General features: G+C 73.2%; 53 protein-coding genes and 2 pseudogenes (2 of these 55 running past the window's edge). 31 read left to right on the top strand and 24 right to left on the bottom strand.

Annotated features, from left to right (window positions below):
• The 4 genes from RAN62_RS20715 to RAN62_RS20730 form a co-directional block, all read left to right on the top strand.
• On the top strand, window positions 1-542 hold the 3' portion of the coding sequence (locus tag RAN62_RS20715; protein WP_305786343.1) for a hypothetical protein. 442 nt of this gene lie to the left of the window's left edge; only the last 542 of its 984 coding nucleotides appear in the window; its start codon lies off the left edge, out of view; the stop codon is at window positions 540-542.
• Between the two features lie 181 nt (window positions 543-723).
• On the top strand, window positions 724-2,304 hold the full coding sequence (locus RAN62_RS20720) for a MinD/ParA family ATP-binding protein (protein ID WP_305786344.1): 1,581 nt from the start codon (window positions 724-726) through the stop codon (window positions 2,302-2,304).
• 114 nt (window positions 2,305-2,418) lie between these two features.
• A complete protein-coding gene (dnaE, locus tag RAN62_RS20725) occupies window positions 2,419-5,955 on the top strand; it encodes a DNA polymerase III subunit alpha (RefSeq protein WP_305786345.1) in 3,537 nt (1,178 codons plus the stop codon).
• A gap of 34 nt (window positions 5,956-5,989) precedes the next feature.
• Window positions 5,990-6,748 carry a hypothetical protein gene (locus RAN62_RS20730; RefSeq protein ID WP_305786346.1) on the top strand — a complete coding sequence of 253 codons (759 nt, stop codon included), beginning with the start codon at window positions 5,990-5,992 and terminating at the stop codon, window positions 6,746-6,748.
• Window positions 6,749-6,785: 37 nt separating this feature from the next.
• Here RAN62_RS20730 and RAN62_RS20735 read toward each other — a convergent pair whose 3' ends face one another.
• A complete protein-coding gene (locus tag RAN62_RS20735; protein WP_305786347.1) occupies window positions 6,786-7,496 on the bottom strand; it encodes an LON peptidase substrate-binding domain-containing protein in 711 nt (236 codons plus the stop codon).
• Between the two features lie 229 nt (window positions 7,497-7,725).
• Between RAN62_RS20735 and hisD the strand changes: the two genes are divergently transcribed.
• The 8 genes from hisD (at window position 7,726) to hisF (ending at window position 13,609) form a co-directional block, all read left to right on the top strand.
• Window positions 7,726-9,048 carry a histidinol dehydrogenase gene (gene hisD / locus RAN62_RS20740; RefSeq protein WP_305786348.1) on the top strand — a complete coding sequence of 441 codons (1,323 nt, stop codon included), beginning with the start codon at window positions 7,726-7,728 and terminating at the stop codon, window positions 9,046-9,048.
• Complete coding sequence (locus tag RAN62_RS20745; protein WP_305786349.1) at window positions 9,045-10,265, top strand: histidinol-phosphate transaminase; 1,221 nt, start codon at window positions 9,045-9,047, stop codon at window positions 10,263-10,265. The genes hisD and RAN62_RS20745 overlap by 4 nt, the downstream gene beginning before the upstream one ends.
• Entirely contained in the window at window positions 10,262-10,873 is a 612-nt protein-coding gene (hisB, locus tag RAN62_RS20750) for an imidazoleglycerol-phosphate dehydratase HisB (protein WP_305786350.1), read from the top strand. Before RAN62_RS20745 ends, hisB begins: the two co-directional genes overlap by 4 nt.
• A 120-nt stretch (window positions 10,874-10,993) precedes the next feature.
• On the top strand, window positions 10,994-11,164 hold the full coding sequence (locus tag RAN62_RS20755) for a CG2302 family histidine operon protein (RefSeq protein ID WP_305786351.1): 171 nt from the start codon (window positions 10,994-10,996) through the stop codon (window positions 11,162-11,164).
• On the top strand, window positions 11,161-11,787 hold the full coding sequence (gene hisH, locus RAN62_RS20760; protein ID WP_305786352.1) for an imidazole glycerol phosphate synthase subunit HisH: 627 nt from the start codon (window positions 11,161-11,163) through the stop codon (window positions 11,785-11,787). Before RAN62_RS20755 ends, hisH begins: the two co-directional genes overlap by 4 nt.
• Entirely contained in the window at window positions 11,780-12,094 is a 315-nt protein-coding gene (locus RAN62_RS20765; protein ID WP_305786353.1) for a hypothetical protein, read from the top strand. Before hisH ends, RAN62_RS20765 begins: the two co-directional genes overlap by 8 nt.
• A gap of 25 nt (window positions 12,095-12,119) precedes the next feature.
• The gene (priA, locus tag RAN62_RS20770) at window positions 12,120-12,851 is read left to right on the top strand and encodes a bifunctional 1-(5-phosphoribosyl)-5-((5-phosphoribosylamino)methylideneamino)imidazole-4-carboxamide isomerase/phosphoribosylanthranilate isomerase PriA (protein ID WP_305786354.1); all 732 of its coding nucleotides are present in this window, start codon (window positions 12,120-12,122) and stop codon (window positions 12,849-12,851) included.
• Complete coding sequence (gene hisF / locus RAN62_RS20775) at window positions 12,848-13,609, top strand: imidazole glycerol phosphate synthase subunit HisF (protein WP_305786355.1); 762 nt, start codon at window positions 12,848-12,850, stop codon at window positions 13,607-13,609. Before priA ends, hisF begins: the two co-directional genes overlap by 4 nt.
• A 150-nt stretch (window positions 13,610-13,759) precedes the next feature.
• Here hisF and RAN62_RS20780 read toward each other — a convergent pair whose 3' ends face one another.
• Complete coding sequence (locus tag RAN62_RS20780) at window positions 13,760-14,620, bottom strand: alpha/beta fold hydrolase (RefSeq protein ID WP_305786356.1); 861 nt, start codon at window positions 14,618-14,620, stop codon at window positions 13,760-13,762.
• A gap of 85 nt (window positions 14,621-14,705) precedes the next feature.
• Between RAN62_RS20780 and RAN62_RS20785 the strand changes: the two genes are divergently transcribed.
• Window positions 14,706-15,131, top strand: coding sequence for a MarR family winged helix-turn-helix transcriptional regulator (locus RAN62_RS20785; RefSeq protein ID WP_305786357.1), 426 nt, complete (start codon window positions 14,706-14,708; stop codon window positions 15,129-15,131).
• On the opposite strand, the gene RAN62_RS20790 is transcribed toward RAN62_RS20785, so the two are convergent.
• Both RAN62_RS20790 and yczE read right to left on the bottom strand, forming a co-directional pair.
• On the bottom strand, window positions 15,132-15,560 hold the full coding sequence (locus RAN62_RS20790; protein WP_305786358.1) for a hypothetical protein: 429 nt from the start codon (window positions 15,558-15,560) through the stop codon (window positions 15,132-15,134).
• Window positions 15,561-15,679: 119 nt separating this feature from the next.
• Entirely contained in the window at window positions 15,680-16,309 is a 630-nt protein-coding gene (yczE, locus tag RAN62_RS20795) for a membrane protein YczE (RefSeq protein ID WP_305786359.1), read from the bottom strand.
• Window positions 16,310-16,368: 59 nt separating this feature from the next.
• Here yczE and yczR point away from each other — a divergent pair, with 59 nt between their 5' ends.
• Window positions 16,369-17,823 carry a MocR-like transcription factor YczR gene (gene yczR / locus RAN62_RS20800; RefSeq protein WP_305786551.1) on the top strand — a complete coding sequence of 485 codons (1,455 nt, stop codon included), beginning with the start codon at window positions 16,369-16,371 and terminating at the stop codon, window positions 17,821-17,823.
• 10 nt (window positions 17,824-17,833) lie between these two features.
• On the opposite strand, the gene RAN62_RS20805 is transcribed toward yczR, so the two are convergent.
• Window positions 17,834-19,693, bottom strand: coding sequence for an AMP-dependent synthetase/ligase (locus RAN62_RS20805; protein WP_305786360.1), 1,860 nt, complete (start codon window positions 19,691-19,693; stop codon window positions 17,834-17,836).
• 168 nt (window positions 19,694-19,861) lie between these two features.
• Here RAN62_RS20805 and RAN62_RS20810 point away from each other — a divergent pair, with 168 nt between their 5' ends.
• Window positions 19,862-20,989, top strand: a complete 1,128-nt coding sequence (locus RAN62_RS20810) for a S8 family peptidase (RefSeq protein WP_305786361.1) — start codon at window positions 19,862-19,864, stop codon at window positions 20,987-20,989.
• A 266-nt stretch (window positions 20,990-21,255) separates the two neighbouring features.
• On the opposite strand, the gene RAN62_RS20815 is transcribed toward RAN62_RS20810, so the two are convergent.
• The 3 genes from RAN62_RS20815 to RAN62_RS20825 all read right to left on the bottom strand — a co-directional run bounded on the left by RAN62_RS20815 (window position 21,256) and on the right by RAN62_RS20825 (window position 24,638).
• Window positions 21,256-22,062, bottom strand: a complete 807-nt coding sequence (locus RAN62_RS20815) for a PepSY domain-containing protein (RefSeq protein ID WP_305786362.1) — start codon at window positions 22,060-22,062, stop codon at window positions 21,256-21,258.
• A 621-nt stretch (window positions 22,063-22,683) separates the two neighbouring features.
• Window positions 22,684-23,958: a sensor histidine kinase gene (locus RAN62_RS20820; RefSeq protein WP_305786363.1), complete on the bottom strand. Its 1,275-nt coding sequence runs from the start codon at window positions 23,956-23,958 to the stop codon at window positions 22,684-22,686.
• Entirely contained in the window at window positions 23,955-24,638 is a 684-nt protein-coding gene (locus tag RAN62_RS20825) for a response regulator transcription factor (protein WP_305786364.1), read from the bottom strand. Before RAN62_RS20825 ends, RAN62_RS20820 begins: the two co-directional genes overlap by 4 nt.
• 102 nt (window positions 24,639-24,740) lie before the next feature.
• Between RAN62_RS20825 and RAN62_RS20830 the strand changes: the two genes are divergently transcribed.
• Entirely contained in the window at window positions 24,741-25,181 is a 441-nt protein-coding gene (locus RAN62_RS20830) for a hypothetical protein (RefSeq protein WP_305786365.1), read from the top strand.
• Here the strand turns inward: RAN62_RS20830 and RAN62_RS20835 are convergent.
• Genes RAN62_RS20835 through RAN62_RS20850 form a run of 4 tightly spaced genes read right to left on the bottom strand, consistent with a single transcriptional unit; the run spans window position 25,148 to window position 28,462 of the window.
• Window positions 25,148-25,864, bottom strand: coding sequence for a GNAT family N-acetyltransferase (locus tag RAN62_RS20835; protein WP_305786366.1), 717 nt, complete (start codon window positions 25,862-25,864; stop codon window positions 25,148-25,150). The genes RAN62_RS20830 and RAN62_RS20835 overlap by 34 nt on opposite strands.
• 1 nt (window position 25,865) lies before the next feature.
• Complete coding sequence (locus RAN62_RS20840) at window positions 25,866-26,813, bottom strand: ABC transporter substrate-binding protein (RefSeq protein ID WP_305786367.1); 948 nt, start codon at window positions 26,811-26,813, stop codon at window positions 25,866-25,868.
• A gap of 9 nt (window positions 26,814-26,822) precedes the next feature.
• Complete coding sequence (locus RAN62_RS20845) at window positions 26,823-27,575, bottom strand: amino acid ABC transporter ATP-binding protein (protein ID WP_305786368.1); 753 nt, start codon at window positions 27,573-27,575, stop codon at window positions 26,823-26,825.
• Window positions 27,572-28,462: an amino acid ABC transporter permease gene (locus RAN62_RS20850; RefSeq protein WP_305786369.1), complete on the bottom strand. Its 891-nt coding sequence runs from the start codon at window positions 28,460-28,462 to the stop codon at window positions 27,572-27,574. Before RAN62_RS20850 ends, RAN62_RS20845 begins: the two co-directional genes overlap by 4 nt.
• A gap of 83 nt (window positions 28,463-28,545) precedes the next feature.
• On the opposite strand from RAN62_RS20850, the gene pdxR reads away from it, so the two are divergent.
• Entirely contained in the window at window positions 28,546-29,934 is a 1,389-nt protein-coding gene (gene pdxR, locus RAN62_RS20855; protein ID WP_305786370.1) for a MocR-like pyridoxine biosynthesis transcription factor PdxR, read from the top strand.
• Here the strand turns inward: pdxR and RAN62_RS20860 are convergent.
• Window positions 29,838-31,103 (bottom strand): APC family permease, encoded by a 1,266-nt coding sequence (locus RAN62_RS20860; RefSeq protein ID WP_305786371.1) that lies wholly within the window; start codon window positions 31,101-31,103, stop codon window positions 29,838-29,840. The two genes, pdxR and RAN62_RS20860, sit on opposite strands and share 97 nt — an antisense overlap.
• A 27-nt stretch (window positions 31,104-31,130) precedes the next feature.
• Complete coding sequence (locus tag RAN62_RS20865) at window positions 31,131-31,652, bottom strand: hypothetical protein (protein ID WP_305786372.1); 522 nt, start codon at window positions 31,650-31,652, stop codon at window positions 31,131-31,133.
• A 140-nt stretch (window positions 31,653-31,792) separates the two neighbouring features.
• Between RAN62_RS20865 and RAN62_RS20870 the strand changes: the two genes are divergently transcribed.
• A complete protein-coding gene (locus tag RAN62_RS20870; protein WP_305786373.1) occupies window positions 31,793-32,065 on the top strand; it encodes an excalibur calcium-binding domain-containing protein in 273 nt (90 codons plus the stop codon).
• Window positions 32,066-32,068: 3 nt separating this feature from the next.
• On the opposite strand, the gene RAN62_RS20875 is transcribed toward RAN62_RS20870, so the two are convergent.
• The gene (locus RAN62_RS20875; RefSeq protein ID WP_305786374.1) at window positions 32,069-32,539 is read right to left on the bottom strand and encodes an NUDIX domain-containing protein; all 471 of its coding nucleotides are present in this window, start codon (window positions 32,537-32,539) and stop codon (window positions 32,069-32,071) included.
• 7 nt (window positions 32,540-32,546) lie between these two features.
• On the bottom strand, window positions 32,547-33,158 hold the full coding sequence (locus RAN62_RS20880) for a TIGR03085 family metal-binding protein (RefSeq protein WP_305786375.1): 612 nt from the start codon (window positions 33,156-33,158) through the stop codon (window positions 32,547-32,549).
• Window positions 33,159-33,319: 161 nt separating this feature from the next.
• Here RAN62_RS20880 and RAN62_RS20885 point away from each other — a divergent pair, with 161 nt between their 5' ends.
• Complete coding sequence (locus tag RAN62_RS20885; RefSeq protein ID WP_305786552.1) at window positions 33,320-35,086, top strand: ABC transporter ATP-binding protein; 1,767 nt, start codon at window positions 33,320-33,322, stop codon at window positions 35,084-35,086.
• Window positions 35,083-36,855 carry an ABC transporter ATP-binding protein gene (locus RAN62_RS20890; RefSeq protein WP_305786376.1) on the top strand — a complete coding sequence of 591 codons (1,773 nt, stop codon included), beginning with the start codon at window positions 35,083-35,085 and terminating at the stop codon, window positions 36,853-36,855. Before RAN62_RS20885 ends, RAN62_RS20890 begins: the two co-directional genes overlap by 4 nt.
• Window positions 36,856-36,894: 39 nt before the next feature.
• Here RAN62_RS20890 and RAN62_RS20895 read toward each other — a convergent pair whose 3' ends face one another.
• Window positions 36,895-37,782 (bottom strand): LysR family transcriptional regulator, encoded by an 888-nt coding sequence (locus RAN62_RS20895; protein WP_305786377.1) that lies wholly within the window; start codon window positions 37,780-37,782, stop codon window positions 36,895-36,897.
• A 77-nt stretch (window positions 37,783-37,859) separates the two neighbouring features.
• On the opposite strand from RAN62_RS20895, the gene RAN62_RS20900 reads away from it, so the two are divergent.
• On the top strand, window positions 37,860-39,107 hold the full coding sequence (locus tag RAN62_RS20900) for an MFS transporter (protein ID WP_305786378.1): 1,248 nt from the start codon (window positions 37,860-37,862) through the stop codon (window positions 39,105-39,107).
• 60 nt (window positions 39,108-39,167) lie between these two features.
• Here RAN62_RS20900 and rpsD read toward each other — a convergent pair whose 3' ends face one another.
• The gene (gene rpsD, locus RAN62_RS20905) at window positions 39,168-39,776 is read right to left on the bottom strand and encodes a 30S ribosomal protein S4 (RefSeq protein WP_305786379.1); all 609 of its coding nucleotides are present in this window, start codon (window positions 39,774-39,776) and stop codon (window positions 39,168-39,170) included.
• Window positions 39,777-39,862: 86 nt separating this feature from the next.
• Here rpsD and RAN62_RS20910 point away from each other — a divergent pair, with 86 nt between their 5' ends.
• Window positions 39,863-40,591 carry a DUF2470 domain-containing protein gene (locus tag RAN62_RS20910; RefSeq protein WP_305786380.1) on the top strand — a complete coding sequence of 243 codons (729 nt, stop codon included), beginning with the start codon at window positions 39,863-39,865 and terminating at the stop codon, window positions 40,589-40,591.
• Window positions 40,592-40,607: 16 nt separating this feature from the next.
• Here RAN62_RS20910 and RAN62_RS20915 read toward each other — a convergent pair whose 3' ends face one another.
• Together RAN62_RS20915 and RAN62_RS20920 are read right to left on the bottom strand one after the other, a co-directional pair.
• Window positions 40,608-40,739: a hypothetical protein gene (locus RAN62_RS20915; protein WP_305786381.1), complete on the bottom strand. Its 132-nt coding sequence runs from the start codon at window positions 40,737-40,739 to the stop codon at window positions 40,608-40,610.
• A gap of 118 nt (window positions 40,740-40,857) precedes the next feature.
• Complete coding sequence (locus tag RAN62_RS20920) at window positions 40,858-43,722, bottom strand: hypothetical protein (protein WP_305786382.1); 2,865 nt, start codon at window positions 43,720-43,722, stop codon at window positions 40,858-40,860.
• A 189-nt stretch (window positions 43,723-43,911) separates the two neighbouring features.
• Here RAN62_RS20920 and hisI point away from each other — a divergent pair, with 189 nt between their 5' ends.
• From hisI to RAN62_RS20935, 3 genes are all read left to right on the top strand, one after another.
• Window positions 43,912-44,346, top strand: a complete 435-nt coding sequence (gene hisI / locus RAN62_RS20925; RefSeq protein WP_305786383.1) for a phosphoribosyl-AMP cyclohydrolase — start codon at window positions 43,912-43,914, stop codon at window positions 44,344-44,346.
• Complete coding sequence (locus RAN62_RS20930; protein ID WP_305786384.1) at window positions 44,343-45,881, top strand: anthranilate synthase component I; 1,539 nt, start codon at window positions 44,343-44,345, stop codon at window positions 45,879-45,881. Before hisI ends, RAN62_RS20930 begins: the two co-directional genes overlap by 4 nt.
• A gap of 98 nt (window positions 45,882-45,979) precedes the next feature.
• The gene (locus RAN62_RS20935; RefSeq protein ID WP_369077182.1) at window positions 45,980-46,606 is read left to right on the top strand and encodes a Trp biosynthesis-associated membrane protein; all 627 of its coding nucleotides are present in this window, start codon (window positions 45,980-45,982) and stop codon (window positions 46,604-46,606) included.
• 283 nt (window positions 46,607-46,889) lie between these two features.
• On the opposite strand, the gene RAN62_RS20940 is transcribed toward RAN62_RS20935, so the two are convergent.
• Complete coding sequence (locus tag RAN62_RS20940) at window positions 46,890-47,153, bottom strand: hypothetical protein (RefSeq protein ID WP_305786385.1); 264 nt, start codon at window positions 47,151-47,153, stop codon at window positions 46,890-46,892.
• A 337-nt stretch (window positions 47,154-47,490) separates the two neighbouring features.
• Here RAN62_RS20940 and trpC point away from each other — a divergent pair, with 337 nt between their 5' ends.
• The 5 genes and pseudogenes from trpC (at window position 47,491) to RAN62_RS20965 (ending at window position 52,932) form a co-directional block, all read left to right on the top strand.
• The gene (trpC, locus tag RAN62_RS20945; RefSeq protein WP_305786554.1) at window positions 47,491-48,294 is read left to right on the top strand and encodes an indole-3-glycerol phosphate synthase TrpC; all 804 of its coding nucleotides are present in this window, start codon (window positions 47,491-47,493) and stop codon (window positions 48,292-48,294) included.
• A complete protein-coding gene (gene trpB / locus RAN62_RS20950) occupies window positions 48,291-49,523 on the top strand; it encodes a tryptophan synthase subunit beta (protein WP_305786386.1) in 1,233 nt (410 codons plus the stop codon). The genes trpC and trpB overlap by 4 nt, the downstream gene beginning before the upstream one ends.
• Window positions 49,520-50,326 carry a tryptophan synthase subunit alpha gene (trpA, locus tag RAN62_RS20955; RefSeq protein ID WP_305786387.1) on the top strand — a complete coding sequence of 269 codons (807 nt, stop codon included), beginning with the start codon at window positions 49,520-49,522 and terminating at the stop codon, window positions 50,324-50,326. The genes trpB and trpA overlap by 4 nt, the downstream gene beginning before the upstream one ends.
• 34 nt (window positions 50,327-50,360) lie before the next feature.
• Window positions 50,361-51,509: pseudogene (gene lgt / locus RAN62_RS20960) on the top strand (prolipoprotein diacylglyceryl transferase); the annotation flags it as partial.
• A 241-nt stretch (window positions 51,510-51,750) separates the two neighbouring features.
• Window positions 51,751-52,932: an FAD-dependent oxidoreductase gene (locus tag RAN62_RS20965; protein ID WP_305786389.1), complete on the top strand. Its 1,182-nt coding sequence runs from the start codon at window positions 51,751-51,753 to the stop codon at window positions 52,930-52,932.
• Here the strand turns inward: RAN62_RS20965 and RAN62_RS20970 are convergent.
• On the bottom strand, window positions 52,929-53,246 hold the full coding sequence (locus tag RAN62_RS20970) for an STAS domain-containing protein (RefSeq protein ID WP_305786390.1): 318 nt from the start codon (window positions 53,244-53,246) through the stop codon (window positions 52,929-52,931). The genes RAN62_RS20965 and RAN62_RS20970 overlap by 4 nt on opposite strands.
• A complete protein-coding gene (locus tag RAN62_RS20975) occupies window positions 53,243-53,641 on the bottom strand; it encodes an ATP-binding protein (RefSeq protein WP_305786391.1) in 399 nt (132 codons plus the stop codon). Before RAN62_RS20975 ends, RAN62_RS20970 begins: the two co-directional genes overlap by 4 nt.
• 189 nt (window positions 53,642-53,830) lie before the next feature.
• Between RAN62_RS20975 and RAN62_RS20980 the strand changes: the two genes are divergently transcribed.
• Window positions 53,831-55,651, top strand: coding sequence for a PP2C family protein-serine/threonine phosphatase (locus RAN62_RS20980; protein WP_305786392.1), 1,821 nt, complete (start codon window positions 53,831-53,833; stop codon window positions 55,649-55,651).
• On the opposite strand, the pseudogene RAN62_RS20985 reads toward RAN62_RS20980, so the two are convergent.
• A pseudogene (locus RAN62_RS20985) lies at window positions 55,607-55,761 on the bottom strand (transposase); its annotated part runs 59 nt beyond the window's last position; the annotation flags it as partial. The gene RAN62_RS20980 and the pseudogene RAN62_RS20985 sit on opposite strands and share 45 nt — an antisense overlap.

Genomic DNA, 55,761 nt, shown 5'->3' on the forward strand with positions numbered 1-55,761 from the left:
ATGTCGTCTCCGGCATGCAGAACGCCGCCCTGGCCCGTGACCAGGAGCAGGCCGACTATCGCAAGCTCGCCGGGAAGCTCCACGGCGACACCCGCAACGACGAGCGCCTGCGCCTGGCCTACGACACGGCCGCGCGGACGGCCGCCGCCGAGGCCGCGGCCTACCGGGCCGCCTGCGCCTGCGTCTTCGCCGCCGTCGTGCGCGCCGGGCCGGAGATCCTCGACACCATCGCGGACCGCGCCGAGGTGCGGGCGGTGGACCCGGCCCCCGAGGTACGCCGCCTCGACCGCACCGAGTTCCGCCCGGTCCAGCCCGAACAGACGACGACGGTGGAGGTTGCCCCGCAAACCTCCCCGCCACTACCCTCATCGACCGGGGCGAGTGTGACGCCGGCCGCACCGTCCCGTCCCGCGCCGGGGCCCACGCCGTCCGCCCCGGCACCGGAGGAGAGCGCTGCCGCATCGACCGCACCGTCCGCGAGCACCGAGGCCGAGCTGCCGTCCCGAGCACTGGCAGCATCCCCGGGCGCGTCCGGGCGTTGATTCCAGGAGTCTTCACGTGCATTCGCCCGTGAAGGCGGCGTTTGTCAGTTGGTGATCAAGAGCGCTCAGGCTTGTGCCACGCAGAGGTGGCCCGAATAAGGTAGGCGTCCGTAGCCTGTTGCCCCGACGGTGACCGGCGCGCACATTGACCGATATCGAGCAGGGGCGGGGAGGACGAGCCGTGGACGGGACCGAGACCGGCTGGGGCCGGCCTGCGGAGCCGGCGCCGCGCTGGCGGGCGCTGCTCGACCGGGCCCGGCACAGCGCGCGGGACGACGAGCGTGAGCCGGAGGACTCCGGGTCGCGCCGGGAAGACTTCGGCTCGCGGCTCGAGGGCGATGCGCAGCCGTTGCCCAGTCGGCCGCAGCGGCCGTTCAATCCGCTGGATCCGCGGCAGCGGGAGGCCTACGGGGCGGCCGAGCCCCGGCGGGCTCCGGTGCCGCCGCCGGTCAATCCGCTGGAGCAGCGGCCGGGTCGGGCTTCGCTGGGGGAGCGGCTGAACGCTTCGGAGGCGTCGCCCGCTGTTTCGCCTCCTCCTTCTCCTTCGCTTGATCGGTCTTTCGATCGGGGGCCTGCGCCCTTGCCGGCGCCTGCGCCTTCGCTTGATCAGCGTCGGCAGTCGCGGATCGGGGAGGGGTTCCAGCCGCGGCCGGATGCCGACTCGAACAGCTTCTTCAATCCGGGCGCGCGGCCGGCGCCGCCCCTGCCGTCGCGCGGGGCCGCCTCGGTCGGGTCGGCCTCGGTGCCGGCGCCGCCGTCGGCGCCGCAGTCCTTCGCGCCGCAGTCCTTCGTGCCGCCGCCTCTGGCCCCCGCGCCTCGTTCGGCGCCGCCGTTGGCTCCCGCGCCGCGGTCGGTTCCGCCGTTGGCTCCCGCGCCTCGTTCGGCGCCGCCTTCCGCGCCCTCGCCGACGTCGCCCGCCGCCTCGCGCATCGAGTGGCGGCAGACGCGGCAGGAGGCCGAGGACCGGGCGGTCGCCACGCTGCGCCGCAAGCTGGGCAAGCCGCGGGTGCTGGCCTTCGCCAACCCCAAGGGTGGCGTCCACAAGACCACCGCGACCGTGCTGGCCGCCGCCACCATCGGCAGCGTGCGCGGCCGGGGCGTGCTCGCCTGGGACGACAACGAGCTGCGCGGCACCCTCGGCCTGCGCGCCGGCAGCGCCCGGCACGCCCGCACCATCCGGCACCTGGTCAGCGACCTGCTCCAGATCGAGAACATGCACGGCAACGACCTCATGCAGGTCTTCGACGGCTATCTGCGGCACGCCTCGGACGGCTCCTACGACGTGCTGGCCGGCGAGGAGAACCCCCGGTTCGCGCAGCGGCTCGACCAGAGCACGGTGAGCCGGGTGACGGACCTGCTCCGCCGCACCCACGACGTCATCTGCGTCGACACCGGCAACAACGTCGAGAGCATCAACTGGCAGACCGTCATGCGCAGCGCCGACCAGCTCGTCGTGACGACCGTGCCCCGCGAGGACGCCGCCTTCACCGCCGACTGGATGCTCGACGTGCTCAACGAGACCGGGCAGGAGGAGCTGGTCCGCAACGCGGTCACGCTGATCTCGTGCCCGTCGCCGGGCAAGCTGCCGTTGCTGGACGACCTCGCGAAGCACTTCGCCACGCGGACGCGGGCGGTGGCCATCGTGCCGTACGACCCGTCGCTGGAGGTGGGGTCGTCCATCGAGTACGGCGCCCTGCAGCCCGAGACGAAGCAGGCCTGGCAGCGCGCGGCGGCGATGATGATCGAGCCGTTCGCGGAGTAGCCGGTGTGATCATCGAGGCAATCCCCGAATAGGTGGGTGTCTGGCTCCCCTCTCGCGGGGCCACGGGTCTAGGCTCGTCAGGTCTTCGTCGCCGCGGGAGTTAGGGGGCCCTGGGTGTCTGACTCGTTCGTGCACCTGCACGTGCACACCGAGTATTCGATGCTCGACGGCGCGGCGCGGGTGAAGGAGCTCCTCGCGGAGGCCAACCGCCTCGGCATGCCGGCCGCGGCGATCACCGACCACGGCAACATGCACGGGGCCTACGACTTCTACACGCAGGCCAAGGCGGCCGGCGTGACCCCGGTGATCGGGGTGGAGGCCTATCTCGCGCCCGAGTCGCGGCTCAACAAGAGTCGCATCAAGTGGGGCCGGCCGGAGCAGAAGAGCGACGACATCTCGGGTAACGGCGCGTACACCCACATGACCATGTGGGCGCGGAACGCGGTCGGCCTGAAGAACCTCTTCCGGCTCAACTCGCGGGCCTCGATGGAGGGTCAGCTCGGTAAGTATCCGCGCATGGACTTCGACATCATCGCGGAGCACGCCGAGGGCATCATGGGCACGACCGGCTGCCCGTCCGGGGCGGTGCAGACGCGGCTGCGGCTGGGGCAGTTCGACGAGGCGCTCGAGTCCGCCGCGCGCTACCAGGAGGCGCTCGGCCGGGACAACTACTTCCTCGAGATCATGGACCACGGCCTGTCGATCGAGAAGCGGGTCCGCGACGGGCTGCTGGAGATCGGCAAGAAGCTCAACATCCGGCCGCTGGTGACCAACGACTCGCACTACGTGCACGAGGCGCAGGCCGAGGCGCACGACGTGCTGCTGTGCGTGCAGACCGGCAGCAACGTGGCCGACCCCAACCGGTTCCGCTTCGACGGCGCGGGCTACTTCGTGAAGTCGGCCGACCAGATGCGCGCGGTCGACTCGTCGGAGGCCTGGCTGGAGGGCTGCCGCAACACGCTTTTCGTGGCCGAGCGGGTCGACACCGAGGGCATGTTCACGTTCAAGAACCTGATGCCCCGGTTCCCCATCCCGGAGGGTTACTCCGAGGAGGAGTACTTCCGCCACGTGGCCTTCGAGGGGCTGCGGGCGCGGTTCCCCGACGGCATCCCGGAGACCCACGTCAAGCAGGCCGAGTACGAGCTGGGCGTCATCATCCAGATGGGCTTCCCGTCCTACTTCCTCGTGGTCGCCGACTTCATCCAGTGGTCCAAGCGCAACGGCATCGCCGTGGGCCCGGGGCGTGGCTCCGCGGCGGGGTCCCTGATCGCGTACGCGATGGGCATCACCGACCTCGACCCGCTCCCGCACGGCCTGATCTTCGAGCGGTTCCTCAACCCCGAGCGCATCTCCATGCCGGACGTCGACATCGACTTCGACGAGCGCCGGCGCGGCGAGGTCATCAAATACGTGACCGACCGCTGGGGCGAGGACAAGGTCGCGCAGATCGCCACGTTCGGCACGATCAAGGCGAAGGCCGCGATCAAGGACGCCTCCCGGGTGCTCGGCTACCCGTTCGCGGTCGGTGACCGGATCACCAAGGCCATGCCGCCGGACGTCATGGGCAAGGGCATGAGCCTCACCGGCATCTTCAACAAGGACGACAAGCGCTACAACGAGGCGGGCGAGATCCGCTCGATGTACGACTCGGAGCCCGACGTCAAGAAGGTCATCGACACCGCGCGGGGCATCGAGGGGCTGATCCGGCAGACCGGCGTGCACGCCGCGGGCGTCATCATGAGCGCCGAGCCGATCATCGACCACATCCCGTTGATGCGCCGCGCCTCCGACGGCGTGATCATCACGCAGTTCGACTATCCGACCTGCGAGACGCTCGGCCTGCTCAAGATGGACTTCCTGGGCCTGCGCAACCTGACGATCATCGATGACGCGGTCAAGAACATCAAGCTCAACCACGGCCTCGACCTCGATCTGCTGAAGCTGCCGCTGGACGACCCCAAGTCCTACGATCTGCTGGCCCGCGGCGACACCCTGGGCGTGTTCCAGCTGGACGGCGGCCCGATGCGGTCGCTGCTGCGTCTGATGAAGCCCGACAACTTCGAGGACATCTCCGCCGTCCTGGCGCTCTACCGGCCCGGCCCGATGGGCGTCGAGTCGCACACCAACTACGCGCTGCGCAAGAACAAGCTCCAGGAGATCACCCCGATCCACCCCGAGCTCGAGAAGCCGCTGCAGGAGATCCTCGAGCCCACATACGGCCTGATCGTCTATCAGGAGCAGGTGCAGCGCGCCGCGCAGATCCTCGCCGGCTACTCGCTCGGCCAGGCCGACCTGCTCCGCCGGGCCATGGGCAAGAAGAAGAAGGAGATCCTCGACAAGGAGTTCATCCCGTTCCGGGACGGCTGCCGCGAGCACGGCTACTCCGACGAGGCGATCCAGGCGGTGTGGGACGTGCTGGTGCCCTTCGCCGGCTATGCGTTCAACAAGGCGCACTCCGCCGCGTACGGGCTGGTGTCGTTCTGGACCGCGTACCTGAAGGCGCACTACCCCGCCGAGTACATGGCCGGGCTGCTCACGTCCGTCGGTGACGACAAGGACAAGATGGCCATGTACCTGGCCGAGTGCCGCCGCATGGGCATCCAGGTGCTGCCGCCCGACGTCAACCAGTCCGCCGGCCCGTTCACCCCGGTCGGCAAGGACATCCGCTTCGGGCTGGGCGCCGTGCGCAACGTCGGCGCCAACGTCGTGGAGTCCATCGCGCGCTGCCGCGTGGAGAAGAGCGAGTACAAGGACTTCTACGACTTCCTCTCCAAGGTCGACGCGGTGGTCTGCAACAAGCGGACCGTGGAGTCGCTGATCAAGGCCGGCGCGTTCGACTCGCTCGGGCACAGCCGCAAGGCGCTGCTCGCGGTGCACGCCGAGGCCATCGACGCCTTCGCCGACGTCAAGCGCAAGGAGGCCGCGGGCCAGTTCGACCTGTTCGGGGCGTTCGGCGACGACGCGGGCGGCGGCAGCTCGGCCACCGTGGCCATGCCGACGATCACCGAGGACGAGTGGGACAAGCGCGACAAGCTGTCCTTCGAGCGGGAGATGCTCGGTCTCTACGTCTCCGACCACCCGCTCGCCGGCCTGGAGCAGGTGCTCGCCAACGCCGCGGACACCAGCATCGCCTCGCTCAACGAGGAGGGCTCGGTGCCCGACGGGCAGGTCGTCACGCTCGCGGGCATCCTCACCGGCGTGCAGCGCCGGATCACCAAGCAGGGCCGGGCCTGGGCGTCGGCCACCCTGGAGGACCTCGCCGGCGGCGTGGAGGCGTTGTTCTTCCCCAACACGTACGAGGTCATCGGGCAATACATCGCCGAGGACGCCATCGTCGTCGTGAAGGGCCGGGTCGACCGCCGCGACGACACGCCCCGGATCATGGCGATGGACATGTCGATGCCCGACGTCACGCACAACCCGGATTCCAAGCCGATCACGCTGACCATGCCGATCACCCGGTGCACGCCGCCGCTGGTCTCGGAGCTCAAGGACATCCTCGTCAGCCACCCGGGCGACGCCGAGGTCCACGTGCACCTGCTCAACGGCAGCCGCAAGACGGTCATGCGGCTCGGCGGCTTCAAGGTCGCGCCGACGCCCGCCCTGCGCGCCGACCTGAAGATGATCCTCGGCCCGTCGGCGGTCGCGTGATGGATCAGCGGCGCGGACCTGGCAGGATCGTGGAGTGAACCCGAGCCACGAACCGGAGCCGGTCTACCTGTACGGGCCGCCGCCGGACACCGCGCCCGCCCTGCCGGAGCCCGTCGCCGAGCCGCGGGCCCGGTCGCGGCGCTCCTGGCAGCGGGCGGCCGTCGTCGCCGCCGCGATCATCGCGGCCATGGCCGTCGCCGGCGCCCTGCTCGGCCTGCTCTGGGCCTGGGTGGCGCCGGACGTGCCGGTGATCAACACGGGCGCCGCCGTCGTGGTCAACGACCCGTCGCCCGAGGAGTACATCGCCGCGGACGGCTGGTTCACGCTCATCGCCTTCGCCTTCGGGCTGGTCGCCGCCCTGGTCGCCTGGCTGGTCCTGCGCCGCGACCGGGGCCCCGCCGTGCTGCTCGGCGTCACGCTCGGCGGGCTCGCGTCGACGGTGGTCATGTGGCAGGCCGGGCGGCTGATCGGGCTCTCGGCCTGGAACTCGTGGCAGGACAGCTCGCAGCCGGGCGACACCTTCCAGCGGCCGCCGGACCTGCACGCGCACGGGGCCCTGCTGGTCGCCGCGTTCGCCGCGGTGATCGTGACGACGCTGCTGGCGGGGTGGTCCAACGACCCGGAGCTCGACCAGCCGGGCGCGAAGCCGGGCTACGGCCGGGACTATCCGCCGGTGGAGCCGTCGGGTGGCCTTTTCCCGGCGGAAGGCACCGAGCCCGGGCCGTCGCCGGCCGGCCCCTCCGGCTCGGCCACGGAATCGCCCGATTCGTCCGGCTCGACGGCGGGTCGCTGACCGGGACCGCTTGGTTCTCTCCGCGGCAGCCGGGCGGTCAGTTGGGACTGTTGGGTCGGGCCAGGTCCGAGAGGGGGACGGGCACCGCGCGGACGCGAGCCAGCAGCCCCGCCTCGCGGTTGAGCAGACGCAGCTCCGCGCGCAGCCGGGTGATCGTGTCGGGGGCGGCGAGCAGGTCCTGGCGCTCCTGGACGGTCAGCTGCGCGGTGGCCGCGACCAGGTGGGACAGGACGGTCGGATCGTCGGGGACCTGGTCGAGCACCTCGGAGTCGGGGCGCAGCAGGTCGAGGTAGGTGCGGAAGGCGGCCAGCACCCGCGGCGCCAGGAGCTCGGCGGTGGCGTCGGCGGCCTCCTCGTCGGGGAGCCACTCGACCTCGGCGGTGAGATAGGGGTGCGGCTCGGGGTCGAGGGCGAGCACCCGGAAGCGGCGCCGGCCCACGGTCACGATGTCGAACCGGCCGTCGGGGAGCTCGGTGACCTGGCGGAGCTCGGCGGTGCACCCCACCTCGAAGAGCTGGTCGGGGGTGACGGCGTCGGGCTCGGCGGCCTCGTCGTCGTCGCCGGTCTCGGTGAGCACCTCGGAGCCGTGCCGCAGGGTCACGACGCCGAACTCGTGCGGGTCGTCGCCGGTGCCGGCGACCAGGTCACGCACCAGCGAGCGGTAGCGCTCCTCGAAGATGTGCAGGGGCAGCACGAGGCCGGGGAACAGCACCGTGCCGAGGGGGAACACCGGGAGAATCGCGCCCACGTCCTGAGCGTATCGGCATGCTCTTGATGAGCGCTCGCCACGCCGCCGGGAATGTTGCCGTGGCGGATGTCCCCGCAGCGACGCGCAGGTGCTCCGCGCGCTTCCGTGGCGGGTCTCACCCCTGGCCGGGACGGTTCACGCCACGCCGGGCGGCGGGCGAGTCGTGGCGGGTCCCACTGCCTGGAACCGCGCCCGGAGCCGCTGCGGCGCACGGCCTAGACTTGGCGGCGTGCTGAACCGGATCGACCTGCGCGGCTCCCGCCGGGACCCGCGCGGTCTGCTGCCCCGTGCCCAGCTCGACGTCGCCCAAGCCGTCGAGCGGATCCGCCCCGTCGTGGAGGCGGTCCGGGAGCATGGATTCACGGCGATCCGCGAGGCCACGGAGAGATTCGACGGCGTACGCCTGGAGCGCCTGCGCGTGCCCGCCGAGGCCATCGCCGCCGCGGTCGAGACCCTCGACCCGGACGTGCGCCGGGCCCTCGAGGTGGTGATCGAGCGCACTCGCAAGGTCCACGCCGACCAGCGCCGCACCGACGTGACGACGCAGGTGGTGCCCGGCGGCACCGTGCTTGAGCGGTGGGTCCCGGTGTCCCGGGTCGGGCTCTACGTGCCGGGTGGCCTGGCCGTCTATCCGTCCACCGTCGTGATGAACGTCGTGCCGGCCCAGGCCGCGGGCGTCGAGTCCCTGGTCGTGGCGAGCCCGCCCCAGCCGGAAAACGGCGGCCTGCCCGACGCGCGGGTCCTGGCGGCCTGCGCGCTGCTGGGCGTCGATGAGGTCTATGCGGTGGGCGGGGCCCAGGCGGTCGCCATGCTCGGCCACGGGTCGACGGGCGCCGACGAGACCGACGGGTGCGCCCCGGTCGACGTGATCACCGGGCCGGGCAACATCTGGGTGACCGCGGCCAAGCGGCTGCTGCAGGGCACGGTCGGCATCGACGCCGAGGCCGGGCCGACCGAGATCGCGATCCTGGCCGACGACACCGCGTCGCCGGTGCACGTCGCCGCCGACCTGATCAGCCAGGCCGAGCACGACCCGCTCGCCGCCAGCGTCCTGGTCACCGACTCGCCCGCGCTGGCCGACGCGGTCGACGCCCAGCTCGCCGTGCAGGTGCCCGCGACCAAGCACGAGGCCCGGGTGCGCGAGGCGCTCGGCGGCCGCCAGTCCGGTGTGGTGCTGGTCGACGACCTGACGCAGGGCCTGGCCGTGGTCGACGCCTACGCGGCGGAGCACCTGGAGATCCAGACGCGCGACGCCCGCGAGTGGGCGCTCAAGGTGCGCAACGCCGGAGCGATCTTCGTCGGGGCGTACTCGCCGGTGTCGCTCGGTGACTATGCGGCCGGTTCCAACCACGTGCTCCCGACGGCGGGCTGCGCGCGGCACTCGTCCGGGCTGTCAGTGCAGTCGTTCCTGCGCGGGATCCACGTCGTGGAGTACGACGAGGCCGCGCTGCGTGACGTGGCGCCGCACGTGGTCGCCCTGGCCAACGCCGAAGACCTGCCCGCCCACGGCCAGGCCGTGACCGCCCGCTTCGGGGCCGGGGGTGCGTCGTGACGACGATCGACGAGCTGCCGATCCGGGACGACCTGCGGGGCCAGACTCCGTACGGTGCGCCGCAGCTGGACGTGGCGGTGCGGCTGAACACGAACGAGAATTCGTACCCGGTGCCCGAGGCGGTCGTCGAGGCGATCGCCAAGGCGGTGCAGGCCGAGCTGCGCGACCTCAACCGCTATCCCGACCGGGACGCGATCGCACTGCGCACGGATCTCGCGGGCTATCTCGGGCACGGGCTCACCACCGCGCAGGTGTGGGCGGCCAACGGGTCCAACGAGGTGCAGCAGCAGATCCTCCAGGCGTTCGGCGGGCCGGGGCGGACGGCGCTCGGCTTCGGCCCCTCGTACTCGATGCACCCGCTGCTCGCCGCCGGCACCGGCACCCGCTGGATCGGCGCGCTGCGCGACCCCGACTTCGGGCTGACCCCGGCGGCGGCCGTCGAGCAGATCGAGCGGTACCGGCCCGACCTGGTGTTCCTCTGCTCGCCCAACAACCCGACCGGCACGGCGCTCGACCCCGAGGTGATCGACGCGGTGCTCGCGGCGGCGCCCGGGATGGTGCTGGTCGACGAGGCCTACGCCGAGTTCGCCCGGCCCGGCACCCCGAGCGCCCTGACCCTGCTGCCCGGGCACCCGCGCCTGATCGTCAGCCGCACGATGAGCAAGGCGTTCGGCTTCGCGGGCGGGCGGCTGGGCTACTTCGCCGCCGACCCGGCCGTGGTCGACGCCGTCCAGCTGGTCCGCCTGCCGTACCACCTGTCGTCCTTGACCCAGGCCGCCGCGCGCGCCGCCCTCGCCGAGCGGGACGCCCTGCTCGCGACGGTCGACGCCATCAAGGAGCAGCGCGACCGGATCGTCTCGACGCTGCGCTCGCGCGGAGTCCGGGTCGCCGACAGCGACGCGAACTTCGTGCTCTTCGCGGTGCCCGCCGCGTCCGCCTCGCTGTCCGAGTCGTCGCCTGCCGCCTTGTCCGGTGCCGGGTCTGCCGCCTCGTCGGGTGCCGGGTCTGCCGCGCCGGCCGGGTCGGTGGGCTGGGCCGGCGCGCTCGGGTCCGGCGGGGAGCGGGCCGTGGGCGACCAGAAGGCCGCGTGGCAGGCCTTTCTCGACCGTGGCGTGCTGATCCGCGACGTCGGGCTGCCCGGCTGGTTGCGGGTGACCGCCGGCGATCCCGACGAGACGTCCGCCTTCCTGAATGCCGCCGAGGAGATTCTGTCGTGAGCCGCACCGGGCGCGTCGAGCGCGTCACCAACGAGACCAAGGTCCTCGTCGAGATCGACCTCGACGGCACGGGCCGGGGCGACCTCGCCACCGGGGTCGGCTTCTACGATCACATGCTCAACCAGCTGGCCAAGCACGGCGGCTTCGATCTGCTCGTGCGCACCGAGGGCGACCTGGAGATCGACGCGCACCACACGATGGAGGACACCGCGCTGGCGCTCGGCGAGGCGTTCGCGATCGCGCTGGGGGACAAGGCGGGCATCCGGCGGTACGGGTCGGCGACGATCCCGATGGACGAGGTGCTCGTGCGGGCGGCCGTGGACCTGTCGGGGCGGCCCTATGTGGTGCACGAGGAGCCGGCCCTGGCGCCGTACATCGGGCCGGTCTATCCGACGAGCATGACGCGGCACATCTTCGAGTCGTTCGGTCACGCCGCCAAGGTGACGCTGCACGTCAGCGTGCTGCGCGCGGCGCGCGAAGGCGGGCACCCGGACGCGCACCACGTGGTGGAGGCGCAGTTCAAGGCGTTCTCCCGGGCGCTGCGCGAGGCCGTCGAGATCGACCCGCGCAACGCCGGGGCACTCCCGTCGACGAAGGGCGTGCTGTGAGCACCGTCGTCATCGATCCGCGCAACGCCGGGGCGCTTCCGCCGACGGAGGGCGTGCTGTGAGCGCCGTCGTCATCGATCCGCGCAACGCCGGGGCGCTTCCGTCGACGGAGGGCGTGCTGTGAGCACCATCGTTCCGGTCCTTCTGCTCGGCCTGGCCGGTGTGCTGGTCGGCGGCGTGGTGTCGCTGCGGCAGCAGGGGGCGACCAAGTTCTCGATCGGGCTCGTCGCCGCGCTCGCGCTGATCTCGGCGGCGGGCGGCGTGCTGTGGCTGATCCCGGGGGACTCATGACCAGCGTCGTCATTCTGGACTACGGCTCGGGGAACCTGCGGTCGGCGGAGCGGGCGGTCGCCCGGACCGGCGTGGATGTCACCGTGACGGACGATCTCGACGCGGCCGCGGCGGCGGACGGGCTCGTGGTGCCGGGCGTCGGGGCCTATGCGGCGTGCATGGCTGGGATCGAGAAGCTGGGCGCCGGGCCGGTCATCGCCGAGCGGGTCGCCGCGGGGCGGCCGGTGCTCGGGATCTGCGTGGGCATGCAGATTCTGTTCGAGACGGGGGTCGAGCACGGCGTCGAGACGCGGGGGCTCGGGCTACTGCCCGGCGCGGTGACGAAGCTGACGGCGAGCCGGATTCCGCACATGGGGTGGAACACCGTCACCGCACCCGGGGAGTCGACGCTGCTCTCCGGGCTGGAGCCGGAGACGCGGTTCTACTTCGTGCACTCGTACGCGGCGTCGGATCTCGCCGCCCTCGAAGCGGCCGGCGCGAAGGTCACCACGGCCGCGCACGATCTGCCGTTCGCCGCGGTGGTGGAGCACGGGGCGTTGTCGGCGGCCCAGTTCCACCCGGAGAAGTCCGCCGACGCCGGATATGCGCTGCTGCGCAACTGGGTGTCCGCGCTGGATGAGTAAGGAACGCGCGCGCCGGCGGGCCGAGCGGCTCGCCGTCGCCGAGAAGCAGAAGGCCCGGACCGCGCGCCGGGTCGCCCGCCGCACCCGCCGGACCGAGTTCAAGCGCAGGCTCACCCCGCAGAAGCGCGGCGCCGGCCGGCTCTACCGGCGCAGCCGCGGCGAGCGCCTCGGCATCATCGCCGTGCCGCTGGTCGCCGCGGTCGCGGTGTGGTTCCTCGTGCCGGAGCTCGGGCTGCGCATCGTGCTGACCGTCCTCCTCGTCCTGGTGCTGCCGGCGCTCGTCGTCGCGGTCCTCGGCCGTCGTTAGTCCGTCCCAAGATCGGAGCTTGTTCGTGACCCTCTCCCTGCTGCCCGCCGTCGACGTCGCCGACGGCCAGGCCGTGCGTCTCGTGCAGGGCGCCGCCGGCTCCGAGACCAGCTACGGCGATCCGCTGGAGGCGGCGCTGGCGTGGCAGAACGACGGCGCCGACTGGGTGCACCTGGTCGATCTCGACGCGGCGTTCGGGCGGGGGTCCAACGCGGCGCTGCTGGCCGAGGTGGTCGGGCGGCTCGACGTGAAGGTGGAGCTGTCCGGCGGCATCCGGGACGACGAGTCGCTGCGGGCGGCCCTCGGCACCGGCGCCGCCCGGGTCAACATCGGCACGGCCGCGCTCGAGGACCCGGAGTGGTGCGACCGGATCTGCGGGGAGTTCGGCGACCGGGTGGCGATCGGCCTCGACGTGCGCGGGCGGACGCTGTCGGCGCGGGGGTGGACCCGGGACGGCGGCGACCTGTACGAGGTGCTCGAGCGGCTCGACAAGGCCGGCGCCGCGCGCTACGTCGTCACGGACATCACCAAGGACGGCACGCTCAAGGGTCCGAACCTCGATCTGCTGCGCGAGGTCTGCTCCCGTACGCCGGCTCCGGTCATCGCCAGCGGCGGCGTCTCCAGCCTCGACGACCTGCGCGCCCTGGCGACGCTGGAGTCCGTGGGCGTGGAGGGCGTGATCGCGGGCAAGGCGCTCTACGCCGGGGCGTTCACCGTGGCGGAGGCCCTCGAGGCGCTGCGCGAGGCCGCGGCATGACGGTCGCCGTGCGCGTGATCCCGTGCCTCGACGTCGACGCGGGACGGGTCGTCAAGGGTGTCAACTTCGTCGACCTGCGCGACGCCGGTGACCCGGTGGAGCTGGCCGCCGCCTACGACGCGGCGGGCGCGGACGAGCTCACGTTCCTCGACGTGACGGCGTCGTCGGATGCGCGGGGAACGATGCTCGACGTCGTCCGGCGTACGGCGGAATCGGTCTTCATTCCGTTGACCGTGGGGGGCGGGGTCCGCTCGGTGGACAACGTCGACACGCTGCTGCGGGCCGGCGCCGACAAGGTGGGCGTCAACACCGCGGCGATCAGCCGGCCCGAGCTGATCTCGGAGATCGCGGACCGGTTCGGCAACCAGGTGCTCGTGCTCTCGCTCGACGTGCGCCGCACCGCGGACCAGCCCAGCGGCTGGGAGGTCACCACGCACGGCGGCCGCCGCAGCACCGGCCTGGACGCGGTCGAGTGGGCGGCGCGGGTGGCCACGCTCGGCGCGGGGGAGATCCTGCTCAACTCGATGGACGCGGACGGGACCAAGGCGGGCTTCGACCTCGAGCTGATCGGCGCGGTACGCGCGGTCGTCGACATTCCGGTGATCGCGAGCGGCGGCGCCGGGGCGGTCGCGCACTTCCCGCCGGCGGTGGCGGCGGGCGCGGACGCGGTGCTCGCGGCGAGCGTCTTCCACTTCGGCGAGCTGACAATCGGCGAGGTGAAGGAAAGCCTGCGCGCCGCGGGCAACCCGATCCGCTGACAAGGGCCGCCCGCGACCCGGCGCGCCGCAGAGCACAAGGGCCGCCCGCGACCCGGCGCGCCGTAAAGGACACGGGCCGCCCTTGACCCGGCCGCGCCGCAGAGCACAAGGGCCGCCCGCGACCCGGTGCAAACAGCGGAAGGACGAGCGTCAGCCCTGGTCGACGCCGGCTGTGAAGGTCAGGAGCGCGTCGGCGAGGGCGGCCGGGGCCTCCTGTGCGACGAGATGGCCGACCCCGTCGAGGCGTACCGAGGTGACCGGACCGGCGGTGACCTGCCGGAACGTCTGCTCGGTGAAGGGCGCGCTCGCCGCGTCGACGGTGAGCACGGGCATCGTCAGCGGATGCGCCGCGGCCAGCGCCGGCGTGCTGCCCTGGTCGGCGAGGACGCTCTGGTAGAGCCCCTCCGTCCCGCGCCAGCCCCCGGGCCGCGCATAGGTGCGGGCGAACTCGTCCAGGTCGGCCTCGGTGACGGCTCCGGGGGTGGCGAGCATCATCGGGTACGCCCACCCGGCGAGCAGCTGCCGTTCCCGCCCGGGCAGGAGCAGCGAAGGGATGCCCGGCGCGCCCAGGAAGCCCACGTGCCACGAGCCGCCGTGGTTGACGTCGGCGAGCTGCTCGAGCCCGTACCCGGGCAGGGTGGCCTCGATCGCGGTGAGGCTGAGCACGTCGGCGGGGTGCGTGGCGGCGAAGCGGAAGCCGACCGTGCCGCCGATGTCCTGGCACGACAGGTGGACCGGGCCCACGCCGAGGTGCCCGACCAGGTGGTGCAGGTCGTCAGCCGAGGTCGCCACGTCGTAGTCCCCCTCCCCGGTGCCGGAGTCGCCGAACCCGCGCAGGTCGACGGCGAAGACCCGGTGCGTCGCGGCGAGCAGCGGGATGAGCTCGCGGAAGGCCCACCACGACTCGGGCCAGCCGTGGACGAGCAGGATCGGTGAGCCGCCGGTGCCGGCCGAGACGTAGTGCAGGCTCGTGCCGTTGAGCTCGGCGACATGATGGGTGAGATCGGACACGGTCACTCCCGAGATAGACAACTAGGTTGTCGAATACGGTAGACAACCTGGTTGTCGAAGTCAACGGCTCGGCTAGGCTGCCCGCATGTCCGCATCCGGCGCCGATCTGGCCATGCTCCTGCTCAATGGCTTCCGCCACCTGGCCGACCGGGCGACCGCCGAGCTCGCCGCGCGCGGCTACGAGGACGTGACCACGACGCACGAGTTCGCGCTGACGGCGATCATCGAAGGGGCGGACAACGCGTCGGAGCTGGGCCGCCGGCTGTCCGTCACCAAGCAGTCCGCGGCCAAGACGATCGCCGCGCTGGAGGAGCGGGGCTATGTCGGCCGCGAGCCCGATCCCGCCGACGGCCGCCGGATGCGCCTGCACGTCACCGAGCGCGGGCTCGCCATGCGGCGCGAGGGCCGGGCGATCTTCGACGAGATGCGCGCGGAGTGGGCACGGCAGGTGGGCGCGGGCACCCTCGCCGGCATGGAGGAGGCGCTGCGGCGGTTGCTGGACCGGAAGTGATCAGCGGCCGTCGGCCAGGCGGAGCGAATACTCCCGGACGGCGGCGTTGTAGGTCTTCTCGTCGAGCGCCCAGGCCGAGTCGCCCGGCGAGGCGCCGCGGTTGAGCTGGGTCTGCAGCGTCAGCACGGCCGACGACAGGCCGCTGAAGGGCCGCGTGCGCCACAGCTGCTCGCCGGCCGGCGCCACCTCGACCAGGTCGTCGTCGACGGTGATCAGGCCGGCGCCGGCGAGGCGGCGGACGGACTCCTCGAGCTCGGCCCGGCTGGGCACGCTGTGGTGCAGGAAGTCGGCCGCGGCCAGCAGGTCGGCCAGGCTGGCCCCGGTCACGGGCAGGGCGGCGTGCATCGCCCGATCGCGCTCGAGGCGCTCGGCGATGACCGCGGACACGAAGATCCAGGCGTCATTCCAGTGCCACTCGCCAGCCCCCATGACGCCATGATGCCGCCTGGCCGCCGAACCCGAAAGCGAATGTGTCCGGATGATCACCGGACCGTGTCCCACTGTCGGGATATGTCGCCCGCACGGGACGCTTCGGCCGGCAAGAACGGTCAGCGCTCGCTTTGTCCAACATGGATCTCCGGGGCGGGGGCCGGCCGGATCGTGAACATCGGCAGGAAGAACTGGGCCAGGGGGCCGATCGCCACCGCGTAGACGATCGTGCCCACACCGAACGTGCCGCCCAGCAGGAAGCCGATCGTCAGCACGCCCAGCTCGATCGCGGTCCGGACCACGCGGATCGACAGCCGCGGGAAGCGCTGCACGATGCCGGTCATGAGCCCGTCGCGGGGGCCGGGGCCGAGACGCGCGCCGATGTACATGCCGGTGGCGACGCCGTTGAGCAGCACACCCGCCACGAGATAACCGATCCGGGCGGCGAGGTTGGGACCGGGGGAGAGCACCGCGAGCGCGGCGTCCGCCACCGGGCCGATGACGACCAGGTTGGCGATCGTGCCGAAGCCCGGCTTCTGCCGCAGGGGGATCCAGAGCAGCAGCACCGGTACGCCGGTCAGCAGCACCACCACGCCGAAGCTCAGCCCCGTGACCTCCGACACGCCCTGGTGGAACACGTCCCACGGGTTGAGTCCCAGGGCCGACTCCACCATCAGGGCCATGCTGATGCCGTAGAGCACCAGCCCCGCGAAGAGCTGGGGCACACGTCGTTTGCCAAGATCCGTCATAAGTGCCACTCTGAGGGCCAATCCGCGGGCTCGACATAGCCAATTTCCCGGAGGTGGCCGTGACGACCACGATGCGAGGCGACCAATTGGCCCGGCTGCTCGGTCAGTGGCATGCGTTGCCGGGGCGACGGCGGAGTCCCGACTACGCCGCGCTGGCCGGGTCGATCCGCGGGTTGCTGAGCGACGGGCGGCTGCCTCTCGGGGTCCGGTTGCCCGCGGAGCGCGAACTCGCCGCCGCGCTGAGCGTGAGCCGCACGACGGTCACCGCCGCGTACCGGGGGCTGCGGGAGAGTGGCCACCTGACCAGCCGGCGTGGCGCGGGGAGCTGGACCACCCTGCCGAACGGCCACCGCGTCGCCACCTCGGGGCTGTGGACGCCGGACGACGACATCGAGATGATCGACCTCGGCGTGGCCGCGTCGGCGGCGCCGCCCGAGCTGGTCGGGGCCGCCCGGGCCGCCGCCGACGACCTGCCCCGCTTCCTCGGCAGCGCCGGCTACCGCCCGACCGGGCTGGGGGAGCTGCGCGACGCGGTCGCCGCGGGCTACACGCGGCGGGGCGTGCCGACGAGCGCCGAGCAGATTCTGATCACCAGCGGCACGCAGCAGGCGCTGGACTTGTCACTCCGGCTGCTCGTCCCGCCGGGCACGACGGTGCTCGTCGAGTCGCCCACCTATCCGAACGCGCTCGCCGCCCTGGCCGCCCGCCGCGCCCGGATCAGCACCCACGGGCTCGACGCGGAGACCGGCTGGGACGCGGAGCTGCTGCTCGGGGCCGTGCGGCAGACGCGACCACGGATGGCGTACCTGATCCCGGAATTTCAGAATCCCACCGGCCACCTGATGCCGGCCGCCCTGCGCGAGCGGCTCGTGGCCGCGGCGCACTCGGCCGGCACCGAGCTGGTCGTCGACGAGTCCTGGGTCGACCTGGCGCTCGACGGTCAGGCGATGCCCCCGCCCGTGGCCGTTTTCGATCGTCACTCGCGGGTGGTGTCGATCGGCGGCCTGAGCAAGGCGTACTGGGGTGGCCTGCGGATCGGCTGGGTGCGCGCCTCGGCGCCGCTGGTCCAGCGGCTGGCCGCCCTGCGCGTGGGCGTCGACATGGCGAGCCCGGTGCTGGAGCAGCTGGTCGCCGTCCGCCTGCTGCACGACGCCGAGCGCATCGTGGCCGCCCGCCGCGCCGAGCTGCGCGAACGCCGGGCGGTGCTGACCGCCGCCGTCCGCGAGCACCTGCCGGAGTGGCGCTTCAAGGAGCCGGGTGGGGGCACGGTCATCTGGGCCGAGCTGGACGGCCCGATCTCGAGCGCGCTGGCGCGGGCGGCCGAGGAGGTGGGCGTACGGCTGGCTCCTGGTCCTCGTTTCGGCCTGGACGGGACGCTGGAGCGCTTCCTCCGCCTGCCCTATCCGCTGCCGCCCGAGGACCTCACCGAGGCGGTGCGCCGGATCGCCTCGGTCCGCTACGACCTGGACCACGTGGCCCGCCCCGACTGGCGGACCCCGGCGGTCATTGCGTGAAGAGGTGCCTTTAGTCCGTTTTAAGGGTGGCGGCGGGGTGGTTGGAAGGGATCTTGGCGAGTGAGCCCTCGTACATCTTGTCGATCTGGTCGCTGAAGTTCGCCTCGACGCTGCGCCGCTTGATCTTCATCGACGGCGTGATCTCGCCGTGCTCGATGGTGAGGTCGCGGGGCAGGATGGCGAACTTCTTGACCGTCTCCCAGCGGTTGAGCTTGCCGTTCAGCTCCTCGACATAGCCCGCCACGAGCTTCTCCGCCTCGGGCGACGCGACGATCTCGGCGTACGTCCGGCCGGCGTGCGGGCCACCGGCCGCCCACGCCGCGATCGCGTCCTCGTCCAGGCTGACCAGCATGGTGACGAAGTTGCGGGCCTGCCCGACGACGACCACCTGCGACGTGTACGGGCACACGGCCTTGAACATGCCCTCGATCGCCGACGGCGCGATGTACTTGCCGCCCGACGTCTTGACCAGGTCTTTCTTCCGGTCTGTGATCGTGAGGTAGCCATCGTCGTCCAGCTCGCCTATGTCGCCCGTGCGCAGGAAGCCGTCCTCGGTGAACGCCTCGGCCGTCTCCTGGGGCAGGTTGTGATAGCCGCGCATGACCGGGGTGCCCTTGACCAGCACCTCGCCGTCGTGGTCGATCCGGCACTCGAGGTCGCCCAGCGCCTCGCCGACCGAGCCGATCTTGAGCCGGCCGAGCCGGTTGACGAAGATGGCGGCGCTGGTCTCGGTGAGCCCGTAGCCCTCCATGATCGGCAGGTTGGCCGCGGCGAAGAACTCGGCGATGTCCCGGCTCAGCGGCGCCGACCCGGAGACGAGCAGCCGCAGGTTGCCGCCGAGCCGCTGCTGGAGCTGGCTGAAGACCAGCCGTTCCGCGATCGCGTAACGGGCCTTGAGCGCCCCGGACACCGGCCGGCCGGCCTGCTCGCGGGCGACCTTCTCCTTGCCCGTGCGCACGGCCCACCCGAAGATCTTCGCCTTGAGCCCGCCTCCGGCCGTCGCCGTGGTGACCGTGCGGTTGTAGACCTTCTCGAAGATCCGGGGCGCCGCGCACATCAGCGTGGGGCGCACCATCGGCAGCAGCTCGACCAGCTTGTCGACCCGGCCGTCGACGTAGGTCGGCGCCCCGACGTGGATGACGCCGCAGGTCAGGCACTTGCCGAAGGCGTGCGCCAGCGGCAGCCAGAGGTATTGCATGTCGCTCGGCTCGAACAGGCCGAGCCCGCCCTGGGCGACGCCCTCCCAGCACCAGCAGGCGTGGGTGAGCTGGACACCCTTGGGCCGCCCGGTCGTCCCCGACGTGTAGATCAGCGTGGCCAGGTTGTCCGGCCCGAGCCGCCCGGCGATCTCCTCGATCAGCTCCGGCGTCTCGGCCAGCCGGGCCCGGCCGCGCTCCTCCAGCTCGGCCAGGGTCAGCTGCGGCGGCTGGGCGGCCGCGTCGGGCAGCCCGTCGAAGAGCACCACGTGGGTCACGGCGTTGTCGGTGCCGGCCAGCTTGAGCGCCTGCTTCGGGTCCTCGGCGATCACGACCTTGGACCCGGAGTCGGCCACGATGTAGGCGGCGTCCTCGGGCTCGGTGGTCGGATAGACGGTGGTGGTCGCGGCGCCCGCGAGGTTGACCCCGAGGTCGGCCAGCACCCACTCGATCCGAGTGTTGGAGACGATCGAGACGCGATCCTCGATCCCGATGCCGAGGCTGACCAGCCCGGCGGCGATCGCCTTCGTGCGTTCCCCTACCTGCGCCCACGTCAGCCAGTCGATGGCCGTGTCGTCGGCCGACGGGGACCCGAAGGCCCGGCCGTCCGGCGTGGCCGCCACCCGACGCAGCAGCATGTCGGGAATCGAGGTGTAGGGAACTTCGAGAGCCATCGGCGCCGCCTCTTTGCGTCGTTGGGGCCTGTAACAGCCGCGTTAACGAAGGGTATTGCGCGAGCGTCGCCCGCACCAGAGGGCGGCTGGTCTTCAGGACTTTCACAGATGGTGGCAGGTTCGACCGGCATCGAGGCAGCTGGATCTCGCGCCCGTAGGGTCGGCCGCATGAGACGTTCCTGGCTCGGCGCGGCTGTGTTCCTGGCCGTCGCCCTGATGCCGGCCCCGGCCCACGCGACCGGCACCGTCCGGCTCGCGGGCACGGCCGCCGCGATCCCCGGCAGCTATCTCGTCGTCCTCAAGGCCCCCGGCCCCCGCACCGGCGCGCTCGCCGCCCGCTACGACGGCAGCGTCACCCGGTCGTTCGACGCCCTGCACGGCTTCGAAGCGGCCCTGACCCCGCAGGGCGCGCGCCGGCTGGCCGCCGACCCGGCGGTCGCCTTCGTCGAACAGAACCAGGCCGTGTCCCTGGCCGCCGCCGCCCCCTCCTGGGGCCTCGACCGCATCGACCAGCGCGACCTGCCCCTGAGCAGCAGTTTCTCCGCCGCGCAGACCGGCGCCGACGTCACCGCCTACATCGTCGACACGGGCATCCGCTACTCCCACAGCGACTTCGGCGGCCGGGCCAGCCTCGGACACGACGCGATCGGCGGCTACGGCAACGACTGCAACGGCCACGGCACCCACGTCGCCGGTACGGTCGGCGGCGCCACCTACGGCGTCGCCAAGCAGGTCACCCTCGTCGGCGTCCGCGTCCTCAACTGCTCGGGCGCCGGCACCACGGCCGGGGTCATCGCGGGCGTCAACTGGGTCACCGCCCACGCCGTCCGCCCGGCCGTCGCCAACTTGAGCCTCGGCGTCCCGGCCAGCGCGGCCCTCGACGCCGCGGTCACCGCGTCCATCGACGCCGGCATCACGTACACGCTGGCCGCCGGCAACGCCGCCACCGACGCCTGCACCATCTCCCCGGCCCGCGTCCCCGCCGCCCTCACTGTGGGCGCCACCACCAGCACCGACGCCCGCGCGCCCTTCTCCAACTCGGGCCCGTGCCTCGACCTCTTCGCCCCAGGCGTCGCCATCTCCTCCGACTGGTACACCGCCGACACCGCCGTCAACCTGCTCCACGGCACATCCATGGCCGCCCCCCACGTCGCCGGCGCGGCGGCGCTGGTGCTGTCGGCCCACCCCGGCTACACGCCGGCGCAGGTACAGGAGGCTCTGCTCAGCGCCGCCACCCCGAACAAGGTGACCAACCCGGGCGCCGGCTCCCCGAACCGCCTCCTCTTCACCGGCTGACCGCCAGCCTTCTCCTGGCCGGTTCACCGGCTGACCGCCAGCCTTCTCCTGGCCGGCCGCCTGCCTCGCCGCGGCGATCGCGTGGGCGGCGGGCACCCTGGGTGCCTCCTCGGGCGGGCGAGGCAAACCAGCGGTGCCCGGGCTGCGTGAGCCCGGGCACCCTTCCTTTTCCTGTACGCAGTCAGCGCCGCCCAGCCAGATCCCACGCCGGCGGAGCTCCGGGGCGCTCAGTGGTCCTGTGGGCGTGGCAGGTGCCGCCGCGTGGATCAGTCGTCGTCGCCGTGCCGGTCGTCGTCTCCGCCGTGACGCCCGTGGTCGTCGCCCCGGTCCTCGCCCCCGTGGCGCCCGTGGTCGTCGCCGCCCTTGTCGTCGCTGCCGCGCCCGTGGCTGCCGCCGTGGTCGTCGCCGCTCCGACCGCTGCCACTCCGACCGCTGCCGCTCGTGCCGCCGTTGTCGTCGCTGCTCCGGCTGCTCGTGCCGCTGTTCCGGTTGTCGTCGCTGCTCCGGCCGCCGCTGTCGCCGTCGGTCCGGTGGCGGGTGATCGCGCCCGTCGCGCGGTCGACGTCGATGTCGTGCTCGACCCCGTTGCGAACGACGTCCACCTCCCAGACGGCCCGGCCGTGCTCGGTCTCCCGCTCGATGCTCTCGACATAGCCGCCGCCGGCCGCCCGCAACGCGATCGTCCTCGCCGCGTCCATGCTGATGACCCCGCCCCGCGCGGCCCCGCTCCGGCCCGTGTCACCCGCGCTGCCCGTCGCGCCCGCCGAAGCGGAAGCCGAGGCCGACGGAGAGGCCGAGTCGTCGGTGCCGCGCCCGGCCGAGTCGTCGACACCGCGCCCGGCGGAGTCGTCGCCGGCCGTGGCCGAGTCGTCGCTCGCGGACGGCGACGGGGAGGCCGAGTCGTCGAACCCCGAGTCGTCGGTCGCGGTGGGCGAGGCGGTGATGACGTCGCCGTTCGGCTTCATCGGCACCGAGATGTCGTCGCCACCGTCCGCGGCGAGCGCCACCCCACCCACGGCGAGCGCGGCGACGGTCCCGGCGGCCAGCGCGGCGGCGGTGCGAATCCTGATCATGAGTACCTCCGGTGTCGTGTGAACCAACACGACGAAGATCCCGCGATCCGCCCTAGCAGCACGCTGTGCGAACACTAAGCCCCGGTTAAGCCCGGCCCGCGGCGCGAACAGCCGGCCCGAACCCCACCCGAGCGCGCAGTCCACGCTGCCCCGGGCCTCCGCGCTGGTGCCCGGGTGCAGGAGGCGGTCGCCGTGATGCAGTGCCGACTCCCGCCCACGAGCAAGGGGCGGCGCCTCATTGGGCGGCGCAAGCAGGGGGTGGCACCGCGTCGGGCGGCGCAAGCATGGGGCGGTTCCGAAGTGGGCGGCGTTAGCAAGGAGCGGCACCGCATCGGGCGGCGCAAGCAAGGAGCGGCACCGCATCGGGCGGCGCAAGCATGGGGCGGAATCGGAGCGGGCGGCGCGAGCAAGGGCCGTCACCGGAGCAGGCTGCGCGAGCGAGAGGCGGCATCGGAGCAGACCGGCGTCGGAACTGGCCGACGCAAGCACGGCGCAGGTGCGGGCGGGGTGCCACAGCTGGAGCTGCCTGGCCGACATCCCCAGCGTGCCGGCGATGCGGCCGGAGCCAAGCGGACGGCGGGGCGTCACGAAGCCGGCAGTGGAACGAACGCCGGAGCGCGGCTATGCGGCCGGGAGCGGAGCGGGCGCCGGGGCGAAGGTCAGGCGGACCAGCGCGCCCCCGCCCTCGGCCGCCTCCACGGTGAGAGAGCCGCCCCCGTCCTCGGCCGCGCGGCGGGCGATGTCGACGCCCAGGCCGGTGGAGCCGCTGCCCGACGAGCCGCGGCGGGAGCTCGAGGCGGGGAAGCCCGGCCCGTGATCGCGCACGGTCAGCTCGGCCCCGCCGTCCGTGGCCGGGCGCAGGGTGACCGCCAAGGCCGTGCCGTCGGGGGTGTGGGCGAAGACGTTGCCGAGGAGGGCGTCGAGGGCGGCCGCGAGCTCGTCGGCGGGCACGGCGACCGGGAGGGGCGCCTCGGGCAGGCTGGTGGTGACGGCGCGGTCGGTGTCCTCGGCCAGGACGGTCCAGAAGGCGACCCGGTCGCGGACGACGGACGTGGCGTCGCAGCTCTGTCGCTCGCCGCCGCGGCGACGGGCCTGCTGGATGACCGTGGTGACCGCGCGCTCTATCCGGTCGGCGGCGGCGGACATGCGGTGGGCCTCGGCCGGGTCGCGCATCGACTCCACCTCGAGGCGGAGGGCGGTGAGCGGGGTGCGCAGCCGGTGGGAGAGGTCGGCGACCTGCTCGCGTTCCTCGCGGAGGAGGTCCTGGATGCGGCCGGCCAGGTGGTTGAGGGCGCCGGCGACCTCGCGGACCTCGGGCGGGCCGGCGGGCGCGGCGCGGGCGGACAGCTCGGCGCGGGCGAGGCGGTGCGACACGGCGGACAGGTCGGCGATCGGCGCGACGAGGGCGCGGGCGAGACGGTCGGCCACGAGCAGGCCGAGGATCACCAGCGCGGCGCCCAGGCCGGCGAGGACCAGCCAGGCCCGGGTCACCCCGCGGGTCAGCTCGGCGGCGGGGACGAAGGAACGGATCACGTACGTCCCGCGGGTGCTCTGGACCCCGACCACCACCTCGCGTCCGGCCGCGGTGCCGACCGTCAGCGACCGGACGTCGGCGGCGGCGAGCCGGACCGCGGGCGTGCGCTCGGCCGGGCTGCCCAGCACGGCTCCGGCCGGGGTGAAGACGCTCACCGGCACCGGCTGCCCCTCGAGCGAGCCGCTCACCTCGGCGTCGCCCGCGCTGCCGATCAGCGGCACGATCGTCTGGATGACGGCGCTCGCCTCGCTGAGCGCGCGGTCGGCCGCCACCTGCCGCACGAGCACGGCCAGCGGCACCAGGAACGCGATCAGCACCAGGCACGTGGTCGCCGCCACGAGCAGGGTCAGCCGGCGTCTCATGCGGGCTCGCTCAGCCGCACGCCGACGCCGCGGACCGTGTGGAGGTAGCGCGGCTGCTGGGCGGTCTCGCCGAGCTTGCGCCGCAGCCACGACAGGTGCACGTCCACGGTCTTGTCGGCGCCGCCGTAGGGCACCTGCCACACCTCGCTGAGCAACTCACGCTTGGTCACCACCTGACCCGCTTTGGCTGCCAGGTGATGCAGCAAATCAAACTCACGTGGCGTGAGGTCAAGCCCGGCGCCGTCCAGCGTCGCGGTCCGCGCACCCGGATCGATCCGCAGCCCGCCCACGGTCAGCGCGACGGGCTCGCCGCCGGCCGCCCCGCCCCGGCGCAGCACCGCCCGGATCCGCGCCTCCAGCTGCGCGGCCGTGAACGGTTTGACCAGATAGTCGTCGGCGCCCGCGTCCAGCACCCGGACGATCTCGCCCTCGTCGTCCCGCGCCGTGGCGACGATCACGGGAACCGCGCTCACGGCCCGCAGCATCCGCAGCATCTCCCGGCCGTCGAGGTCGGGCAGGCCCAGGTCGAGCACCACGAGGTCCGGCCGCTCGGCGAGCGCGGTCTGCAACCCGTCCATCGCGTTGTGCGAGGCCGCCACGGCATGCCCGCGCTCCCGCAGCGCGCGCAGCAGGTTGGTCCGGATCGCCGAGTCGTCCTCGATCAGAAGCAGGTGAGCCACCCGCGCACGGTATCCGGTCGGTACCTCTCCCCGAGCGGCCTTAACCCTCTCTTAGCCTTCCCCGGCCCTGCTCTTAGCCCCGCACCGGGCATAGTCGTACGCATGAACCGTCGCACCCTGCTCGGCGCCGCGAGCTGGCTCGGTGCGGCCGCCGTCGCCGTTCTGGTCGGCCTGGCCGCCATCAGCATCATCGGCGCGGGTCTCACCTCGAGCCCGGCCCCGCCGCTCAGCGCGGCCGACGTCGCCCGCCAGCTGGAGGCGCTGCCCGCACCAGAGACCTCAGCCACGGCGAGTCTCGGCCCCGCGAAGACCGCCAACCGCACCTTCTCGACGCGCGGCGGCACGGTGGTCGCCCGCTGCGACGCCGAGGGTGGCCCCGAGATCGTCTCCATGTCGCCGCGGCCGGGCTTCGAGCTGCACGACCGCGACGACGACGAGGGCGAGTTCCGGAGCACCAGCGACAACCACGACCGCGTCAAGTTCCGAGTCTCCTGCGCCGGCGACCGGCCTCAGCTGGCGACCCGGTCGGACGACGACGACTGATCAGCCCGGTAGTGGCCGAAGGTGACTTCCCGGCGGAGCGAGAAGCCCAGGTGCTCGTACAGGCGGATGGCGTTGGTGTTGGTCGCGGCCGCGTGGAGGAAGGGGGTCTCGTCGCGGGCGCGGATGCCGTGCGCGACGGCCCGGACGAGGCGGGTGGCCAGGCCCCGGCCGCGCCAGGCGGGGTGGGTGCAGACGGCGCTGATCTCGGTCCAGCCGGCCGGGTGCAGGCGCTCGCCGGCCAGGGCGATGAGCGTGCCCTGGCTGCGGATGCCCAGGTAACGGCCGAGCTCCACCGTGCGGCGGCGGAAGGGCCCCGGCCGGGTGAGCGCGATCAGGTCCAGCATGTCCGGGACGTCCGCCGGGCCCAGCCGGAGAAGGGACGGGTCGGCAGCGCCCCGCGAGGTCAACCCGACGAGCTGAACGCCGGTCCCGGTGCTGACGACGGTCCAGCCCGGGAAGGCGACGAGGGGCCCGCCGGCCACGTCGGCCGAGCCGCCCGGGCCGACCAGGCGGGCCAGGTCCGCCCACGCCTGCGGGTCGGCCACGTCGGCCAGGGCGTGAAAGGGCGCCACGTCCGGGTCGTAGCGCGCGGCCAGCCCGTACGTCCGGGCGAAGCGGGCGTGCGGGCCGTGCAGCGCGACCCACGCCGGGTTGTCGAGGACCTCGGTGCCGACGGTCGTCATCTCACTTGCCCTCGAGCGGGAGGCCGGGCGGGTTGATCTCGGGCGCCTGGACGGCCTCGCCGGCCAGGTTCCAGCGGCCGAGGATCTTCGCGTAGTCGCCCGAGCGGATCAGCTCCTTCAGCGCCGCGTCGAGCGCCCGGACGAAGCCGTTGTCCTTCTTGGTGGTCAGCGCGATCTTGCCCTGGAGCCCGGCGCCGGCCCCGGAGTAGGTCCCGGCGATCTCGGTCTCGCCGGCGATCGCGACGTGATAGGCGACACCCGGGTTGGGGCCCAGGTAGGCGTCGATCTGACCGGAGCCGAGGGCGAGCCAGGTGGCCTGGTTGGTCTGGTAGTACTTGATGTCCACCGGCGGCCGGCCCTCCTTGACCGCCTGCTCGCTCCACTCGACCAGGATCTTCTCCTGGTTGGTGCCGGAGCTGACGGCGACCTTCTTCCCCGCCACGTCGGCCGGGCCGGTCACCTTGAGGCCGGAGCCCTTCTTGACCTCGAAGGCCAGGTTGTCGAGGCGGTAGGTCGCGAAGTCGTACTTCTGCTTGCGCTCCTCGGTGACGGTGATGTTGGACCCGCCGACCTCGAAGGTGCCGCTGTCCAGGCCGATGAAGAGGTTCTCCCACGAGGTGTTCCGCAGGTCCGGCCGGAGCCCGAGGATCCCGGCGATCGCGACGGTGATGTCGGGCTCGCTGCCGATCAGCGTCTTGTTGTCGGTGGCGGTGAAGGCGAGCGGCGGGGAGCCGGAGCCGGCCGCGCCCACGCCGATGGTCAGTTTGCCGTCGGCGGCGATCGCCGGGGGCACGAGCGCGGCGATGGCGTCCACCTTGGCGGGCACGATCCGCTGCTGGTCGGGACCGGTGTTGATCTGGTTGGCGACGGCGACGGCGGGCTCCTCGTCCGGTGCGGCGCACCCGGCGGCGAGGAGAACGAGGGCGGCAGCGGCGACGGCGATACGCAAGGAGACTCCTCAAAGGACCTTGGACAGGAACGCACGGGTACGGTCGTGGCGCGGCGCGTCGAGCACCTGCGCGGGCGGGCCCGTCTCCACCACCCGGCCGCCGTCGAGGAAGACGACCGTGTCGGCCACCTCGCGGGCGAAGCCGATCTCGTGGGTGACGACGATCATCGTGGTGCCGGCGCGGGCCAGGTCGCGCAGGACGTCGAGCACCTCGCCCACCAGCTCGGGGTCGAGGGCGGACGTCGGCTCGTCGAAGAGCACCAGCTTCGGGCGCAGCGCGAGGGCCCGGGCGATGGCGACGCGCTGCTGCTGCCCGCCCGAGAGCTGCCGGGGGTACGCGTCCGCCTTGTCCGCGAGCCCCACGCGAGCCAGCAGGTCACGGGACTCGCGCAGGGCCTCCGCACGGGGCCGGCGCAACGTGGCGACGGGCGCCTCGGCGACGTTCTCCAGGGCGGTCAGATGCGGGAACAGGTGGAAGTTCTGGAAGACGAACCCGATGCGGGCGCGCTGGCGGAGGATCAGGCGCTCGCTCAACTCGTACAGGCGATTGCCGCTCTGCCGATAGCCGATGAGCTCGCCGTCCACGCGGACCGTGCCCCGCGACAGCTTCTCGAGGTGGTTCACGCAGCGCAGCAGCGTCGACTTGCCCGACCCCGACGGTCCGATGACGACCGTCACACTGCCGGCGGGGACGGTGAGGTCGACGCCGTTGAGCACTTCGTGGGGGCCGAACGACTTGTGCACGTCCCGCAGCTCGATCATCGGACCGCTCCCCGGGCGAAGCGCCGCTCCACGTAGTGCTGCAGGACGGAGAGCACGGCGGTGAGGATCACGTACCAGACGGTGGCCACCATGAGCAGCGGCACCACGCGGCCGTTGCGGCCGTAGACCACCTGCACCTGGTAGAACAGCTCGCCGATGGCCAGCACGTACACGACCGAGGTGCTCTTCAGGAGGTTGATCAGCTCGTTCGCGGCGGGCGGGAGGATCGCCCGCAGCGCCTGGGGCCAGACGATCCGGCGGAACTGCCGGAGACGCGGGATGCCGAGCGAGGCCGCCGCCTGCAGCTGGCCGGGATCGACGGAGATGATGCCCCCGCGGACGATCTCGGCGGCGTACGCGGCCTCGTGCAGCGCGAGCCCGAGCAGCGCGGCGCCCATCGAGCTGACCAGGCCGGACGTCTCGAAGCTGACGAAGCCGGGACCGAACGGGACGCCGAGCTGCAGCTTGTCGTACAGGTAACCGAGGTTCGCCCAGAAGAGCAACTGCACGATCAAGGGCACGGACCGGAAGATCCAGATGTACGTCCAGCTGACCGCCCGCAGCACCGGATTGCGCGACAGCCGCATCGGCGCGAGCACAATGCCCCCGAGAAAGCCGAGCACCGCCCCGGCCGCCGTCAGCTCGAGCGTGACGAGCAGCGCGTGCATGATCGACCGCTCGAAGAAGTAGCCCGCGAAGGCGGACCAGTCCCACCCCGGGTTGGTCACCAGCCCGTGCCCGAACTGGGCCACGAGCACCAGCACGAGGGCCGCGAGGATCCAGCGCCCCGGGCGGCGGGCCGGAACGACGACGAGGCCGGGTCCCGGGCCGTCCGTCCGGGGAGGAGGATCGGCGCTGGGGGAGCGCGCCGGCGTCTGGAGGCTCATGCCGATGACGCTAGGCCGGAGGCGGCTTTCCCCTCAATGCCTATCTGCGATGTATGTAATACGGGATTGTTGCGGGGGTCACCGTGGATCTGGTGGTGGAGCTGAGCGGGCGCGGTGACCGGACGGTCCGGATCTATCGGGCGTTGCGGCAGGCCATCGTGGACGGCCGGCTCCCCGTGGGGCACCGGCTGCCCGCCACCCGGGTGCTCGCCGCGGATCTCGGGGTGGCCCGCAACAGTGTGACGGCCGCGTACGAACGGCTGGTCGCCGAGGGCTATCTCACCGCGCGGACGGGCGCCGGGACGTTCGTGGCGGACGTGCGGTCCGAGCCCGCCACCCGCCGGGCGCCCGCCGATCCGTTGCGTCCGCGGGCAGGGTGGACCTACTCGGCGACGCCGGCGAGTGCGACCGAGCCGGTGCCGCGCTACGACTTCCGGACCGGCATGCCGGACGCGTCGCTCTTCCCCTTCGAGACGTGGCGCCGGCTGGTGGCGGCCGAGCTGCGGGTCGGCGCCAACCACCCCGGACGGTACGGCGACCCCGCCGGGCACCCCGCGTTGCGCGCGGCGATCTCCCGGTACGTCGGCTACTCGCGGTCACTGCGCGTACGGCCGGAGGAGGTCGTCGTCACCAACGGTGCCCAGCACGCGCTCGACCTGATCGGCCGCGTGCTGGTGTCGCCCGGGGACGTGGTGGCGGTGGAGGACCCCGGCTATCCGCCCGCGCGGCAGGTGCTCGCGTCGCTCGGGGCGCGGGTGGTGGGCGTACCCGTGGATGCGGACGGCCTGGTCGTGGACGCCCTGCCGGACCGGGCGCGGGTGGTCTGCACGACGCCGTCGCACCAGTTCCCGCTCGGGGGTGCGATGAGCCTGACCCGGCGGCACGCGCTGCTGGCGTGGGCGGTGCAACGGCCGGCGGCGATCGTGGAGGACGACTACGACAGCGAGTTCCGGCACTCGGCCCGGCCGCTCGAGCCCCTGCACAGCCTCGACACGGCGGGCCGCGTGATCTATGTGGGCACGTTCTCGAAGAGCATGCTGCCGAGCCTGCGGACCGGGTTCGTGCTGGCGCCGGCCCCGCTGCGGGCGGCGCTGATCGCGGCGCGCCAGCTCGGCGACTCGTACGGGCAGGTGGCTGTGCAGGCGGCGCTCGCCCGCTTCATCGACGAGGGGCTGCTCGCCCGGCACGTGCGGCGCGCCGGGCGGGCGTACCGGGACAGGCAAGCCCGGGTGGTCGCCGCGCTGAGCGGCCTCCCGCAGCTCTCGCTGGTCCCGGCGGCGGCGGGGTTGCACGTCGCGGCGCTGACCTCAGGGCCGGCGGGACCGGTGGTGGCGGCGGCCCGGAACCGCGGGGTCGCCGTGGAGGATCTGGGTCACTACGGGAGCGACTCGACCGGGTTCGTGCTCGGGTTCGGGGCCGTCGATCCGGCGCTGCTGGACGAGGGGCTCTCGATCTTCACGAGCCTGGTGTAGAGCACCGCGCTGCCCGCCACGACCAGGCTGAAGAGCGCCGGCCAGCCGGTCAGCACCAGCAGCCCGAGCACGGAGGTCAGCGCCAGCCCGGCGCCCCGGCGCGACCACCCGCGCGGCAGCAGGCGCAGGGCCGCGGCGGTGCCCAGGATGTAGACGAGCGTGAAACACCCGGTCACCAGCAACATCTGCGTCCGCAACGCGATGGGCGCCGCCACCGCCGCCAGGCTGACCACCGAGATGAAGATCAGATTCCCGCGTACGGTGCCGAACGGCCGGCGTGGCAGGCTGTGCTGCTCGGCCAGCGCGGCGCCGAGGCGGGAGGCCCCGGCGAAGTACGCGTTCATCGCGCCGATCGTGAGCACCAGGGCGATCACCGCCGTCACCGCTCGCACCGGGCCGCCGACGCCCTGCTCCAGCAGATCGGCCAGGGGTGCGGGGCTGTCGCCGGCGGCCGGCCCGAGCACGGTGATGCTCGCCCCGGCGACCGCGAGGTAGAGCACGCCGACGATCCCCACGGCCGCGGCCGTTGCCCGGGGCACGTCGCGGCGCGGGTGCCGGTACTCGCCCGACAGCGGCGACACTGCCTCCCAGCCCGCGAAGCCCCACACGAGTACGGCGGCCGCCGCGCCGATGCCCGCCCAGCCGTGCGGCGCGAACGGGGTGAGATGCGTCCACCGGGCGTGCGGCAGCGCAGCGAGCACCGTCACGACGAGCAGCACCACCAGCGTCGCCGTCAGGATCAGTTGCGCGCGGCCGGAGACCCGGAGCCCGAACCAGTTCATCGTGACCACGATCGCCAGGCACCCGGCGAACGTCGCCGCCACGGTCGTGCGTCCGCCGCCGAGGACGTCGGCCACGTACCCTCCGGCGAAGGCCGCCGCGGCCGGCGCGCCGAGCGGCACCGCGAAGAAGAAGGACCACCCCACCGCGGCGGCGGCCCGGGGCCCGAAAGCCCTCCGCACGTACGCGGACACGCCGCCACTGTCCGGCCAGCGCGCCCCCAGCGCGGCGAACGTCCAGGCCAGCGGGGCCGACAACACGATCAGCGCCAGCCACGCCACCAGCGACGCCGGCCCGGCCAGATCCGCCGCGAGCGCGGGCATGGAGATCACCCCGGTGCCCAGCACCGCTCCGACACTGAGCGCAGTCCCCTGCGCGCGGCTCAACATGCGTACGACGCTAGGGGCCGAGTGGCTCTACGTCCGGGCCGATTCCCCGCTGTCTGAAGGAGCCAATTCCCGCAGCCCGCGCTCCCACCGCGCCCGCCGCTCGTCGTCGCTCTGCTCCCACCAGGGCGTGCCCCGCTCCCCGAGCGCGACCTTGGCGATCTGCACCCGGGCCCGGGCCGGCTTCGGATTGCGCCCCGCCCGCAGCGCGGCACCGACGTCCCGGCGGGCGGCCATGAGTGCCTTCCGCAGCCGCGCGCCGGCCTCCTCGGGAATCGCGGGATCGGTGGCCCGCCACCGCCGCCCGTCGACGACGATGTACCGTCCGTCGTCCGTGGTCTCCACCATGATCAGTCGGTACCCCGCCCCGGCCCGCCCAATCCGGGCGAGCACGGCCTTGTGTTCCTGCCAGATGTCGTCGGCGACCGCGGCGACCACGGAGTTGGCGACCCCGAACGCCTGGCCTGTCTCGCTCCGCCGGGAGCAGGCGGCGTCGTCGCCGCGCAGGCCGATCAAGGCGACCCTGCCGATGCCGGCGGCGACGGCCAGCAAGGTGGAGGCGAGTGGCCTCTTTCTCCCGGCGCATCGGGCAGTGTCGCGCCCGCCGTTCGGCCTTTTGGCGGCGCGGGGCGAGTCGTCCGGTGGGGGCCGTCGTTGCCTGTGACGACGTGTCACCCCAGGAAGGGATCTCCATGCTGCACCGACTCGCCGGTGCCGTTCTTGTCGCCGCGCTTGCCGCCACCGGTCTGGCGGCCGCCGGGCCCGCCGAGGCGGCCGCGAAGACCTACAAGAACTGCACCGCGCTGAACAAGGTCTACAAGCACGGCGTCGCCCGCAAGGGAGCCAGCGACAAGGTGCGCGGCTCGACGCGGCCGGTCACGACCTTCACGGTCAGCACCGCCGTCTACAACGCGAACAAGAAGAGCGACCGCGACAAGGACGGCGTTGCCTGCGAGAAGCGCTGACCTTCAGGGGACGGGGTAGCCGTTCTCGAGGTAGGCCGGGCTGCCGTCGGCGCGGGCCCGGATCGCGGCGGTGATGCGGCGGGACAGTAAGTCCGAGAGGCGGTCGGTCGCTTCGTGCTCCGTGCACCAGGCCCAGCTGCGCAGTTCCTCCGCCGGCAACTGGATGCGGTCGGTCTGTTCCGGGGTGAGCAAGCCGCCGTCGAAGAGCAGCATCAGGCCCTCGGTGCGGTCCGGGCGCGGGGGCACCCAGTCGGTGACGAGGAGGCGGCCGGGCCGCAACGGCAGGCCGAGCTCCTCGTCGACTTCGCGCACCGCCGCGGCGTACGGGGACTCGTCGGCCTCCACGGCCCCGCCCGGAATCTCCCAATAGTCCGTGTAGGTGGGCTCGACCAGGAGCACCCGGCCGCGATGGTCGGAGAGCAAGACGCCGGCGCCCATCCGTTTGCGCGGCAGCGACGCGGTGTAGTCGGTCACCGGGGCGTCAGCGGCCGAGTTTCGCGGTGCGGAGGGACTCGTCGCCGGTGACCTCGACGTGGGCGACGCGCTGGCGGCCGGAGAGGAAGAGGGCCAGCTCGCCCGGGGGACCGGTCAGGGTGGCGCGGGGCTCGCCGTCGCGGAGCTGGAGGACGCCGTAACCCGGGGCCTCGAGGCGGACCGGCTGATAACTGCGGAGGGCGAGGCGGGCGAAGAGCTTGACGGTCTTCCAGAGGGTCAGCTCGTCGGCGGGGTCGAGGGGGCGGGGCTCCCAGCCGGTCTGGGCGCGGCGGATGTCCTCGTGGTGGATGAACATCTCGTTGGTGTTGGCCGCCTGGTCGGTGAGGGGGTTGCTGAGCGGGCTCCACCACGGCGGGGTGCGGACGGCGTCGATGAGCTCGGGGTAGGGGCGCTCCGCCGTGGCGCGCAGGATGCGCTCGCCGCGGGCGGCCAGGGGCGGGACGAAGCCGGCGAGGGCCGCATCGGCCCGGCGGTCGCGGACGACGATGTGCGCCGCGAGGTCCTTGGCCTGCCAGCCCTCGCAGACGGTCGGGGCGTCGGGGCCGGCTTGGAGCAGAGAATCGGCGAGAAGCCGGCGTTCCGTGCGCGCGAAGGTCATCCGCAAAGCGTAGAGCAAGCAACAACTCTGTAATACGAGACACAATCGCCGGGGCATGCCGGGCGGCGGCCGGGACGGCAGGATGGATCGGTAAGGCCGGGAGACCGGCGGGGCGCTTACTTCGGGGCGGGGCAGATTTGAGCACGAGGGCCAGCCGGGACGTGCTGGGCCGGGGGCTTCGCGTGCTCGGCCGCGCGATTCGCACCGAGCCGCGGCTGTTCACCGTGGGAGTCGTGGGCAGCAGCCTGTTCGGGCTGCTGATCATCGCGAACTCCTATGTCGTGGGGGCGGTCACCGGGCACGTCGTGGTGCCGGCGTTCACCGAGCACCGGGCCGGCGTGCGGGAGCTGCTGCTCATCGCGGCGGCATTCGTCGGGATCTCGGTGCTGCGGGTGATCAGCATCTTCGGGCGCCGGCTGGGGGCGGGCTACATGCAGTTCCGGCTGCAGGCCCGCTATCGGCGCGCGGTGACGCGGCGTTATCTGTCGCTGCCGCCGGCGTGGCACGCGCGGCACGCGACCGGCACGCTGCTGTCCAACGCCAACTCGGACGTGGAGGCGGCGTTCGTACCCATCGCGCCCCTGCCCTTCGCGGTCGGGACCGTCGTGATGATCCTCGCCGCGGTGATCTCGCTCTTCTTCACCGACTGGGTGCTCGCCCTGGTCGGCGTGGTGCTCTTCCCGGCCCTCTTCCTGATGAACCTGGTCTATTCGCGCCGCATGTCGCCGCGGCAGATCCGGGCCCAGCGGCTGCGGGCCAAGGTCAGCGCCGTCGCGCACGAGAGCTTCGACGGCGCGCTGGTGGTCAAGACCATGGGCCGCGAGGCCGACGAGTCGCGGCGCTTCCGGGTGCACGTGACCGAGCTGCGCGACGCGCTCATCTCGGTGGGACGGCTGCGCGGGCTCTTCGACCCGCTGATGGACGCGCTGCCCAGCATCGGCACGCTGGCGGTGCTGCTGCTCGGGGCGTGGCGGCTGCAGTCCGGTGCGATCACGGTGGCCGACCTGGTCAGCGTCGCTTTCCTGTTCACGGTGCTCGCCTTCCCCGTACGCGCGATCGGCTGGGTGGTCGCCGAGCTGCCGCGCAGCGTCGCCGGGTGGGAGCGGGTGCAGGCCGTGCTCGGCGCCGAGGGCGACCTCGCCTACGGCGCCACGACCGACCCCGGGACCGGCCCGGCCACGCTGCGGTTCGACCAGGTCTCCTTCGCGTACGGGCAGGGCGCCGAGGTTCTCCACGACATCTCGTTCACCGTCCCGGCGGGCCGGACCGTCGCCCTGGTGGGTGCCACGGGCTCGGGCAAGTCGACGATCGCCTCGCTGGCCGTCCGTCTGGTGGACCCGGACAGCGGCACGGTGACGGCCGACGGGCGGCCGCTCCCCGAGCTGGCGCCGGGCGCGCTGGCGGCGACATCGGCGCTGGTCCCGCAGGTGCCGTTCATCTTCGACGACACCGTGCGGGGCAACATCACCCTTGATCGGGAGAGCGTCGACGACGAGGCGGCCTGGGCGGCGCTGCGGCTGGCCCAGGCCGACGGGTTCGTGGCGAAGCTGCCCGAGGCGCTCGACACCGCGGTCGGCGAGCGCGGCACGTCGCTCTCCGGCGGGCAGCGGCAGCGGCTCACGCTGGCCCGCGCGCTGGCCGGGCGCCCGCGGCTGCTCGTGCTCGACGACGCGACCAGCGCGGTCGACCCGCGGGTGGAGGCGGCGATCCTCGGGGCGCTGCGGGGCCACGACGCCGGGGCCTCGATCCTGGTCGTCGCCTATCGGCGGGCCACGATCGCGCTGGCCGACGAGGTCGTGTTCCTGCGGGACGGCCGGATCGCCGCGGTCGGCCCGCACACCGAGCTGATGGCGACCGTCCCCGGCTATCGGGACCTGGTCACCGCCTATGAGCAGGCGGAGAACGAGGAAGAGACGGTGCAGGCATGACGGCCGCCGTGGTCGAAGAGGGGACGCTGGCGACCGTACGGCGGGGGGTGAAGCTGTCGCCCGAGCTGCGGCCGGGCCTGGCGGGCACAATCGCGCTGGCCTTCGTGTCGATGGCCGGGCGGGTCGCGGTGCCCATCGCCGTGCAGCAGGGCATCGACCGGGGCATCCGGGCGCCCGGCGGGCCGCACCTCGGCGTCGTCCTGACCATCGTGCTGATCACGCTCGGGCTGCTGGCGGTCTCGACGACGTGCGGCTATCTGATGACGCGCCGGCTCTTCACGGTGAGCGAGACGGCGCTGGCGTCGCTGCGCTCGCGGACGTTCCGGCACATCCACGATCTGTCGATGCTGCACCAGCAGTCCGAGCGCCGCGGCTCGCTGGTCTCCCGGGTCACCGGCGACGTCGACCAGATCACCCAGTTCCTGCAGACCGGCGGCGTGCAGCTGCTGCTCACCGGCGGGCAGGTGGCGGTCACGACGATCGTCATGCTGGTCTACTCGTGGCAGCTCACCCTGGTGGTCTTCGTCTGCTTCGTGCCCGCGGCCATCGTCATCCGGCTCTTCCAGAAGCGGCTCGCCGCCGTCTACCGGGTGGTTCGCGAGCGCACCGGCATCATGCTGGGGGCGGTCGCGGAGAGCGTCGTCGGGGCCGCGGTCATCCGGGCGTACGGGGTCCGCTCCCGCACCGAGAAGAGGCTGGACGACGCGATCGACAACCTGCGCGTGTCGCAGCAGCGCGCGTTGCGTACCAGTGTCACCAGCTTCTCCACCGGGGAGATCGCGGCCGGGCTGGCGCTCGCCGCCGTCGTGGTCGTCGGGGTGCTCCTCGGCGTGGACGGCGGGCTGACCGTGGGCAAGCTCACCGCGTTCCTGTTCCTGGTGACGCTGTTCATCCAGCCCGTGCAGATCGCCACCGAGGTGCTCAACGAGGCGCAGAACGCCGTGGCCGGCTGGCGGCGGGTGCTCGACGTGCTCGACATCCAGCCCGACGTGGCCGACCCGGGCACCGAGGGCGCCGCGCTGCCGCCGGGCCCGCTGTCCGTACGCTTCGCCGACGTCTCCTACCGCTATCCCGGCGGCCCGATCGTGCTCGCCGACGTCGACCTGGAGATCCCGGCGCGCACCAAGGTGGCGGTGGTCGGGGAGACCGGCAGCGGCAAGACGACCTTCGCCAAGCTGCTCACCCGGCTGATGGACCCGGCCGGCGGAACGGTGCTGCTGGGGGACACCCCGCTGACGTCCGTACGCTTCGACTCGTTGCGCTCGCGCGTCGTCATGGTGCCGCAGGACGGGTTCCTCTTCGACGCGACCGTGGCGGAGAACATCCGCTTCGCCGCCCCGGGCCTCACCGATGACCAGCTGACGGACGCGTTCGCCGAGCTCGGGCTGGGCGACTGGCTGGCCGGGCTGCCGCAGGGGCTCGAGACGCCCGTGGGGGAGCGTGGCGAGGCCCTGAGCGTGGGCGAGCGGCAGCTGGTCGCGCTGGTCCGGGCCTATGTGGCCGACCCCGACCTGCTCGTGCTGGACGAGGCGACGAGCGCGGTCGACCCCGCCACCGAGGTACGCCTGCAGCGCGCGCTCGACACGGTGACGCGCGGCCGGACGACCGTGGCGATCGCGCACCGGCTGTCCACGGCGCAGGCGGCGGACGAGGTGATCGTGGTCGACGCGGGTCGCGTGGTGCAGCGCGGGCCGCACGCGGTGCTGGTGCAGGAGGAGGGCTCGATCTACGCCAAGCTCTACGCGTCGTGGCTGGAGCAGACGCGCTGATCGGTCGCCGGCGGGCCGGACGGGCCGCCGATGCGCTGATCAGTCGCCGGCGGCCGCGCGGGCCAGCGTGGCCAGGCGGGCCGCGGCGGCGCTCAAGGTGCGGTCGCGGGCGGTGGCGACGCTGACCCACATCGTGAAGTCGGCGTCGTCGATCGCGATCCAGTGCAGCCGGTCGTCGCCCTCGGCCAGATAGCGCGGGAGGAAGCCGACGCCCAGCCCGTTGCGGATGAGCGCGGCGGTGTCGGCGGTGTCCGAGGTCTCGTAGCGGACCTCGCGGTGCAGGCCCCGGCGCCGCAGCTCGGTGTCGACGAGCGTGCGGTTGGCGAACCCCGCCCGGAAGTCGACGAAGCGCAACCCGGTGACCTCGGCCAGCGCGATGCGGTCCCGACCGGCGAGCGGGTGATCGGGCGTCACCGCGAGGCCGAGGGGCGAGCTCGCGAGCGGGTCGACGCGCAGGTCCGGGTAGTCCGCGGCGGTGGCCGACAGGAACGCGACGTCGATGTCGCCGCGGCGCAGGGCGGTGGCCATGCCGGCCGTTCCGGTCGCGGAGGGCGCGATGTGCATCGTGACGTCGGGGTGGTCGCGGGTGAAGCGGCCGAGCAGCGCGGGAATGTCGAAGAGCGTCACGTTCGTCATGTAGCCGATGCGGATCGCCCCGGACAGCCCGCCGCGCACGGCCTCGACGGCGTCGCGCGCCGCGCGGAAGGCGGCCAGGATCACGGTGGCGTGCTCCAGCAGCACCTGCCCGGCGGGGGTCGGGCGCACCCGGCGCGTGGTGCGGTCGAAGAGGCGCTCGCCCAGGTCCGCCTCGAGCGCCGCGACCGTGGCGGAGACGGCCGACTGCACGAGATAGAGCTCGGTGGCGGCCTTGGTGAAGCTGCCCGTGCGGGCGACGGCGGCGAAGACCTCGAGCTGGCGCCGATCCATGACTCATCTCCTCGTACGATCAATGGCATCAGTTTTCAGCGTTGGCTCCGATGGATCAAGCGTCGCAGACTGGGCGCATGACAGTTATCTCCCCGGCCCGGTCGCCCCGGCCGGCTCTTGTCCCGGCGCGCCGCGGGGTCAGCCACGGCTCGGGGTTCTGGATCGCCTCGGCCGCGTTCCTGATCGTGATGGCCTACAGCACCGTGCCGACCCCGTTGTGGTCGCTCTACCAGCAGCGGGACGGGTTCTCGACCTTCGCCGTGACGATCGCCTTCGCCGCGTACGCCGTCGGGGTCGTGATCTCGCTCTTCCTCGCCGGGCACCTGGGCGACACGCTCGGGCGCCGGCGACTGCTGCTGCCCGCGATCGGGCTCGAGATCGTCTCGGCCGTGATCTTCCTCGCGTGGACCGCGCTGCCGGGCCTGATCGTCGCCCGGGTGATCTCGGGGCTGGGCATCGGCATGCTGACCGCCACGGTGACGGCGCACATCATCGACCTGCACCTGCGGGCTCGCCCGGGCGCCGGTCCGGTGCGCGGTCAGCTGGTCTCGGGGGCGGCCAACCTCGGCGGGTTCGGGTTCGGCGCGCTGGTCTCCGGGGTGCTCGCCCGGTGGGCGCCGGCGCCGCTCGTCACGCCGATGGTCGTCTTCCTGGTGCTGCTCGTGGTGGCGTTCGCAGGCGTCGCTCTCGTGCCCGAGACGGCGGACGTTCCTGCGACACGCCCGGCTTACCGGCCGCAGCGGGTGCGCGTGCCGCAGGCGGCCCGCGGGCGGTTCTTCCTGGCCGGGGGCATCGCGTTCGCGGCGTTCTCGGTGCTCGGGCTGTTCACGTCGCTCGCGCCGATCTTCGTCGCCGGGCAGCTGCACATCACGTCGCGGGCGGTCGCCGGGGCGGTCGTGTTCGTCACGTTCGGGTCGGCGGTGGTGGCGCAGATCGCCGTGCGGCCGCTGAGCCTGCGGGCCCAGGTCGCGCTCGGGGCGCTGCTGCTGGTGCTCGGGATCGGCGCGCTGACCGCGGTCGTGCTGACCACCGGCAGCATCGTGTTCTTCCTGGCCGGCGGCGTGCTGAGCGGGGCCGGGGCGGGGACGCTCTTCAAGGCGGCGCTGGCGGTGGCCGGCTCGCTGGCCCAGCCTTCCCACCGGGGCGAGGTGCTCGCCGGGATCTTCCTGCTGGGCTACATCGGACTGACGGTGCCGGTGGTGGGCATCGGGGTGGCGACGTTGTCGGTGTCGCTCGCCACGGCGCTGACCGGGTTCGCCGTCGTCATCATCGCCCTGACTCTGCTTGCCGCCGTTCCGCTTGCCGCGGCGTTGCGCCGCGCCTGATGGTGAAACGGCCCCGGCACGCCGTTGTGCCGGGGCCGCCGCTTGTGACGCTTCGCTTGATCAGCGCGCGTAGAACTCGACCACCAGCTGCTCGTCGCAGATGACGGGGACTTCGGAGCGCTCCGCCTTGCGGATGACCGTCGTGCGCAGGTCCTCGAGAACTGTCGACAGGTACGGCGCGGTCGGGCCGTCGATGTGCGCGCCGGTCGCCGCGATCTGGAACGGCGGCTTCTGGCGGCTGCTCTCGCGCACCTCGATGACCTGGCCGGGCTTCAGGCGGTAGGACGGGCGGTCGACCTTCTTGCCGTCCACGGTGAAGTGGCCGTGCGCGACGAGCTGACGGGCCTGGTAGATCGTGCGGGCCAGGCCGGCGCGCTGCACGGTGGCGTCGAGGCGGCTCTCCAGCAGTGCGACCAGGTTCTCACCGGTCTTGCCGTCGCGGCGGTGCGCCTCGTCGTAGGCGGCCCGCATCTGCGACTCGCTGATGTTGTACTGGTGCCGCAGCCGCTGCTTCTCGAGCAGCCGCACCTGGTAGTCCGAGGACTTGCGCCGGCCACGGCCGTGCACACCGGGCGGGAACGGGCGCCGCTCGAAGTACTTGACGCACTTGCGGGTGAGCGGGATGCCGAGTGCCCGCGACAGCCGGGCCTTGGGTCGGGAGTTGTTCACGGGCGATCTTTCATCCTCCGGTGCAGGTGCTACGGTTAGCCTCGCCTTACTAAGGTTAGCCTAACCGGTGCTCGGAGGATCCTGACATGCAGCCCACCCATGCCGAGGTCGCGCGAACGATCGCCGCAGGCCATCTGCCCGCCACGGCGCACATCGCGTGCCGCCCGGGGCCCTACCCCGTCCGGCACGTGACCGACGCCCAGGGCCGGGTGCTGCTGCTCTCGCCCCGCGACGGCGCGCTCGCCGCCGCCCTGCGCCCCGGCCCCGACGTCGACGACACCGCGCTGGTCCTCGACATCCCGGACGTGCCGCCGGTCGCCGGCGCGCCGTCGCTCGGCCGCGTGTGGGTCGCCGGCTGGGCCACCCTGCTCGAGGGCGACGAGGCCCGCCAGGCCGCCCTCGACTACGCCGACACCGACCCGGCCACCGACCTCCTCGACGTCGGCGACTCGCAGGTTCTCCACCGCATGGACGTCGCCGAGGTGCGCTACGAACGCAACGAGGTCCTGCGCGACGTCGACCCGGACGACTACGCCGCCGCCACGCCCGACCCCCTGCGCGCCATCGAGTTCGACCTCATCGCCGACCTGGCCGACCACCACGTCACCGAGATGTCCGACTACGTGCGGCGGCAGCTGGGCAAGGCAGCCCGGCCCGGCGACGACCCGCGCGTGGTGCGGCTCGACCGCTACGGCTTCCTGGTCCGCTTCGGCGACCGGCTGGCCCGGCTCTCCTTCCCGCGCCCGGTGACCGACCGGCACGATCTGGCGCATCTGCTGCACCCGATCCTGTGCCACCGGTGCGCGCATGCCTGATTAGCCCGGTGCCGGCCTAGCGGTTCCGGTAGTAATGTCCGGGCGGGGCGCAGCTCTCGGTGACGGTGGCGGGCGCTGCCGCCAGGGCCGAGGTGGCGGTCGCGGTGACGATCGCTGCCGTGGCTGCCGCTGTTGCGGTGGCGCGCATCAGGTGGAGCATCGTGATGTCCCCTCATCAGGATGGGCGTGCTCCCAGGATCGACCGTAGGGGTGGGCGGCGCGCCGCTCAAGGGCCGATTCCACCTTCTCGCCGGGGTGAGGCGTCGTCAGAGGTCGAGGATGCGGTCGAGGAAGTCCCGATAGTTGCGCATGGCCATCCGCATGCTCTCCGTGTCCGGCGTGGACGTCTCCCGCAGCGGATCCAGCTCGTCCCGCTCGGCCAGCATCGCCGCCGAAAGCTCCCCGACGGCGTCACTGATCAGATCCCGGGCGCGCTCGAGTGCACTCACCGGATCGTCCACGAACTGCGCCTTCACCTCATGCCACTCGCCCCGGAACCGGGCCCCGGCCGCCTCGTCCCAGAACGAGATCGCCGTCCCCCCGACATCCCCGGGCCGCCGCTGAGCCACCCCCAGATCGTCGCCCGCCGACTCCCGGCCGAGGTCGTCGCCCACCTCGGGCCGGTCCTCGACGGCGTGGCCTTCGAGCTGCGGCACCTCGTCCTCGGCGGCGTGGCTCTCGAGGCGGGGGTCCCCGTCCTCAGCGGCGTCCGGCTCGACTGTCACGATGCGCTCGACGGTCAGCTCATTCGCCACGACCCGATCGACAACGAGTTCACTGTGGTCATCGGCCTGCTCAACACCGTGCTGAGCCGGCCCGATGCCGACGTCGACCAGCCGGTCGCGCTCTTCCCGGCCGTCAGTTGCGCGATCCTCCGTGGCGCTGCCCTCACTGGCGTGGCCCTCTGGTGCGCTGCTCTCTTCGGCGGAGTTCTCCGGCGCGCTGCTTTCGTCGGTGGCCCCGACTCCCTCGAGGACCTCGATCCCAGTCACGGCCTCGACCGCGTCCACGGCGTCGACCACGGTCAAGGCCTCGTCATCGGGCTCGGCGCGGCGACGCCGTCCCCCGGAGACAGGAAACGACGGCAGTCCGGCCACGGAACCGAGGTCGTCAGTCGGCTCCGATCCGATCCCCGGTTCCGGAACACGCGCCGACCCCGTGACGGTCACCTGCGCCCGGCCGGTAGGCGCCTCCCGCACATCGTCCCCAACCTCGTCGGGGCGCCGGCGCTCGTCCTCTGCCGCGTGGGGAAGCCGGCGCTCGTGGTCCTCTGCCGCGTGGGGAAGCCGGCGCCCGTCGTGCTCCGCCGCGTGGGATAGCTGGCGCCCGTCATCATCGGCTGCGCCGGAAGGCCGGCGCTCGTCGTCGTCCGGTGCGGAACGGCGGGCGACGTAGGGCTTCGCCGGTTCGCCGGGCGGCGGTGTGTCGTCGCTCAGCGGGAGGTCCTGCGGGTCCTCCGGCTGCTCGGGGTGAGGCGCCCAGCCGTCGGGCAGGGGAGGGTTGCCCGCCCGGGTGAACGGTGACGGCGCATAGAGGGGCACGCTCGCCTGCGGAGGCGGCGCGAACGGACCCGCTACGTCGTCGGACGCCCCGATCTGGCCGGCGCCTTCCCCCTCGTCGGCCGGAGTGGTTGCCGGGATCTCGTCGGCCGGGGCCTGGGTGGCCGGCGGCTCGTCGCCGGGGGTGTCCGACTCCGGGAACTTGTGGAAGAGGTCAGCGATCGGGTCGTCCGCGAGGGGCGCATCGGCCGGCGGGAAGAGGGGACCTCGCCACCCATCGGCGGGCGCCGGATCGTCGTAGCCGTTGGCGGGCGCGGAATCGTCATAGGCGTTGGCGGTGCCCGGTCCGTCGTAGGCGTCGGCGGTGGCCGGACCCTCGTCGTCGTGGGTGGTGCTCGGTCCGCTGTAGCCGTTGGTGACGGGCGGCCCGGCGTGGCCGTTGGCGGAATGGCCGTTGGCGTGGCCGTTGATGCGGGCAGGGCCTTCGTCGAGACGGCGGAGGCCGCCGAGCAGACCGCCGAGGAGCGCCTCCGTGGGACGGCGGGAGCCCAGGGCCACCATCTGCGCGTCGAAGGGGAGCGGCGGCCGATTGTCACGCCGGCTGGAGTCGGCCGGCTGGCCCGGGCCGTTCGTACCGTCCGATTTGTCCTGTGCGTTCTGCGCCTCGTGGTCGTCCGTGTCGTCGGGACGGTGCGGCCATCGCGGTTCGGCGGAGCCTTGCCTGTCCTCGGCCTCGGGCTCGTGGGTGGAGCGGGAGGGCTCGTCGGTGTGGGGCTCCGGCGCGGGGCGGCCGGCACGGCCCAGTGGTTGGCCGGAGATGTCGTCGCCCGGATAGCCGGAAATGTCGTCCCGCGAGAAGTCGCCGGGAGAGGTGCCCCGGTCGCGGCCGGGCGCGGGGAAGGTGTTCCACGGCTGCTGCGGCTCGGCGACCCGGGGCGGCGGCGGGATCTGGAACGTGCCTGCCTCCGGCACCCGGTAGCGGCCCGCGTCCGGCATCTGCGGCAGGTCGGGGAGCGGCGGAACGTCGGCGGGGCGGGTGGCTTCCGGGTGGGAGCCGGCGGTCTCCGGATCGGTCACGCGCGGGTCGGGATCGACGGGCTCGGGGCGGAAAGAGTGCGGGCCGGGATCGACGGGCTCGGGCCGGAAAGAGTGCGGGCCGAGGTCGATGGGCTCGGGGCGAAGAGCGTGCGGGCCGGGGTCGGCGGGGCCGGGGCCGGGGCCGGGGGTGTCGAGGGTGGGGAAGTCCGGCATGCGGGCGGGGTCGTCGGCCGGGTCGGTGCCGGTGCCGGGCGGGCGGCCGAAGTGGGGCATGCGGCCGTGGTCGGCTTCGGGTGGGGGTTGCGGGAGGTCGAAGGCGTTGAAGCTGCCCAGCTCCGGGAGGTCCAGGCCGGGGACGCCGTTCGGGACTCCGGCGGTGCCGCGCGGTTTGCGGCGATCGCCCGGAATGCCCGTGGGGGCCGGCGGTGAGGCCGGGAAGGACTCGTCCGGGTGGACAGCGGCGGGGCCGGCCGGGTGGGCGGGGTCGTCCTCGTCGGGCCGCTGGGGCTCGGGGGTGGGGCTGCCCGGCGCCGGCCAGGGGCGGGCCTGGCCGTAGGGCCGGCGACTGTCGTCGGGGTGGGCCGTGGGCTCCATGTGCGTGAGACTCCCGTCACCTCAGCGCGGCCCCCGGGTGGGCGCGCAGGCACGACACCCGGGGCAGGCGCGGCGCACGACGACGGTACCTGCCGCGGCTCCGTGCTCACACCCCCAGTGCGGCTCCGTGACCGGATCGTGGGCTACCGGCTCGTGGACGCGGCGGCGCGTGCGAGACAATCTGGGACTGTGCCAGCAGACCTCGAGAATCAGCCCGTACGGCCGTCCGGCCTCGACCCGCGGATCGCCGCTCGCCTGCGCCGGGGCGACGACGGCCTCGTCGCCGCCGTCGTGCGTGAGCACGGCTCCGGTGACGTGCTCATGCTGGCCTGGATGGACGACGAGGCGCTGCATCGGACGCTCACCACGGGGCGGGCCACCTACTGGTCGCGCAGCCGCCGCGAATACTGGGTGAAGGGCGCCACCTCGGGCCACCACCAATATGTACGGGACGTCGCCCTCGACTGCGACGGCGATGCGCTGCTGGTCACGGTCGAGCAGGTCGGGGCGGCCTGCCACACCGGGAGCCACTCGTGCTTCTCGAACACCCTGCCCGTGACGGCGCCGGAGGCGAACGTGACGGCGCCGGAGGAAAACGTGACGGCGTCCGGGGAGGGCCAGTGACCAGCGGAGCCGTGCAGCCGGACGAGGCGACCTTCGTCACTCAGGCGGGGGAGCGCCGCGTCGTTCCCGTGATCCGGCGGCTTCTCGCCGACGGGGAGACGCCGATCGGGGTCTATCGGAAGCTCGCCGGCGGCCCGGGCACGTTCCTGCTCGAGTCGGCCGAGCAGGGCGCCGGCTCCGCGGCGTGGTCGCGTTATTCCTTCATCGGGGTCCGCAGCGCCGCCACCCTGATCGAGCGGGACGGGCAGGCCGCGTGGCTCGGCACCCCGCCGGCGGGCGTTCCGCTCGACGGTGACCCGGTGGCCGCGCTGCGGGAGACCGTGGCCGCGCTGACCCGGCCCGAGGAGAACCCTGCGGACGATCTCCCGCCGCTGACCGGCGGCATGGTGGGCTATCTCGCGTACGACCTGGTGCGCCGGTTCGAGCGGCTGCCCGCCACGGCGACGGACGACGTGCCGCTGCCCGAGCTGGGCATGATGCTCGCCACGGACCTCGTGGTGCTCGATCACTACGACGGGTCGGCGATCCTCGTGGCCAACGCCGTGCTGCCCGAGCGGGCGAGCGGGGACGAGGCCCGGGCCGCGTACCACCAGGCGGTCGGCCGGTTGGACGCGATGACCACCGCGTTGTCGCGTCCCACCCCGCCGATGATCTCCACGGTGGAGCGGACGCCGCCGGGGGAGGTCGTCAGCCGTACGGTCCCCGGGGACTACCAGAAGGCCGTCGAGTCCGCCAAGGAGGCGATCCGGGCCGGCGAGTGCTTCCAGATCGTCGTCGCGCAGCGGTTCGAGCGCGCGACGGCGGCCGATCCGCTGGACGTCTACCGGGTGCTGCGCGCCACGAACCCGAGCCCTTACATGTACCTGCTCCGCTTCGACGACTTCGACATCGTCGGGTCCTCGCCGGAGGCGCACCTGAAGGTGACGGAGGAGGACGGCGGCGTACGCCGGGCCCTGCTGCACCCGATCGCCGGCACGCGCTGGCGCGGGGCGACGCCGGAGCTGGACAACGCGCTGGCCGCCGAGCTGCTCGCCGACCCGAAGGAGCGGGCCGAGCACGTCATGCTCGTCGACCTGGGCCGCAACGACCTGGGCCGGGTGTGCAAGGCCGGCTCGGTGGAGGTGCCCGACTTCGCGCGCATCGAGCGCTACAGCCACGTCATGCACATCGTGTCGACCGTCGTGGGCGAGCTGCGCGACGACCGGACGGCGTTCGACGCGCTGGCGGCGACGTTCCCGGCCGGGACGCTGTCCGGGGCGCCCAAGGTGCGGGCCATGGAGATCATCGAGAGCCTCGAGCCGGTGCGCCGCGGGCTCTACGGCGGCACGGTCGGCTACTTCGGCTTCGGCGGCGACATGGACATGGCGATCGCCATCCGGACGGCGCTGATGACCGGCGGCTACGCCTACGTCGGCGCCGGCGCCGGCATCGTGGCCGACTCCGACCCGGCATCCGAGGAGCAGGAGACCCGCAACAAGGCCGCCGCCGTCCTCGCCGCGATCGCCGCCGCCGAAACCCTCCGCGCGGCCCGCTGATGACCACCGACGACAGCACGCCCGCGACCAGGACCGGCGAAGCGGCACCCGCAGCCGAAGCCGACGATGCGGTGCCCGCGGCCAGGGCTGGCGATGCGGTGCCCGGGGTTGGGGCCGGCGATGCGGCGTCCGCGGACACGGCGGGCGACGAGACGGCAGCGCGGCAGCAGGAGGCGGGGAGGGTGACGCCGGGCCGGCGGCTGGCCTACGCGGTGCTGGCCACGGCCGCCGGCGCCGGGCTGGTGTTGTGGGGAATCACCCGCACGTGGTCGACCAAGGTCACCGATCGCCCGGGTCTGACCCAACTGCGCGAGACCCATCCGGGTACGGACACCGCCCCGCTCGTCCTCGCGCTGGCCCTGGTGGCCCTGGCCGGCGCCGGCGCCCTGTTCGCCACGAAGGGTGTGGTGCGCCGGGTCCTCGGCGTGCTGATCGCCGTGGCCGGGGTGGGCGTGGTCGTGGCCACGATCGCCGGGCGGGCCGGGCTGGACATCGGCGAGGCGGGCGCGGGAGCCACGGCGTGGCCCGTGGTCTGCGTCGCCGGGGGGCTGCTGGTGGTGCTCGGCGGGTGGTGGACCGTCCGGCACGGGCACGAGTGGCCCGGCATGGGCGCCCGCTACGAACGCACCGTCACCGCTCCCGTGGCGACGGACGACACCGGGACCGTCGACGCCCGCTCGGCCTGGGACGCCCTGGACCGCGGCGACGACCCGACAGCCCGCTGAAAAGCCGCGACGAGGTGAAGGCGGCCCGTTGAAAGGCCGCGACGAGGTGAAGGCGGCCCGTTGAAAGGCCGCGACGAGGTGAAGGCGGCCCGTTGAAAGGCCGCGCCGAGGTGAAGGCGGCCCGTTGAAAGGCCGCGCCGAGGTGAAGGCGGCCCGTTGAAGAGCCGCGCCGAGGTGAAGGCGGCCCTGTAAAAGCCGCAAAAGACGCCGGCCCCGCAAAGCCGCAAAAGGTCGAGGTGGCCGGTCGAGAGGGCGACGCTCGGCCGAAAAGGCCGGGGGAAGATCAGCGCGCGTTCAGCGACCGCCGCGCCGGGATCGTGCGGGCGTTGCGCGGGCGCGGCGTGGCCGCCAGGGCCGCCACCATCGCGTCGACGTCCGCCCGGGCCTGGGCGCGCGCCTGGTCGGCGCGCATGGCGTCGTAGGCGTTGTCGCGGGCGGTGCGCACGTTGGCCGGGCCGATCATGCGGCGCTCGACGCCGGCGATGAGGTCGGCGGCGGCCGCGACGACGGCTCGGGACACGGCGGCGAAATTCTGCTCAGAGGTCATCAGGTCTGCTCCACACCAGGTGACTGTCCGGACCAATTCTGCCTGACTCCCAGGGTGCCCGCCGCGTGTTACCAGCTCATGACGGTGCGGTGACCGCCGCCCGGGGTCGTCCGATCGGCCGAAGGGGCCCAGGTGGAGGACCCACCCACCCCGCCGATAGTGTGACGGACGTGACACGGTGCGTGGTGGTGGCGCATTATGCCGCAGCCCATCAGGTGAGGATCGCCATACCCCGGAGGGCTGGACAGGACGGCCGCCACCTAGCATCGGCCCGAGGACACCCGGAGAGGGGAGTCGTTAGGTGACAGACGATCAGCGTGGCGCGGGACCCCAGAACGTGCTCGAGGAGATCCTCGCCGGCGTGCGGGAGGACGTGGCGGCCCGGCAGGCTCAGGTCTCGCTGGACCAGGTGAAGGCGGCCGCACAAGCGGCACCCCCGGCGATCGACGCGTACGCGGCCCTGCGCAAGCCGGGCGTCGCCGTGATCGCGGAGGTCAAGCGGTCGTCCCCGTCGAAGGGCGCGCTCGCGGACATCCCCGACCCGGCGGAGCTCGCGGGTGAGTACGCCGGCGGCGGCGCGCGGTGCATCAGCGTCCTGACCGAGGGCCGATGGTTCGGCGGCTCGCTCGAGGACCTGGCCGCGGTGCGGGCGGCGGTGAACGTACCGGTGCTGCGCAAGGACTTCGTCGTCTCCAGCTATCAGGTGCACGAGGCCCGCGCGCACGGCGCCGATCTGGTGCTGCTCATCGTCGCGGCGCTCGAGCAGAACGTCCTGGTGGGCCTGCTCGAGCGGATCGAGTCGCTGGGCATGACCGCGCTCGTCGAGGTGCACAACGAGGAAGAGGCCGACCGGGCACTGGACGCGGGCGCCCAGGTCATCGGGGTGAACGCCCGGGACCTGCGGACCCTCGAGGTGGACCGGTCCGTCTTCGAGCGGATCGCGCCCGGGCTGCCCGGCAACGTGGTGAAGATCGCCGAGTCCGGCGTCCGGGGCCCGCACGACCTCATCCGGTACGCGTCCGCGGGCGCCGACGCGGTGCTGGTCGGCGAGGGCCTGGTCACCCAGAAGAGCCCCCGTGACGCCGTGGCGGAGCTGGTCAACGCCGGCAACCACCCCGCGACGCCGAGGCCGGTGCGATGACATTTCCGGACATGGCCGGACACTTCGGCAAGTACGGCGGCCGGTTCGTGCCCGAAGCGCTCGTCAAGGCGCTCGACGAGCTCGAACGCGCGTACCGGGAAGCCAAGCAGGACCCCGTCTTCCAGCAGCGCTTCGACGGCCTGCTCAAGAACTATGCCGGGACGCCGAGCCTGCTCTATCGGGCCGAGCGGCTCAGCGAAGCGCTCGGAGCCGAGATCTGGCTGAAGCGCGAGGACCTGAACCACACCGGCGCCCACAAGGTGCGCAACGTGCTCGGCCAGGCCCTGCTGGCCAAGCGTATGGGCAAGCCGCGGGTCATCGCCGAGACCGGCGCGGGCCAGCACGGCGTGGCCAGTGCCACCGCGGCGGCGCTGCTTGATCTTGAGTGCGTGGTCTACATGGGCGCGACGGACACCGAGCGCCAGGCGCTCAACGTGGCCCGGATGCGCATGCTCGGGGCCACCGTCATTCCGGTGACCAATGGTTCGCAGACCCTCAAGGACGCGCTCAACGAGGCGCTGCGCGACTGGGTGTCGACCGTCGAGACGACCCACTATCTGCTGGGTACGGCCGCCGGCCCGCACCCGTTCCCGGAGATCGTCCGCGACTTCGTGGGCGGCATCGGGGTCGAGGCGCGGGAGCAGATCGTCGGCGCGACGGGCCAACTGCCCGACGCCGTGGCGGCCTGTGTCGGCGGCGGCTCCAACGCGATCGGGATCTTCCACGCGTTCGTGCCCGACGAGGGCGTGCGCCTGTTCGGCTTCGAGGCCGGGGGCGACGGCGTGGAGACGGGACGCCACGCGGCCTCGATCACGGGCGGCTCGGTCGGCGTGCTGCACGGCAACCGCACATACCTGTTGCAGGACGAGGACGGGCAGACGATGGAGTCGCACTCCATCTCCGCGGGCCTCGACTACCCGGGCGTCGGCCCCGAGCACGCGTGGCTGCACGACACCGGGCGCGCCACCTATGAGCCCGTGACCGACGCCGAGGCGATGGCCGCGTTCCAGCTGCTGTGCCGTACGGAAGGAATCATCCCCGCGATCGAGAGCGCGCACGCCCTCGCCGGGGCCGCCAAGATCGCGCCGCGGCTGGCCGCCGAGCTGGGCCGCACGCCGACGATCCTGGTCAACCTTTCCGGGCGTGGCGACAAGGACGTGCACACCGCCGGCGCGTACTTCGGGATCCTGGACGACAACGAAGTGCTGGTGCCGGGGGAGCAGGAATGAGTATCGCCGAGACCTTTGCCAAGGCGAAGGCCGAGGACCGCTCGGTGCTGGTCGGTTGCATGCCGGCCGGCTTCCCGACGGTGGACGACTCGATCGCGTCGATGGTGGCGATGGCCGAGAGCGGCTGCGACGTCATCGAGGTCGAGCTGCCCTACTCCGACCCGGTCATGGACGGCCCGGTCATCCAGAAGGCCAGCGACATCGCCCTGGCGAACGGCGTGCGCTCGCGCGACACCCTCAAGATCATCGAAGCGGTCTCCCGTACGGGCGCCACGGTCGTCCTGATGACCTACTGGAACCCGATCGAGAAGTACGGCGTGGACGCGTGGGCCCGTGACCTCGCCGCGGCGGGCGCCACGGGGATGATCACGCCCGACCTGATCCCCGACGAGGGCGCGGAGTGGATCGCCGCCGCGGACAAGCACGGCATCGACCGCACGTTCCTCGTCTCGCCCTCCTCGACCGACGAGCGGCTGGCGATGACCGTGGCGAGTTGCCGCGGCTTCGTGTACGCCACGGCACTCATGGGCGTGACGGGTGCGCGTACCAGTGTGTCCTCGCAGGCCCCCGAGCTGGTCGAGCGGATCCGCCGGGCCGACCCGCACATGCCCGTGGGTGTGGGTCTGGGTGTCGGGACCGGTGCGCAGGCCGCCGAGGTGGCCGCGTTCGCGGACGGCGTGATCGTCGGCAGCGCGCTGATCCGCTGCGTCCTGGAGGCGCCGGACCTGGCCACCGGGCACGACCGGCTGCGCGCTCTGAGTGCCGAGTTGGCAGAAGGTGTACGCGGCGGCGCGCCCAGGTGACATGAGCGGCGCCCGTCGGCGGTAGGGTGCGCGCGTGAAGTACTACGCCCAGATCCCCAGCCCGACCGTCTCGGTGTGGCACGTGCTCGGACTGCCGGTCCGGGCGTACGCCATCTGCATCGTCCTCGGCATCGTGGCCGCCGTCCTGATCATGGAATACCGGCTGCGGCGCCGCGGCGTGGCGCCGTGGGTCTCGCTGGACATGGCGGTGTGGGCGGTGCCGTTCGGCATCGTCGGTGCCCGGGTCTACCACGTGATCACGTCGCCGGAGCAATACTTCGGCGACGGCGGCGACCCGATGCGCGTCTTCCAGATCTGGGAGGGCGGCCTCGGCATCTGGGGCGCGGTCGCCGGTGGCGCGCTCGGCGCCTGGTTCGCCGCCCGCCAGATCGGCCTGCCGCTGTCGGTCTTCGCCGACGCGCTCGCCCCGGGCCTGCCGGTCGCCCAGGCCGTCGGCCGCCTCGGCAACTGGTTCAACAACGAGCTCTACGGCAGCGTCACCACCCTGCCCTGGGGCCTGCAGGTGCACGACATGGACCGGTCCAACCCGGGCCACGCCACCATGATCGACGGCCAGGCCGTCACGCTGCCCGACCTCTACCACCCCACCTTCCTGTACGAGCTCGTCTGGGACCTGGGCGTCGCCGCGCTCGTGTGGGCCCTCGACCGGAAGTACAAGTTCGGGCGGGGCCGGGCCTTCGCCGTCTATGTGATGGCCTACACCGCCGGGCGCCTGTGGATCGAGATGCTGCGCATCGACGAGGCGAACCACATCTTCGGCATTCGGTTGAACGTGTTCACCGCGATCGTGGTGTTCCTGGGCGCGCTGATCTACTTCCTGCTGGTCAAGGGCCCCCGCGAGTACGTCGTGCCGGACGACGCGCCCGACTCGGCGCCCGCGCCGGCCGCGGAGAGCGACGTGGACCAGGTCGACGTCGGCTCGCCCGCGCCGGCGGCCAAGGCGCCGCGCAAGTACCAGGTGGTGAGCGAGGAGCGGTTCCTGGCGTACCAGCAGACGGGGATCCTGCCGCCCGCGGCCGGCGGCTCGCCCGAGCCCGATCTGGCGCCGGCCGGGGTCTCCGCCGGCGCGCCCGCTTCTTCCTCGCCTGCCTCTCCGGCCTCTTCCGCGTCAGCTGCGTCCGCCGCGCCTGCTGCGGCTGCTCCGTCGGCCACGCCGGTGGAGCAGTATGCGAAGCCCGTCGCGAAGCCCGCTGCCGAGCCGGCCGCTCCCGAGCCGGCCGCTGCTGAGTCGGCCGCTGTTGAGTCGGCCGCCAAGCCCGCCGCCGCTGAGCCGGTCGCCAAGCCCGCCGCTGAGCCGGCCGCCGCTGAGCCGGTCGCCAAGCCCGCTGCCGAGCCGGACGCCGGTCCCGCGGAGAAGCCGGCCGCCGTCGCGGAGCCGGACGACAAGACGGACGAGAAGTAACGTGCGGACGGCCGTCGTGGTCGGCGCCGGCCTGGCGGGGCTGGCCGCCGCCGGGGGTCTGGCCCGCGACGGCTGGCACGTGACCGTCCTCGAGGGCCGCGAGCGGGTGGCCGCCCCGCCGACCGCCCTGGTGCTGTGGCCCAACGGCCGCCGCGCCCTGGAGTCCCTCGACCCCGACGGCGGCTGGCCGGCCATCGCCGCCCCGCTGCCCGACGGCGGGGTGCGGCGCCCCGACGGCCAGTGGCTCGTCCCGCCGCACACGCGTCCGGGGGCCGGTCCCGCCCCGGCGGTCGTACCGCTGCAAGATCTTTACGACGCCCTCGTCGCCGGCCTGGGCGAGCGGGTGGAGATCCGTACCGGTTTCGCGGTGACCACGGTCCGGGCGCGGCGGGCGTCGCGCCCGGCGGTGGGGGACGGGCGGGTCTTTCTCGAGGCCGACCTGATCGTCGCGGCCGACGGCATCGACAGCACGATCCGCCGGGCGCTCGCCCCCGAGGCGGTCGCGGTCGGCTCCGGCTTCGCGGCGTGGCAGGCAGTCGTGCCCGGCTTCCGGCTGCCGGACTTCGCACCCGCCCAGGCGGCGGGCGGCGAGACGCTCGGCGCGGGCTACCGGTTCGTGGCGATCCCGCTGGGCCGCGGCGGCTTCTCCTGGGTGGCCACGGCGGCCGGCGCGCCCCGCCCCGAGCCGCCCGCGACCCAGCTCGCCCTGCTGCGCCGCTGGTTCTCCGGCTGGCACGCGCCGGTGGGCGAGCTGCTCGCCGCCACCCACCCCGAGGACCTGGTGCCGCAGGAGGTGCGCGAGCTGCGGCCGCTGCCGAGGGCGTACGGCTTCCGGTGTGGTCCTGGCGGTGTCGTCCTCCTCGGCGACGCCGCCCACGCCATGCCGCACCACCTCGGCCAGGGCGCGTGCCTCGCGTTCGAGGACGCGGCCACCCTGCGCTCGCTGGTCGCGACGGCCGAGCCGGGCGCCGCGCTGGGCGACGCGGTCGAGGAGTACGACCGGACCCGCCGTCCGCGCGCAGCCACGGTGGTCCGCCAGACCCGCCGCATGTCCGCCGTCGTCCAGGCCCGTGGCCGCCTGGCCCTCCGGGCGCGCGACGCGGCGCTCGGCTCGCTACGCCCCCGCATCCTGGGCAGCGCCCACGGACTCGCGGCCGACTGGCAGCCCCCGGACAGGCCTTAAGGCCTGCTCAGAGTGGTGAGGCCGGCCAGCACGCCGGTCACTTCGAGGGCGCGCAGGCTGCGGCCGTGCAGGTTCGTCACCTGGAATCCGCTGCCCCCGCGATGGGCGTCGCGGCGCGCCGAGAGCAGCGCGTGGATGCCGGCCGAGTCGCAGAAGCCCAGCTCGCCCGCGTCGACGACCAGCGTCTCCGGCCGGAACTCGGCGAGGGCGGCGCGGACCTCCCCGCCGAGCAGCTCGGCGGTGCCCAGGTCGAGGTCGCCGGCGAGGTGCAGGCGGATGGCGCCGGAGGGATCCTGGTGCACGGTGATGTTCATCGGCCGGCCGCCGGCGCCGGGTGGGGCAGCAGGTCGACCCGGACCCGCTTGCCGCCGCGATGGTTGTGCACCTGCCACCCCGCGGAGAGCGCCTCGATGGCGGCCAGCCCGCGGCCACCGGTCTCGTCGGGCTCGCGCCGCCGCGGGAGGACCGACGAGCCGTCGGCGACCGACACCTCCACCTCGGGGCCGGCCGCCCGCAGCTCCAGGGTGATCTCGCCGCCCCCGTGGCGGACGGCGTTGGTGACCAGCTCGCTCACGATCAGGATCGCCGCGTCACGCCACTCGTCGTCGTCGAAGCCCCAGTCGAGCAGGACGGTGTCCACGATCGTCCGGGACCGCGCGGGCGCCTGCCGGCCCAGCACCACGTCGAAGTGTGCCGTCAATGTGTCCACGCGACATTCGCCCACCCCGGTTACGGCTGTCATATCCGTCGATCCCAGGCTACGGTTTCCGGGCTGCGCCGCCGTACCGCATTTCGGTCGTCATGCCGACGGTCCGCCATCTGGCCCCGGCGGGTCCCTGCCCGGCGGCGTGCCCGTTCAGGGGAACCCGGCCCGCCGGTCCCCGTGCTGCAATGAGACGTGGCTCGCTCGCCCGCAGCGCGGGACGTGGCGCTGTGCGTCGCCGTGGCCGTCGCGTACACGGCGGGTTCGCTGTCGTCCTTCCTGCTCTTCCAGGCCTCGGCGGCCGGCGCGGTCTTCTTCCCGCCGGCCGGCGTCACCCTCGCCGCGCTCCTGCTCACGGCGCGCCGCCGATGGGTCTGGGTGCTGGCGGGCGCGGCGGTCGCGGAGCTCGGCATCGACGTCGCCCACGGGATCCCGCCGGCCGGGGTCGCCGGGTTCGTCCTCGCCAACGTCGCCGAGCCGCTCGCCGGGGCCGCCCTGGTCCGCCGCCGGATCGCGGGCCCGCTCGACCTGTCCCGGCGGGTGCACGCCGTGACCTTCCTCGCCGGCGCGGTGGCCGCCGGCCCGGTCGCCGGGGCCGTGGTGGGGGCCACCACGATCGTCGTCGTCGAGCACCCCGGCTGGTGGGCGGCCTTCGGCCAGTTCTGGGCCGGGGACGCGCTGGCCGTCCTCACGCTGGGCACCGCGCTCGTGGCCCTCGGCGGCGTCCGGCGCTCCGAGCTGCGCCGATGCTGGCGCCGGGCGGCGGTGCTGCCGGCCGCGGCGGGCCTGACGGTGGCCGGGTTCTGGTCGTCCCGGGTGCCGCTGATCTATCTGCCCGTGCCGTTGCTCGTCGGCATCGGCGTACGCGGGCAGGCTGGTCTTGTGGGTCTGGCCGGCTTCGCGATGGCGTTCACCGCGAACGTCGTCAGCGCCGCGGGCCGGGGACCCTGGGGCACGGTGGCCGGTGTGCAGCGGCTGGCCGGGGCGAGCCTGCAGCTGTACGTCGCGTGCATCGTGCTCGGCGCCGGGGCCCTGGCCGTCGCGGTCGGCGAGCGTGACCGCGCCCGGGCCGAGTCGGAACGCGAGGCGCACGCCCGCCGCCGCCTGCAGGCCCTCCAGCGGGTCACCGCCCGGCTCGCCGGCGCCGCCACGGTCGCCGAGGTCAACGACGTCCTGACCGGCGACGGGCCCGCCGCTCTCAACGCCCTCGGCGTCCGGGCGCTGCAGCGGGCGGAGCTGTTCGAGACCGAGCAGCGGGCGGCCCACCAGCTGCAACGCGCGCTGCTCCCGGCCATCATGGCGGACCTGCCGGGGGTCGCCGCTGCGGCCCGCTACCTGCCGGCCACCGAGGGCCAGGACGTCGGCGGCGACTGGTACGACGTCTTCGCCCTGCCCGCCGGCCGCGTCGGCATCGTCGTCGGCGACGTGATCGGCCACGGTCTGACCGCCGCGGTCGCGATGGGCCGGCTGCAGCAGTACGTCCGGTGGATCGCGGGGAAGGGCGCCACGCCCGGTGACATCCTGGGCGAGCTGGACGAGCTGTGCCCGTCCGTCCCGGGCGCCAGCTATGTGACGGTCGGCTACGCCGAGTACGACCCGGTGGCCGGCTCCCTGCGCCACGCCCGCGCCGGCCACCCGCCGCCGCTGCTGGTGACCGACGGCACAGCCGAGTATCTGTGGGACGCCCTGTCCGAGCCCCTGCCGACCGCGGCCGGCCCGCGTCCGCAGGCGGAGACTCTCGTGGCGCCGGGCGCGATGCTGGTGTGGTACTCCGACGGGCTCGTCGAGCGGCGGACCGAGACGCTGGACGCCGGGCTGGACCGGCTCCGGACGGCGGCGGCCCGCATCACCGACCCCCGGCCGCAGCGCTGGTGCGACTGCCTCCTGGACGCGATGATCACCGGCAACCCGACCGGCGACGACAGCGTCGTGGCCTGCGTCCGCCTGGGCACCGCCCCGCCCTCGGCGGTTTCAGGGGGTCGTCGCACCACCGTCGGAGTCCAGAAGTTCAGCTAGACGCTCGGCTGGTGTTTGCCACCCGAGCGTCATTGCCGGGCGGCCGTTGAGCTGGGGCCGCGACAGCGGCCAGGTCCTCGGGTGCGTGCTGGGCGAGGTCGGTCTCTTTC

The organism is Symbioplanes lichenis (assembly GCF_030709675.1).
In the GTDB taxonomy this organism is placed as follows: Bacteria; Actinomycetota; Actinomycetes; order Mycobacteriales; family Micromonosporaceae; genus Actinoplanes; species Actinoplanes lichenis.

What these genes read in the sequence shown, in the direction of transcription:
- hisH (WP_305786352.1), top strand. Translation starts at nt 11,161, where the DNA reads ATGACCAGCGTCGTCATTCTGGACTACGGCTCGGGGAACCTGCGGTCG.
- RAN62_RS20845 (WP_305786368.1), bottom strand. Translation starts at nt 27,575, where the DNA reads ATGATCGAGCTGCGGGACGTGCACAAGTCGTTCGGCCCCCACGAAGTG.
- RAN62_RS20940 (WP_305786385.1), bottom strand. Translation starts at nt 47,153, where the DNA reads ATGACCTCTGAGCAGAATTTCGCCGCCGTGTCCCGAGCCGTCGTCGCG.
- RAN62_RS20820 (WP_305786363.1), bottom strand. Translation starts at nt 23,958, where the DNA reads ATGAGACGCCGGCTGACCCTGCTCGTGGCGGCGACCACGTGCCTGGTG.
- RAN62_RS20830 (WP_305786365.1), top strand. Translation starts at nt 24,741, where the DNA reads ATGAACCGTCGCACCCTGCTCGGCGCCGCGAGCTGGCTCGGTGCGGCC.
- RAN62_RS20805 (WP_305786360.1), bottom strand. Translation starts at nt 19,693, where the DNA reads ATGGCTCTCGAAGTTCCCTACACCTCGATTCCCGACATGCTGCTGCGT.
- hisF (WP_305786355.1), top strand. Translation starts at nt 12,848, where the DNA reads ATGACGGTCGCCGTGCGCGTGATCCCGTGCCTCGACGTCGACGCGGGA.
- RAN62_RS20815 (WP_305786362.1), bottom strand. Translation starts at nt 22,062, where the DNA reads ATGATCAGGATTCGCACCGCCGCCGCGCTGGCCGCCGGGACCGTCGCC.
- RAN62_RS20910 (WP_305786380.1), top strand. Translation starts at nt 39,863, where the DNA reads ATGCAGCCCACCCATGCCGAGGTCGCGCGAACGATCGCCGCAGGCCAT.
- RAN62_RS20920 (WP_305786382.1), bottom strand. Translation starts at nt 43,722, where the DNA reads ATGGAGCCCACGGCCCACCCCGACGACAGTCGCCGGCCCTACGGCCAG.
- RAN62_RS20785 (WP_305786357.1), top strand. Translation starts at nt 14,706, where the DNA reads ATGTCCGCATCCGGCGCCGATCTGGCCATGCTCCTGCTCAATGGCTTC.
- RAN62_RS20890 (WP_305786376.1), top strand. Translation starts at nt 35,083, where the DNA reads ATGACGGCCGCCGTGGTCGAAGAGGGGACGCTGGCGACCGTACGGCGG.
- trpA (WP_305786387.1), top strand. Translation starts at nt 49,520, where the DNA reads ATGAGTATCGCCGAGACCTTTGCCAAGGCGAAGGCCGAGGACCGCTCG.
- RAN62_RS20810 (WP_305786361.1), top strand. Translation starts at nt 19,862, where the DNA reads ATGAGACGTTCCTGGCTCGGCGCGGCTGTGTTCCTGGCCGTCGCCCTG.
- RAN62_RS20870 (WP_305786373.1), top strand. Translation starts at nt 31,793, where the DNA reads ATGCTGCACCGACTCGCCGGTGCCGTTCTTGTCGCCGCGCTTGCCGCC.
- RAN62_RS20860 (WP_305786371.1), bottom strand. Translation starts at nt 31,103, where the DNA reads ATGTTGAGCCGCGCGCAGGGGACTGCGCTCAGTGTCGGAGCGGTGCTG.
- RAN62_RS20895 (WP_305786377.1), bottom strand. Translation starts at nt 37,782, where the DNA reads ATGGATCGGCGCCAGCTCGAGGTCTTCGCCGCCGTCGCCCGCACGGGC.
- RAN62_RS20880 (WP_305786375.1), bottom strand. Translation starts at nt 33,158, where the DNA reads ATGACCTTCGCGCGCACGGAACGCCGGCTTCTCGCCGATTCTCTGCTC.
- RAN62_RS20765 (WP_305786353.1), top strand. Translation starts at nt 11,780, where the DNA reads ATGAGTAAGGAACGCGCGCGCCGGCGGGCCGAGCGGCTCGCCGTCGCC.
- RAN62_RS20900 (WP_305786378.1), top strand. Translation starts at nt 37,860, where the DNA reads ATGACAGTTATCTCCCCGGCCCGGTCGCCCCGGCCGGCTCTTGTCCCG.
- RAN62_RS20835 (WP_305786366.1), bottom strand. Translation starts at nt 25,864, where the DNA reads ATGACGACCGTCGGCACCGAGGTCCTCGACAACCCGGCGTGGGTCGCG.
- yczE (WP_305786359.1), bottom strand. Translation starts at nt 16,309, where the DNA reads ATGACGGATCTTGGCAAACGACGTGTGCCCCAGCTCTTCGCGGGGCTG.
- RAN62_RS20790 (WP_305786358.1), bottom strand. Translation starts at nt 15,560, where the DNA reads ATGGGGGCTGGCGAGTGGCACTGGAATGACGCCTGGATCTTCGTGTCC.
- RAN62_RS20970 (WP_305786390.1), bottom strand. Translation starts at nt 53,246, where the DNA reads ATGAACATCACCGTGCACCAGGATCCCTCCGGCGCCATCCGCCTGCAC.
- RAN62_RS20915 (WP_305786381.1), bottom strand. Translation starts at nt 40,739, where the DNA reads ATGCGCGCCACCGCAACAGCGGCAGCCACGGCAGCGATCGTCACCGCG.
- trpB (WP_305786386.1), top strand. Translation starts at nt 48,291, where the DNA reads ATGACATTTCCGGACATGGCCGGACACTTCGGCAAGTACGGCGGCCGG.
- RAN62_RS20850 (WP_305786369.1), bottom strand. Translation starts at nt 28,462, where the DNA reads ATGAGCCTCCAGACGCCGGCGCGCTCCCCCAGCGCCGATCCTCCTCCC.